Origin of the sequence: Halopelagius inordinatus (assembly GCF_900113245.1) — an archaeon.
Classification (GTDB): Archaea; Halobacteriota; Halobacteria; order Halobacteriales; family Haloferacaceae; genus Halopelagius; species Halopelagius inordinatus.
In genome coordinates this window covers 219,115-275,032 of record NZ_FOOQ01000002.1, presented here as the reverse complement: position 1 = coordinate 275,032, position 55,918 = coordinate 219,115, and the positions used below count along the sequence as shown (strand labels likewise).

The 55,918-nt window shown below is 66.6% G+C and carries 56 protein-coding genes (2 of these 56 running past the window's edge); 35 read left to right on the top strand and 21 right to left on the bottom strand.

Annotated elements, in window-relative coordinates:
• Window positions 1–1,590, bottom strand: the 5' portion of a protein-coding gene (gene pccA, locus BM167_RS09105; RefSeq protein WP_092891707.1) for a propionyl-CoA carboxylase biotin carboxylase/biotin-carboxyl carrier subunit. The gene continues 210 nt to the left of window position 1, outside the view; 1,590 of the gene's 1,800 nt are visible here — the first part of the coding sequence; its start codon is at window positions 1,588–1,590; its stop codon lies off the left edge, out of view.
• Between the two features lie 198 nt (window positions 1,591–1,788).
• Here pccA and asd point away from each other — a divergent pair, with 198 nt between their 5' ends.
• From asd to BM167_RS09090, 3 genes are all read left to right on the top strand, one after another.
• The gene (gene asd, locus BM167_RS09100) at window positions 1,789–2,823 is read left to right on the top strand and encodes an aspartate-semialdehyde dehydrogenase (protein WP_092891705.1); all 1,035 of its coding nucleotides are present in this window, start codon (window positions 1,789–1,791) and stop codon (window positions 2,821–2,823) included.
• Between the two features lie 119 nt (window positions 2,824–2,942).
• Window positions 2,943–3,590 (top strand): AIM24 family protein, encoded by a 648-nt coding sequence (locus BM167_RS09095; RefSeq protein ID WP_092891703.1) that lies wholly within the window; start codon window positions 2,943–2,945, stop codon window positions 3,588–3,590.
• A gap of 221 nt (window positions 3,591–3,811) precedes the next feature.
• Complete coding sequence (locus BM167_RS09090; RefSeq protein WP_092891701.1) at window positions 3,812–4,270, top strand: response regulator; 459 nt, start codon at window positions 3,812–3,814, stop codon at window positions 4,268–4,270.
• Window positions 4,271–4,275: 5 nt separating this feature from the next.
• Here BM167_RS09090 and BM167_RS09085 read toward each other — a convergent pair whose 3' ends face one another.
• Window positions 4,276–5,241 (bottom strand): D-2-hydroxyacid dehydrogenase, encoded by a 966-nt coding sequence (locus tag BM167_RS09085; protein ID WP_092891699.1) that lies wholly within the window; start codon window positions 5,239–5,241, stop codon window positions 4,276–4,278.
• Between the two features lie 152 nt (window positions 5,242–5,393).
• On the opposite strand from BM167_RS09085, the gene BM167_RS09080 reads away from it, so the two are divergent.
• The 3 genes from BM167_RS09080 (at window position 5,394) to BM167_RS09070 (ending at window position 9,694) form a co-directional block, all read left to right on the top strand.
• A complete protein-coding gene (locus BM167_RS09080) occupies window positions 5,394–7,184 on the top strand; it encodes an ATP-binding protein (protein WP_092891697.1) in 1,791 nt (596 codons plus the stop codon).
• A gap of 90 nt (window positions 7,185–7,274) precedes the next feature.
• Window positions 7,275–8,660: an NAD(P)/FAD-dependent oxidoreductase gene (locus BM167_RS09075; protein WP_092891695.1), complete on the top strand. Its 1,386-nt coding sequence runs from the start codon at window positions 7,275–7,277 to the stop codon at window positions 8,658–8,660.
• Between the two features lie 614 nt (window positions 8,661–9,274).
• Entirely contained in the window at window positions 9,275–9,694 is a 420-nt protein-coding gene (locus BM167_RS09070; RefSeq protein WP_092891693.1) for a CBS domain-containing protein, read from the top strand.
• A 370-nt stretch (window positions 9,695–10,064) separates the two neighbouring features.
• Here the strand turns inward: BM167_RS09070 and BM167_RS09065 are convergent, their stop codons facing one another.
• From BM167_RS09065 to BM167_RS09055, 3 genes are all read right to left on the bottom strand, one after another.
• Window positions 10,065–10,904: an SDR family NAD(P)-dependent oxidoreductase gene (locus BM167_RS09065; protein ID WP_092891691.1), complete on the bottom strand. Its 840-nt coding sequence runs from the start codon at window positions 10,902–10,904 to the stop codon at window positions 10,065–10,067.
• A gap of 144 nt (window positions 10,905–11,048) precedes the next feature.
• Window positions 11,049–12,161, bottom strand: coding sequence for a pyridoxal-phosphate-dependent aminotransferase family protein (locus tag BM167_RS09060; RefSeq protein WP_092893039.1), 1,113 nt, complete (start codon window positions 12,159–12,161; stop codon window positions 11,049–11,051).
• A gap of 149 nt (window positions 12,162–12,310) precedes the next feature.
• A complete protein-coding gene (locus BM167_RS09055) occupies window positions 12,311–13,408 on the bottom strand; it encodes a glutamate-cysteine ligase family protein (protein ID WP_092891689.1) in 1,098 nt (365 codons plus the stop codon).
• Between the two features lie 430 nt (window positions 13,409–13,838).
• Here BM167_RS09055 and BM167_RS09045 point away from each other — a divergent pair, with 430 nt between their 5' ends.
• The 4 genes from BM167_RS09045 (at window position 13,839) to BM167_RS09030 (ending at window position 17,103) form a co-directional block, all read left to right on the top strand.
• Complete coding sequence (locus tag BM167_RS09045) at window positions 13,839–14,195, top strand: Rossmann-fold NAD(P)-binding domain-containing protein (RefSeq protein WP_092891685.1); 357 nt, start codon at window positions 13,839–13,841, stop codon at window positions 14,193–14,195.
• Window positions 14,196–14,343: 148 nt separating this feature from the next.
• On the top strand, window positions 14,344–15,444 hold the full coding sequence (locus tag BM167_RS09040) for an oxidoreductase (protein ID WP_092891683.1): 1,101 nt from the start codon (window positions 14,344–14,346) through the stop codon (window positions 15,442–15,444).
• A 72-nt stretch (window positions 15,445–15,516) separates the two neighbouring features.
• A complete protein-coding gene (locus BM167_RS09035; protein ID WP_092893037.1) occupies window positions 15,517–16,302 on the top strand; it encodes a formate/nitrite transporter family protein in 786 nt (261 codons plus the stop codon).
• An 81-nt stretch (window positions 16,303–16,383) separates the two neighbouring features.
• Window positions 16,384–17,103 (top strand): ferredoxin--NADP reductase, encoded by a 720-nt coding sequence (locus tag BM167_RS09030; protein WP_092891681.1) that lies wholly within the window; start codon window positions 16,384–16,386, stop codon window positions 17,101–17,103.
• A gap of 12 nt (window positions 17,104–17,115) precedes the next feature.
• Here the strand turns inward: BM167_RS09030 and BM167_RS09025 are convergent, their stop codons facing one another.
• Genes BM167_RS09025 through nrdR form a run of 3 tightly spaced genes read right to left on the bottom strand, consistent with a single transcriptional unit; the run spans window position 17,116 to window position 21,137 of the window.
• Complete coding sequence (locus tag BM167_RS09025; protein WP_281244630.1) at window positions 17,116–18,261, bottom strand: ribonucleotide-diphosphate reductase subunit beta; 1,146 nt, start codon at window positions 18,259–18,261, stop codon at window positions 17,116–17,118.
• Window positions 18,158–20,599, bottom strand: coding sequence for a ribonucleoside-diphosphate reductase subunit alpha (locus tag BM167_RS09020; RefSeq protein ID WP_218153784.1), 2,442 nt, complete (start codon window positions 20,597–20,599; stop codon window positions 18,158–18,160). Before BM167_RS09020 ends, BM167_RS09025 begins: the two co-directional genes overlap by 104 nt.
• The gene (nrdR, locus tag BM167_RS09015; protein WP_092891677.1) at window positions 20,592–21,137 is read right to left on the bottom strand and encodes a transcriptional regulator NrdR; all 546 of its coding nucleotides are present in this window, start codon (window positions 21,135–21,137) and stop codon (window positions 20,592–20,594) included. Before nrdR ends, BM167_RS09020 begins: the two co-directional genes overlap by 8 nt.
• A gap of 421 nt (window positions 21,138–21,558) precedes the next feature.
• Between nrdR and BM167_RS09010 the strand changes: the two genes are divergently transcribed.
• From BM167_RS09010 to BM167_RS09005, 3 genes are all read left to right on the top strand, one after another.
• Window positions 21,559–22,422 carry a DUF7551 domain-containing protein gene (locus tag BM167_RS09010; protein ID WP_177213326.1) on the top strand — a complete coding sequence of 288 codons (864 nt, stop codon included), beginning with the start codon at window positions 21,559–21,561 and terminating at the stop codon, window positions 22,420–22,422.
• Window positions 22,423–22,524: 102 nt separating this feature from the next.
• Complete coding sequence (locus BM167_RS18460) at window positions 22,525–22,692, top strand: hypothetical protein (protein ID WP_177213325.1); 168 nt, start codon at window positions 22,525–22,527, stop codon at window positions 22,690–22,692.
• Between the two features lie 24 nt (window positions 22,693–22,716).
• Window positions 22,717–23,088 (top strand): metal-dependent transcriptional regulator, encoded by a 372-nt coding sequence (locus BM167_RS09005; RefSeq protein WP_092891673.1) that lies wholly within the window; start codon window positions 22,717–22,719, stop codon window positions 23,086–23,088.
• Window positions 23,089–23,123: 35 nt separating this feature from the next.
• Here BM167_RS09005 and dpsA read toward each other — a convergent pair whose 3' ends face one another.
• The 3 genes from dpsA to thiE all read right to left on the bottom strand — a co-directional run bounded on the left by dpsA (window position 23,124) and on the right by thiE (window position 25,281).
• Window positions 23,124–23,654 (bottom strand): DNA starvation/stationary phase protection protein DpsA, encoded by a 531-nt coding sequence (gene dpsA, locus BM167_RS09000; RefSeq protein WP_092891671.1) that lies wholly within the window; start codon window positions 23,652–23,654, stop codon window positions 23,124–23,126.
• 161 nt (window positions 23,655–23,815) lie between these two features.
• Window positions 23,816–24,640, bottom strand: coding sequence for a hydroxyethylthiazole kinase (gene thiM, locus BM167_RS08995; RefSeq protein WP_092891669.1), 825 nt, complete (start codon window positions 24,638–24,640; stop codon window positions 23,816–23,818).
• Window positions 24,640–25,281, bottom strand: a complete 642-nt coding sequence (gene thiE / locus BM167_RS08990; protein ID WP_092891667.1) for a thiamine phosphate synthase — start codon at window positions 25,279–25,281, stop codon at window positions 24,640–24,642. The genes thiM and thiE overlap by 1 nt, the downstream gene beginning before the upstream one ends.
• A gap of 417 nt (window positions 25,282–25,698) precedes the next feature.
• Between thiE and BM167_RS08985 the strand changes: the two genes are divergently transcribed.
• Both BM167_RS08985 and BM167_RS08980 read left to right on the top strand, forming a co-directional pair.
• Window positions 25,699–26,889, top strand: coding sequence for an MFS transporter (locus BM167_RS08985; RefSeq protein ID WP_394327240.1), 1,191 nt, complete (start codon window positions 25,699–25,701; stop codon window positions 26,887–26,889).
• A gap of 125 nt (window positions 26,890–27,014) precedes the next feature.
• A complete protein-coding gene (locus tag BM167_RS08980) occupies window positions 27,015–27,512 on the top strand; it encodes a hypothetical protein (protein WP_092891665.1) in 498 nt (165 codons plus the stop codon).
• A gap of 33 nt (window positions 27,513–27,545) precedes the next feature.
• Here the strand turns inward: BM167_RS08980 and BM167_RS08975 are convergent, their stop codons facing one another.
• Window positions 27,546–28,427 (bottom strand): DUF6920 family protein, encoded by an 882-nt coding sequence (locus tag BM167_RS08975; protein WP_245781334.1) that lies wholly within the window; start codon window positions 28,425–28,427, stop codon window positions 27,546–27,548.
• 190 nt (window positions 28,428–28,617) lie between these two features.
• On the opposite strand from BM167_RS08975, the gene BM167_RS08970 reads away from it, so the two are divergent.
• The 8 genes from BM167_RS08970 (at window position 28,618) to BM167_RS08935 (ending at window position 38,955) form a co-directional block, all read left to right on the top strand.
• Window positions 28,618–29,529 carry a phosphatase PAP2 family protein gene (locus BM167_RS08970; protein WP_092891663.1) on the top strand — a complete coding sequence of 304 codons (912 nt, stop codon included), beginning with the start codon at window positions 28,618–28,620 and terminating at the stop codon, window positions 29,527–29,529.
• A gap of 296 nt (window positions 29,530–29,825) precedes the next feature.
• Window positions 29,826–32,936, top strand: a complete 3,111-nt coding sequence (locus BM167_RS08965; RefSeq protein ID WP_092891661.1) for an FAD-binding and (Fe-S)-binding domain-containing protein — start codon at window positions 29,826–29,828, stop codon at window positions 32,934–32,936.
• A 159-nt stretch (window positions 32,937–33,095) separates the two neighbouring features.
• Window positions 33,096–34,232 (top strand): pyridoxal-phosphate-dependent aminotransferase family protein, encoded by a 1,137-nt coding sequence (locus BM167_RS08960; protein WP_177213362.1) that lies wholly within the window; start codon window positions 33,096–33,098, stop codon window positions 34,230–34,232.
• A 180-nt stretch (window positions 34,233–34,412) separates the two neighbouring features.
• The gene (locus BM167_RS08955; protein WP_092891657.1) at window positions 34,413–36,509 is read left to right on the top strand and encodes a hypothetical protein; all 2,097 of its coding nucleotides are present in this window, start codon (window positions 34,413–34,415) and stop codon (window positions 36,507–36,509) included.
• A gap of 90 nt (window positions 36,510–36,599) precedes the next feature.
• Window positions 36,600–37,487, top strand: coding sequence for a winged helix-turn-helix domain-containing protein (locus tag BM167_RS08950; protein ID WP_092891655.1), 888 nt, complete (start codon window positions 36,600–36,602; stop codon window positions 37,485–37,487).
• 123 nt (window positions 37,488–37,610) lie between these two features.
• Window positions 37,611–37,871, top strand: a complete 261-nt coding sequence (locus BM167_RS08945) for a hypothetical protein (RefSeq protein WP_092891653.1) — start codon at window positions 37,611–37,613, stop codon at window positions 37,869–37,871.
• Between the two features lie 140 nt (window positions 37,872–38,011).
• Window positions 38,012–38,659, top strand: a complete 648-nt coding sequence (locus BM167_RS08940) for an energy-coupling factor ABC transporter permease (protein WP_092891651.1) — start codon at window positions 38,012–38,014, stop codon at window positions 38,657–38,659.
• On the top strand, window positions 38,656–38,955 hold the full coding sequence (locus BM167_RS08935; RefSeq protein ID WP_092891649.1) for a PDGLE domain-containing protein: 300 nt from the start codon (window positions 38,656–38,658) through the stop codon (window positions 38,953–38,955). The genes BM167_RS08940 and BM167_RS08935 overlap by 4 nt, the downstream gene beginning before the upstream one ends.
• Window positions 38,956–38,976: 21 nt before the next feature.
• On the opposite strand, the gene BM167_RS08930 is transcribed toward BM167_RS08935, so the two are convergent.
• The 3 genes from BM167_RS08930 to BM167_RS08920 all read right to left on the bottom strand — a co-directional run bounded on the left by BM167_RS08930 (window position 38,977) and on the right by BM167_RS08920 (window position 42,349).
• A complete protein-coding gene (locus BM167_RS08930; RefSeq protein WP_092891647.1) occupies window positions 38,977–40,647 on the bottom strand; it encodes an AMP-binding protein in 1,671 nt (556 codons plus the stop codon).
• Window positions 40,648–40,838: 191 nt separating this feature from the next.
• Entirely contained in the window at window positions 40,839–41,285 is a 447-nt protein-coding gene (locus BM167_RS08925; protein WP_092891645.1) for a universal stress protein, read from the bottom strand.
• A gap of 194 nt (window positions 41,286–41,479) precedes the next feature.
• Window positions 41,480–42,349 (bottom strand): endonuclease/exonuclease/phosphatase family protein, encoded by an 870-nt coding sequence (locus BM167_RS08920; RefSeq protein WP_092891643.1) that lies wholly within the window; start codon window positions 42,347–42,349, stop codon window positions 41,480–41,482.
• Window positions 42,350–42,456: 107 nt separating this feature from the next.
• On the opposite strand from BM167_RS08920, the gene hisD reads away from it, so the two are divergent.
• Both hisD and BM167_RS08910 read left to right on the top strand, forming a co-directional pair.
• Window positions 42,457–43,788, top strand: a complete 1,332-nt coding sequence (hisD, locus tag BM167_RS08915) for a histidinol dehydrogenase (protein WP_092891641.1) — start codon at window positions 42,457–42,459, stop codon at window positions 43,786–43,788.
• A gap of 4 nt (window positions 43,789–43,792) precedes the next feature.
• Window positions 43,793–44,566: a class I SAM-dependent methyltransferase gene (locus BM167_RS08910; protein WP_092891639.1), complete on the top strand. Its 774-nt coding sequence runs from the start codon at window positions 43,793–43,795 to the stop codon at window positions 44,564–44,566.
• Window positions 44,567–44,636: 70 nt separating this feature from the next.
• Here the strand turns inward: BM167_RS08910 and BM167_RS08905 are convergent, their stop codons facing one another.
• Complete coding sequence (locus tag BM167_RS08905; RefSeq protein WP_092891637.1) at window positions 44,637–44,996, bottom strand: DUF7344 domain-containing protein; 360 nt, start codon at window positions 44,994–44,996, stop codon at window positions 44,637–44,639.
• 191 nt (window positions 44,997–45,187) lie between these two features.
• Here BM167_RS08905 and BM167_RS08900 point away from each other — a divergent pair, with 191 nt between their 5' ends.
• The 8 genes from BM167_RS08900 to BM167_RS08865 all read left to right on the top strand — a co-directional run bounded on the left by BM167_RS08900 (window position 45,188) and on the right by BM167_RS08865 (window position 49,904).
• The gene (locus BM167_RS08900) at window positions 45,188–45,553 is read left to right on the top strand and encodes a HesB/IscA family protein (RefSeq protein WP_092891635.1); all 366 of its coding nucleotides are present in this window, start codon (window positions 45,188–45,190) and stop codon (window positions 45,551–45,553) included.
• Window positions 45,554–45,600: 47 nt separating this feature from the next.
• Window positions 45,601–45,852 carry a DUF5816 domain-containing protein gene (locus tag BM167_RS08895; protein WP_092891633.1) on the top strand — a complete coding sequence of 84 codons (252 nt, stop codon included), beginning with the start codon at window positions 45,601–45,603 and terminating at the stop codon, window positions 45,850–45,852.
• Window positions 45,853–45,931: 79 nt separating this feature from the next.
• Window positions 45,932–46,282, top strand: coding sequence for a DUF7116 family protein (locus BM167_RS08890; RefSeq protein WP_218153782.1), 351 nt, complete (start codon window positions 45,932–45,934; stop codon window positions 46,280–46,282).
• Between the two features lie 45 nt (window positions 46,283–46,327).
• Window positions 46,328–47,002 carry a hypothetical protein gene (locus BM167_RS08885; RefSeq protein WP_092891629.1) on the top strand — a complete coding sequence of 225 codons (675 nt, stop codon included), beginning with the start codon at window positions 46,328–46,330 and terminating at the stop codon, window positions 47,000–47,002.
• On the top strand, window positions 46,999–47,670 hold the full coding sequence (locus BM167_RS08880) for a DUF2238 domain-containing protein (protein ID WP_092891627.1): 672 nt from the start codon (window positions 46,999–47,001) through the stop codon (window positions 47,668–47,670). Before BM167_RS08885 ends, BM167_RS08880 begins: the two co-directional genes overlap by 4 nt.
• 69 nt (window positions 47,671–47,739) lie before the next feature.
• A complete protein-coding gene (locus BM167_RS08875) occupies window positions 47,740–47,949 on the top strand; it encodes a dodecin (protein WP_092891625.1) in 210 nt (69 codons plus the stop codon).
• 99 nt (window positions 47,950–48,048) lie between these two features.
• Window positions 48,049–49,425, top strand: coding sequence for a bifunctional metallophosphatase/5'-nucleotidase (locus BM167_RS08870; RefSeq protein WP_092891623.1), 1,377 nt, complete (start codon window positions 48,049–48,051; stop codon window positions 49,423–49,425).
• 59 nt (window positions 49,426–49,484) lie between these two features.
• On the top strand, window positions 49,485–49,904 hold the full coding sequence (locus BM167_RS08865) for a universal stress protein (RefSeq protein WP_092891621.1): 420 nt from the start codon (window positions 49,485–49,487) through the stop codon (window positions 49,902–49,904).
• 96 nt (window positions 49,905–50,000) lie between these two features.
• On the opposite strand, the gene BM167_RS08860 is transcribed toward BM167_RS08865, so the two are convergent.
• Window positions 50,001–51,068: a mechanosensitive ion channel family protein gene (locus BM167_RS08860; RefSeq protein WP_092891619.1), complete on the bottom strand. Its 1,068-nt coding sequence runs from the start codon at window positions 51,066–51,068 to the stop codon at window positions 50,001–50,003.
• Window positions 51,069–51,177: 109 nt separating this feature from the next.
• On the opposite strand from BM167_RS08860, the gene BM167_RS08855 reads away from it, so the two are divergent.
• Both BM167_RS08855 and trmB read left to right on the top strand, forming a co-directional pair.
• Window positions 51,178–51,918 (top strand): proteasome assembly chaperone family protein, encoded by a 741-nt coding sequence (locus tag BM167_RS08855; protein ID WP_092891617.1) that lies wholly within the window; start codon window positions 51,178–51,180, stop codon window positions 51,916–51,918.
• Between the two features lie 96 nt (window positions 51,919–52,014).
• Entirely contained in the window at window positions 52,015–53,076 is a 1,062-nt protein-coding gene (gene trmB / locus BM167_RS08850; protein WP_092891615.1) for an HTH-type sugar sensing transcriptional regulator TrmB, read from the top strand.
• A 7-nt stretch (window positions 53,077–53,083) separates the two neighbouring features.
• Here the strand turns inward: trmB and BM167_RS08845 are convergent, their stop codons facing one another.
• The 4 genes from BM167_RS08845 to BM167_RS08830 all read right to left on the bottom strand — a co-directional run.
• A complete protein-coding gene (locus BM167_RS08845; protein WP_092891613.1) occupies window positions 53,084–53,929 on the bottom strand; it encodes a DUF8054 domain-containing protein in 846 nt (281 codons plus the stop codon).
• A 103-nt stretch (window positions 53,930–54,032) separates the two neighbouring features.
• The gene (locus BM167_RS08840; RefSeq protein ID WP_092891611.1) at window positions 54,033–55,136 is read right to left on the bottom strand and encodes a Gfo/Idh/MocA family protein; all 1,104 of its coding nucleotides are present in this window, start codon (window positions 55,134–55,136) and stop codon (window positions 54,033–54,035) included.
• A gap of 74 nt (window positions 55,137–55,210) precedes the next feature.
• Entirely contained in the window at window positions 55,211–55,414 is a 204-nt protein-coding gene (locus BM167_RS08835) for a DUF8005 family protein (protein ID WP_092891609.1), read from the bottom strand.
• Window positions 55,415–55,462: 48 nt separating this feature from the next.
• Window positions 55,463–55,918: the 3' end of an ABC transporter ATP-binding protein gene (locus BM167_RS08830; protein WP_092891607.1), read on the bottom strand. 732 nt of this gene lie beyond the right edge of the window; only the last 456 of its 1,188 coding nucleotides appear in the window; its start codon lies off the right edge, out of view — the gene reads right to left on this strand; the stop codon is at window positions 55,463–55,465.

The following is a 55,918-nucleotide window of genomic DNA, read 5'->3' as shown; positions in this document are numbered from 1 at the left end:
GCCGTCGCCCTCGATTTCGACTTCGCCGCCGTCGTCGCTCGTTGCCTCGTCGGGGCGCGAACGCGTGGCCGACCCGCCGTTTGCGGCACTCGGCGTCGGGATGGCCGGCGCGCCGCGTTCTTCGAGGCTCACCTCGAAGCGCTTGCCGTTGACCTCGACGGTGAACTCGCGTTCGGTCACCTCTTCGTCGTCTTCGCCGTCGCTTCGCTCTTCGGGACCCCACTTCTCGACGGCTTGGGCGATTCGTTCTCTGTCTAACTCCTCGTCGAGATACTTCGTCGTGTGTTCGCCCGCGAGGAACGCCTCGTCCGTGAGCATGAGGCGGTGGAACGGGACGATGGTCTCGATGCCCTCGATGTCGTACTCCGAGAGGGCGCGTTCGGACCGGGCGAGACACTCCTCGCGGTCCGAGGCGGTGACGATGAGTTTCGCTATCATCGAGTCGTAATCCGTCACGAGTTCGTCGTCCTGCCGGAGAGCGTCGTCGACGCGGACGCCGATGCCGCCCGGCGGGTCGTACGTTTCGAGCGAACCGCCCGTCACGGGCGCGAACTCCTCGTCCGCCTTCTCGGCGTTGATGCGGAACTCGATGGAGTGGCCCTCTATCTCCACGTCGTCCTGTTCGAAGTCGAGTTCCTCGCCCGCGGCGACGCGCAGTTGCCACTTCACCACGTCGAGACCCGTCACCTGTTCGGTGACCGTGTGTTCGACCTGAATTCTGGTGTTCACCTCCATGAAGTAGAACTCCCCGTCTTCGACGAGGAACTCCACCGTCCCGGCGTTGTAGTATTTCGCCTCGCGGACGCCGCGGCGCGCCGCCTCGCCGATGCGTTCGCGCAGGTCGTCGTCGAGTGCGGGCGACGGTGCCTCCTCTATGACCTTCTGGTGGCGGCGCTGAAGCGAACAGTCGCGTTCGCCGAGGTGGCGGACGTTGCCGTGTTCGTCCGCGAGAATCTGCACCTCGACGTGTCGCGGCGATTCGAGGTACTTCTCGACGTAGACGGAGGCGTTGTCGAAGTACGCCTCACCCTCGCGTTTTGCGGTCTCTAACTGCTCTTCGGCCTCTTCCTCGTTTCGGACGACCTTCAGACCGCGGCCGCCGCCGCCGCCCTCCGCCTTGATGGCGACGGGGTAACCGAACTCCTCGGCCACGTCCTTGACCTCTTCGACGGACGCTACCGGTTCGGTCGTTCCCGGGACGACTGGCACGTCGGCCTCCTGCATCAGGGCGCGCGCCTTCGTCTTCTCGCCGAGGCGTTCCATCGCGTCGGCGGAGGGACCGATCCACTTGATGTCCGTCTGTTCGACTTCGCGGGCGAACTCGGCGTTCTCGGCGAGGAAGCCGTACCCCGGGTGGATGGCGTCCGCACCGGCCTTCCGCGCCGCGTCGATGACCGCCTCGTGGTCGAGGTAGGAGTCCGCGGCACGTGCGGGGCCGACGTTGTAGGCCTCGTCGGCGTACCGGACGTGTCCGCCGTGTTTGTCGGCGTCGCTGTAGACGGCGACGGTGCGGACGCCCAACTCCTCGCAGGCCCGCATCACGCGGACGGCTATCTCTCCTCGGTTGGCAACGAGAACCTTACTGAACATTTACGCACGTATTCAGGAACGCGTCACCTCATTCTATCGGTTCCGCACGGAGCGGTGTTCGACGCCCGTCGAAACGACGACCGCCCGCGTCTGGACGAACGTCCTACTTCGGGCGCGTCGCCGGGACCGTTCTGAACGTTCGTGAAATACGGCTCGAATCCAAACGGCCTTATGGCCGTGGTACGGAACCTCACGCCAATGGCAGTACGAGTCGGAATCCTCGGCGCAACCGGAGCGGTCGGGCAGCGATTCATTCAACTACTGGAGAACCACCCGACGTTCGAACTCGCGGCGCTGACCGCGAGCGAAGCGAGTGCGGGCAAGACGTACGGGGAGGCGGCCAAGTGGCGCGTCAACGCGCCGATTCCGGAGGACGTCGCGGAGATGACCGTCACGGAGACGGCACCCGAGGCGGTGCCGGACGACGTGGACCTCCTCTTTTCGTCGCTCCCGTCCGGCGTCGCCGCGGACGTCGAACCCGGATTCCTCCACGAGGGGTACGTCGTCTCCTCGAACTCCTCGAACGACCGGATGGCCCCGGACGTTCCCCTCACCATCCCCGAGGTGAACCCGGGCCACCTCGAACTCATCGAGGTGCAACGGGACGAACGCGGATGGGACGGCGCACTCGTGAAGAACCCGAACTGTTCGACCATCACGATGGTTCCGACGCTGGCCGCCCTCGACCGGTTCGGACTGGAGAACGTCCACGTCTCGACGCTACAGGCCGTCTCCGGTGCGGGCTACTCGGGCGTCACGTCGATGGAGATTATCGACAACGCCGTCCCCCACATCGGCGGCGAGGAGAGCAAGATGGAGACGGAGTCGCGGAAACTGCTCGGCGACTTCGACGGCGCGGAACTGAGCCTCCACGAGATGGACGTCGCCGCCTCCTGTAACCGCATCCCGACGCTCGACGGCCACTTAGAGAACGTCTTCGCCGAGACGGCGGAGGACGTCTCGCCCGAAGACGCCGCGGAAGCGATGCGCGACTACCCGAACGTGGACCTGCACAGTTCGCCCGAGCAACTCATCCACGTCTTCGAGGACCCGAGTCGGCCGCAACCCCGCCTGGACCGCGAACGAGGGAACGGGATGCAGATTTCGGCGGGCGGAATTCAGGAGACCGCAGGCGGTCTGAAGTACAACTGCCTCGCTCACAACACGATTCGCGGCGCGGCGGGCGCGTCGCTTCTCAACGGCGAACTCCTCGTCGAAGAGGGCTACATCTAACGACCGCGGGTCTCTCGGCGGACTCTCTTTCGCTCTCGGGCGAGGCACGGTGCGACCGGTGACGCCGCCGTTCGAAGAAACTAAGTTACAATCGGAATACAGATCAATCGGTTGTCACCATGGAGTTAGACGAGTTCACGCGAGCGAACGCTCCGGTCGACGGCGACGCCGGATTTCGGACGCAGAACAAGCGACTGTTGGACGTACCGGTCGACGGCACGGTGTTCATCAAAGCCGGGTCGATGGTCGGATACACCGGCGACGTGACGTTCACCGGGAAGTCGTCGGCCGAGGGCGGACTCACCGGGTTCGTCAAGGACGCGGTGACGAACGAGGGGACGCCGATCATGGAGGCGGAGGGAAGCGGCCGCGTCTACGTCGCCGACCGGGGCAAGACGGTCCAGATACTCGACCTCGGCGAGTCGGAGTCCATCTCGGTCAACGGAAACGACGTCCTCGCGTTCGAGTCGGCCGTCGACTACGAAATCGACACCGTCGGAAGCGTCTCGGAGGCCGTCTCCGGCGGCCTGACGAACGTCTACCTCGACGGCCCCGGGACGGTCGCCGTCTCGACGCACGGGGACCCGCTCGTCCTGACGCCGCCCGTTGTCACCGACCCGGACGCCACCGTCGCGTGGAGCACCGACCTCTCGCCGTCTCTCGGGACGAACAAGACGTTCGAAATCGGCCAGACCTCCGGGGAGACCATCCAGATGGAGTTCGAAGGGCCCGAGGGGTTCGTCGTCGTCCAACCGTACGAGGAGTAACAGCGAGAACCGAGCGTCGGACGGCCGCGGGTCGCACGCCATGTCGCCGCGGGGTTGTGTTACGTTCCGGGTTAAGATGCGATTTGATACGCCTTCGGCGCCTCCTCTCGGTTGCGAGAAACTTTGCACTGTGCGTCTCCCCCGCGAACGGGGTATCGACGGCGGAGTAGTCGTGTAACGGTCACGGGCGCATCACAGAATCCGCACTCGCCAGACCTACCATGACCACCGCCTCCCGACAGACCCGCGACGACCCGGTCGACGTCCTCCTCGTCGAAGACAACCCCGGCGACGTTCGCCTCGTGCGGGAGGCGCTGAAAGCGGCGAAGAGTCGAGCGAGACTGCGTTCCGTCACGGACGGAGACGAGGCTATCGACCGCTTGAGAGAACAGGCCGCAGACGACCCCGCCTCGCTTCCGGATATCGCCCTCCTGGATCTGAAACTTCCCGGAACAGACGGCTGTGCGGTCCTCGAAGCGATACGCGACGACCCGGAACTCCGAGCGCTCCCGGTGATCGTACTCACGGGGTCCGAGGGGCGAGAGGATATCGAACGCTGCTACGACGCCCACGTCAACGCGTATCTGCGGAAACCGACGGACACAGAGGAGTTCACGTCGGTCGTGAAAGCGGTCGAACGGTTCTGGTTCGAGCAGGCGCGGCTTCCGTCCCTCGCGTAGCGCGGCTATAGCACCTGATTCTCCAACCCTTCGAACGCACCAGTCTCGTCGACGCGTTCGAGGTTCCGAGCGACGATGCCGGAGAGACGCTCCCAGTACTTCGGCGTGTGACCGGCGTTGTGGGGGGTGATGAGAACGTTGTCGAACGTCCACAGTTCGTGGTCCTCGGGGAGAGGTTCGGGGTCCGTCACGTCGAGGGCCGCACCCCGGATGGCGTTCGACCGAAGGGCGTCCACGAGGGCGTCCGTCTCCACTATCGGTCCGCGGCCGACGTTGACGAGGACGGCGTCCGGCGGCATCGACCGGAACGCGTTCGCATCGACGAGGCCGCGCGTCGTCTCCGTCAGAGGGCAGGCGACGACGACGTACTCGGACCGCGCGAGGGCGTCGTGAAACCCCCGTTCGTCTTCGAGTCCGACCACCTCGTCGGTCGGTCCGCCCTTCTCGGGGGAGTACCGGACGCCGACGGTTTCGACGCCGAAGGAGTCGAGTCGGTCCACGGTGGCCTCGCCGAGTGCGCCCAGACCCACGACGGTGACCGTCGACCCCTGCAGTTCGCGCGTCTGGTAGGACTGCCACTGCCGGTCCCGTTTTTGCTCCCACGCGACGTGGAACCGGCGGGTGAAAGAGAGGATGGAGCCGACCACCTGCTCTGCGATGTTGGGTCCGTGGACGCCGGAGGCGTTCGTGACGGCGACGCCGTGATCTTCGAGAGCGTCCATCGGGAGGTGCCCCGTCCCGGCGTAGACGCACGCGAACAGACGCAGGTTCTCGGCCTCCGCGAGGATATCCTCCTCGACGGTGAGTCCCGTCGCCACCGACGCTTCTCTGAGGAGTTCGCGTTCCTCGGCGGGGGTGCGCGCGAGGACGACGTCTCTGTCGGGAAGTCGCGCGCGGAGTTCCTCTGCGTACCCCTCGGCGGACAGTCCGTGAATCTTCTGCCGTAAGACGACGATGTCGGCGTCGGTCATCGAGTACCAACGTCTCGGGAAGGTGGTAAATGTTCACCCGTTCGGACGTCCGCGCTCTCTTCGGGCGCGAGGCCGGCCCTCCCCCGTCCGCCGTCTTCGTTCTCTCTCGTTCGAATGAATTATTACCGAACAGACTACCGAAGACGTGAACGATGTCGCCGACTCTGTCGCTGGCGGCGGTGTACGCCTCTGCGCTCTTGGTCTCCGCCGGGTTGGCGTTCGGCGTCGGCGTCTGGGCACACCGGTACGCGACTGCGTCCGACGCGGCCCTCTTTACGGGTCTGATGCTGGTCGATACGCTGTGGGGAGTCTCGTCGTTTCTCGAAGTCGTCTGGTCCGACCCGACGCTCGTGGCCGTCGCCGCCACCGCCCGGACCGTCCTCTCTCTGTCCTCCGTCGTCGTCTGGTTCTACTTCGCGTCGACGTACGCCGGGCGCGAGGTGACGTTGCGGTCGCCGGACATGCTCGCCATGACCGTCGGCTACGTCGTCCTCACCGCGTTGACGGTGACGATGCCGTTCCACGATCTGTTGGGGTCGGTGACCGTCGTCACCGACGCGCCGTTCGTCCACGCGTCCAGCGAGACAACGCCGGTGGGTCTGCTCGGATTCGTCTACGCGGCGGTCGGTATCTGGGCCGGAGTCGTCCGCCTCGCGTCGCTCTTTCTCCGGTCACGACACCGCCCTTCGACCGCCGTGTTCGCCCTCACGGTTTCGGGAATCGGCTCTGCGGCCCCGGCGGTCGTCGCGGGTGCCGGGTTCGCCCCCGTTCCGACGTTCGACCACACGGCTCTCGGCATCGGGTTTTTCGCCGTCGGGTCGGCGACGGCGGTGTTCAAAAGCGGTCTGCTCACCATCGAACCGGTGGCGCGGGACGTGCTGTTCGAGGAGTTCACGGACCCCGTGGTGGTCCTCGACGGCGAGGGGCGAGTCGCCGACTACAACGCCGCCGCAGAGACCTTGTGCCGGGGGTCGGGAGGCGAACTAGCCGTCGGAGAGCCGTACCGAACCGCCTGTCCGGAACTCGCGTCCGTCGTCTCGCCCGGCCGACGCCCCGACGCGCGGGGCGGTGACACGCGAACCGAGGAGGTCACGATTACCCGGGACGACGAGAGGATTCACTACTCGGTGCGCGTCTCTCCGCTATCCGCGGACGCGACGCTCGGACACGCGCTCGTCTTCCGCGACGTGACCGACCTCGCGACGTACCGCCGGGAACTCGAACGACAGAACGAGCAACTCGACCAGTTCGCCCGGACGGTGACGCACGACCTTCGGAACCCGCTGAACGTCGCGCAGGGCTACCTCGAACTCGTGAGCGCGGACGTCGAGGCGGCGGCCGACGGCGACCTGACCGACGCCGAGTCGGCCGCACTCCGCGACGCGTTCGAGACGGTGACGCGGACGCACGAGCGAATGCGCGAGATAGTCGAGGACATCCAAACGCTGGCGAGGAAAGGGAAATCCGTCGAAGAGACCGAACGTCTGTCGTTCGGTGCCGTCGCCCGAGAGGCGTGGCAGACGGTGGAGACGGGGGACGCGACACTGCTCGTCGCGGGCGACGGCGAACTGGTCGCAGACCGCTCTCGCCTCGTCAGCGTGTTCGAGAACCTCTTTTCGAACAGCATCCACCACGCCGGTCGGGACGTGACCATCGAAGTCGAACTGACCGGCGGCGGGTTCGTCGTCCGCGACGACGGCCCCGGTATCGACGCCGACGAACGGGCGCGGGTGTTCGAGTACGGCTACACCACCTCGCGACGGGGGAACGGACTCGGCCTCGCTATCGTCCGGACGATGGCCGAGTCCCACGGGTGGACCGTCTCGATACCCGGCGGTGGTCCCGGCGCGACGTTCGCCTTCGACGGCGTCCTCACGAACCGAAACGCCGAGTCGACCGGAGCCGTCCCGACCGAATCCGCGAGAGACGGCGACGACGACTGACGCCGATTCGACGGCGGCGGACGGGTCGAACCCGTCGGTGCGCGTGTCGGTTCAGGGGGTTTATTACCGCCGCAAGGTTCGATACGGGGTATGGAGCGATTCGACGTAGCCATCGTCGGCGGTGGGCCCGCGGGGTCGTCCGCCGCACACGCCGCGGCGTCGCGGGGCGCGTCGGCGGTGGTGCTGGAGAAGGGAGTCCCCCGGGCAGACCGGCCCGACCGACTCGGCTCTGACTCGACGGACGCGGCGGGCATCCTCGACTACTGGGTGGACATCATGGGCATCCACCCCGACGAGATGCCCGACGACGTCGTCCTCAGCCACCTCGACCGCGCGGAGTTCGTCGGTCCGAGCGAGTCTCTCGTCCTCCGGAAGACGGGCATCGAGTCGTCGTACGACGAGTTCGGCTACTGTTTCCACCGCGCGAAGTTCGACGACTGGATGCGCGACAGGGCCGAGGAGGCGGGCGCGTCATACCGCGTGAAAGCGTCCGTCCGCGACGTTGAGACGGACGCGGAAGCGGGGGGCGACGGCCCGCGCCACGTCGTCCGCCTCGCCAACGGCGAAGACGTCGCCGCCGACTTCGTCGTCCTCGCCGATGGCCCCCAGCGGACGGTGACGAACAAGGTCTTAGACCGGTTCGTCTCGTTCGACATCACGGACCAACTGTCGACGACGACGGTCAACCACATCGCCTACCAAGAGCACAGACGCCTCCCCGAGGAGGTGTACGACGAGGTGTCGGGCGCCATCAAGTTCTGGTGGGGGTACATGCCGGGCCACACCGCCTACCCGTGGATATTCCCGAACGACGGCACCGTCGCCCGAATCGGCCTGACGATGCCCATCGGGTTGGACATAGACGAGGTGACAGACCGAGAGAAGTACGCGCTCCTCCGCGAGGACGACGAGCGAATCCCGCAGGGCAAAGAGTACGTCCGCCGCCTCCTCGAACAGGAGTACGGCGACGAGTACGATATCGAGGAGGACTTTCCCCTCGTCGAGGACCGCGGGAAGACGAAGGGGACGGAGACGTACGCCATCTCCTCGACGCGACCCATCGACTCGCCGACGAGAGCCGGAATCGCCGTCGTCGGCGGCGCGATGGGCGCCACCTCCGCGTTCCACGAGGGCGGCGACCACGTCGCCGTCCGAACCGGTGCCATCGCGGGGGAACTCGCCGCGGAGGGTGACCTGACGCCGTACAACGCTCGATGGAAGGAGGCCATCGGCGAGGAAGTCCACCGGAACGTCGCCTTCGCGGACATCGTCCGCGACTACGGTCCCGACGACTGGGACTGGGCGTTCTCGACGGCGCGGAAACTGCAGGTCGATTCGGGGCCGGAACTGTTCAAAACCTCGAAAATCGGGGCCGGACTCAACGCCGCCCGCCTCGTCACCGCGTACAAGAAGGCGAAGTTCAAGTACCGAAAGGGAAAGTACGTCCAACTGAACGAGTCCGAGTACACGGTCTGAATCGCCGTGTGCGGCCGTCCAGTCGGAATGCTCTTTGGGTTCGCCCCGCTACCGTCTCGTGCGCACCTTAGTCCCCGCTCCGAGTAGTCCCAGTACGGGAGCGATGAGGAGACGGAGAACCCGGGTGTGCGACATTTCGGTCGCGTCTGCACCCACATCCGCATCCGACCGCACACGCGGCCGAGTGCGGGAAGGCGTGCAGACGCGACCGAACGGAGTCGCGTAAAGCGACGACTCCGCCGACGGCGGCAGTCGTCGGCGGAGTGGACCGTCCGCGCCCGAAAGACGGACCGCCTGACACGAGGGTTTCCCGGCTGACGCGGCGCGCCGCCTCGGGATGATGCCGGCCGTTAGTGTCTCGGGCGACATTTCGACTGTACTACCAGAGAGCTCCACGACCGGTCCGGACGACTCCCGTCTGGGTGGCCGAGAGCGCTACTTCGCGTCCGCCGCAAGAGAAGAACTGACCGAACGCGAGCCTCTCGTGTCGGTCTCTCGGCGGCGGTTCGCTCTCCGCCGCCGAAAGGGAAACCCGCCTACAAGATTCCTGTATTCTGGTAATCATAACGGTTCCTAATACGGTGCGCGTCGAACTCATTTGCGAGGGACCACCAATGCCAATCGAAGACCTCGCCCGAAGCGACGTTGTGACCGGCGACTCGGACACGCCGGTGACCGACCTCGCGGCGACCATGGACGAAGAGAACGTGGGGAGTATCGTGATCACGGACGGAGAGACGCCGGTCGGTATCGTCACGGACCGCGACCTGGCGGTTCGCGTGCTCGGCGAAGAGCGCTCCCCGAGCGAACAGACCGCCGAAGACGTGATGACCGCCGACCTCTGTACGGCCGAGAGTGACACCGGGTTCTACGAGGCCACCGACTTGATGGCCGAACACGGAATCCGACGGCTACCCATCTGCGAGGGCGAGTCCCTCGTGGGCATCATCACGGGAGACGATCTGAACGAACTGCTCGCCGACGAACACCAGCAGTTCGCAGACGTGATTCGCGCCCAGCGACCCGAATACTGACTGACGCGGGTCGCCACCGAGCGACGACGGTTCACGTTCGACGGCGACGGGTCCGTTCGATCCCGTCTCTCGGGAGTCGTCGAGCACCGGCGACGACCGCGAGTGGCCGCCGCACCGACGCGGGCGACGCTACCCTACGAGAAGCGGCGAGTCGCCATCCCAACTGGACGCTCCAGATACGACCCCGCTCCACGACGGCGGCAGAGCGTACGCCGAGCAACTCGTCCGCGACGGCGTGTCCACCCGCTACGAGAACTACGACGACGTGGGTCACGGCTTCCTGACGTTCCGAACGGTCGACCGCGCCCGCGTCGCTATCGCGGACGCACTCCACGGAGACCGACGCCCCGAGAACTGTGGTGTGGGGGACTCAGTCGGCCGCCTGACCGCCGTCGATGGGGACCGTATGCCCGGTGATGTACGACGCGTCGGACGAGCAGAGAAACGCCACCGCGCCGGCCATCTCCTCGGGTTCGGCGATGCGGTCCATCGGCACGTCCCGCATCGCGGACGTATCGAAGTCGGCTCGGAGCGTCCGAATCGCCGTCCGCAGGAGTTTGATGGCCGTCCCGACACGCTCCCGTAGAGACGTCGGAGACGACCCGCTGGCGCCGCCCAGCAAGCCCGACTGGATGTTCGTCTTCGTCGGTCCGGGCGCGATCGCGTTGACCCGGACGCCGCGAGTGGCGTATTCGAGTGCGACCGTCTTGGTGAGGCCGACGACGCCGTGTTTGCTGGCCGAATAGCTCGCGAGGCCGCCCATCCCCACCAAGCCAGCCTCGGACGCGGTGTTGACGATAGCGCCGTGTCCCTGTTCGACCATGACGGGGAGTTCAGCCTTCAGACACGCCCAGATACCCTTCAGGTTGATATCGATCAGTCTGTCCCACCGCTCCTCTTCGAGTTCGGTCACCTCCACGAAATCGGTGAGGATTCCCGCGTTGTTGTGCGCGAAATCCAGACTTCCGTACGTCTCAACCGCGATATCGACCATCCGCTCGACGGACGCGAGGTCGGAGACGTCCACCTCGACGAAGCGGGCGTTTCCGCCCGCGTCCTCGATGAGCCCGACCGTTTCGCGGCCGGTCTCTTCGATGACGTCGGCGACGACGACGTCGGCGCCCTCTTCGGCGAAGCGACGCGCGGACGCGCGTCCGATTCCCGACCCCGCACCCGTCACGAGCGCCGTCTTCCCGGATAACCCTCTCATAGTTGACTCACTGGGTTACAGATTCGTCGGCCCGACGTATCCCTTTGGGAAGCGGGCTTTCCGGTCGAAACGGTGAGTCTCCGAGGAAGCGACCGGACCGACCGGCCGGGTCCGGCCGTCGTTCTCCGCGTCGGCTACGTCCGTCTACAGTCCCGCGACGTCTTCGATGGCGTCGGTCAGCGCCTGTATCGACTCGACGTCGTGTTCGCCCATGTGGCCGATGCGGAACGTCTCTTCGCCGAGCGCCGAGCCGTACCCGTTCGAGAACACCATGTCGTACTCCTCGGAGACGGTGTCTATCGTCTCCGCGACGTCGATTCCCTGCGTGTTCTCAATGCAACTCACGGTCTGAGACTCGTAGCCCGCTTCGGGGAACATATCGAAGTGGTCGCGGGCCCACTCGCGGGTGTACTCGGCCATCTCCCGGTGGCGTTCGTCGCGCCTCGCGTGGCCTTCGTCGAGCATGTGCTTCATCTGTTCGCGGTAGGCCAGCATGACGGGAATCGCCGGGGTGGAGTGCGTCTGACCCTTCCGGTCGTAGTAGTCGAGCGCTCGCTGGAACCCGCCGTACCACGACGCGGAGTCTTTCTCCACTTCGCGTTCGTAGGCGTCCTCGCTGACGATGCAGACGGCGAGGCCGGGCGGCATCGCGAACGCCTTCTGCGTCGAGGCGAAGATGACGTCGATTTCGTGTTCGTCGATGTCGACGTAGTCGCCGCCCAGAGACGACACCGCGTCGACGACGAAGTACGTGTCCGGGTACTCCGCGACGACGTCGCCCACCTCCTCGATGGGGTTGCGGACGCCCGTCGAGGACTCGTTCATCACGCAGGCGACGACGTCGTACTCGTTTTCGCTCTCCTCTATCGCCGCGCGGACGTCCTCGGGTTTGACCGCTTGCCCCCACTCGTACTCCAGTCTATCGACGTTCTTGCCCAGTCGCTCGGCCACGTTGGCGTGGCGTTCGCTGAAACTCCCGCAGGTCGGCACTAAGATGTTCTCGTCGACGAGGTTGAGCGTCGACGCCTCCCAAAACTCCGTGCCCGACGCCGTGAGGATTATCGCGTCGTTGTCGGTTCCGAGGAACTCCCTCGTGTCCTCGACGATGGTCGTGTACAGGTCCGTCATGCGGTCCATGCGGTGACCGAACATCGGTTCGCACATCGCCTCCACGACGTCCTCTCGCACCTCCGTCGGACCCGGGATGTACAGCGTCTTGTCCGGATAGTCGTCTCTGTATTCGCGTTTCTCGGTCACGTGATCCACCTAATAAGGTCCCCTGTGCATCGCGGTCCCATGGTACTTTTGATTCGGCGCAGGGGCGACGAACCGACGGCCGGTGCGCCGGACGGTTCGCGGTGCGACGGGAACGTTCGAGGGGACGAAGCGAGCCGTCTCCGCGGGACTCACCCCCGAGATAGCTCCCGTCGCGGCGTCGTCGCCCCGCGGAGGCGTTCGACGTCGCGGTCCAGGCGGTCCGCGGCCCGGAGTCGGATTCGCCGCGCCTCGTCGGCGTCGAGACGCTCTCTGCCGTCTATCTCCTCGCCGAACGGGCGGTACTCGGCGGGGTCGAACCCCATCCGGGAGAGATGCCGTCCGACGCGCGGGGCCGCCAGTCCCCGTTCGAGGGCCGCATCGACGCAGTCGCGGAGCGTCTCGAACGGCGGGAGCGACAGTGCGTCGTCGTTCGAGCGCGACGCTCCGATTCGAGTGCCGTCTTCGACTGCGGTTTCGACGACGTCCGCCACGTCGGCGGCGAGGCGACAGAGTTCGAGCGGAGAGGCGGCGTCGGGCGTCCGCCACTCCACGGTCCCCAGGTCGTCCCGGAGACAGAGCGGTGCCCAGACCGCGTCCTCGGGCGAGAACGCGGAGGCGACTGTCTCACGGTCGATTCCGCACTCTGCGGCGGCCGCGAGGAACGCGTCGAACCGCTTCTCGACGCGTCTCCGCCACTCGTCGGCCGAGTCGGGGTATCTCCACAACTGTCCGTGGTCCGGAAGAGACCGGTAGCACCGTCGCCGGTAGACGTACGGCCGTGCGCAGGCGCTCACCCGGCGATTGCGGTAGTACGGTGTGGTGTTGACGAGTGCGAACGCCGGGTCGAGAGCCGTGAGAGCGCGGAGTTGGTCGGTGACGCTCGCCTGTTCGAAGTGCAGGTGCGTCCCCGCGCAGTAGCCGGCGTGAGCTAAGTCGTCGCCGAGGACGGCCTGTTGAACGTCGATTCGCGTGCTCGTTCGCCGTGGAATCTGCTCGTCGCTCAACGGCGTTCCCAAGGGGACGAGACGGGTGCCGCGTGACCGCGCGGCCTCGCGGGCGCGTCCGAGTCGGTCCCCGAGGACCGCGGTCAGTTCCTCGACGGAGTCGCAGGGAGGCGTCTTCACCTCCAACAACGGGGTCGCCATCTCGGAGTCGACGCCGTCGCAGGCCGTTATCACCTCGTCCGCCGCGGAGAGAACGCCGTCGTCGTCGACGAGCCAGTATTCGATTTCGATGCCGACGCGCATGAGTTGGATGTTCGGCCGGTAGCCGCGTCGTCCGCGTCCACCCGCCGTGGGATTTCGTGTGCCACCTGTTAACAAATTATTTTCGGTAACGTTCGTTTTTTGAGAATATTGCGAACGAGATTGCGTACTCGCGCGGATATCGCTTCCGATAGTTGCGCTCTCGGCGCAATAAACGGTAGATAGTCCAGTTCCTCGGAGTTCCCGCCTCTGAGCGCGCCGGGCGGACATCGCTGCCGGCGGCACCCTCGCCGTCCGCGGGACGGACGGGGACGCACGAGGCGACGGGGCCGCGTTCGGCGCGGTACCGCCCGGTCACTTCACGTCGGAACTCGACGCGCGAGAGAAGATACACCGCCCCGAGATAGCCGCTCGCGACGAGATTTTCGTTCCCGCTGGCGACGGAGCGCTCGGATTCGTCGACTCCCGCGACGTGAGCGCCGTCGCCGCGCGTACCCTCACGGAGGCGGGACACGCGAATTGCGCGTACGACCTCACCGGGCCGACGGCGCTGGACTTCTCCGAGGTGGCCGAGATATTCAGCGCGGTCCTCGACCGGCGGATAACGTACGCGAACCCGTCGCGACTGGCGTTCGCTCGCCGGATGCTCGAATGGGGGGTTCGGCCGTCGATGGTTCTGTTCATGCTGGCGGAGTATCAGGTGACTCGCTTCGGTCTCTCGTCTCGAACGACCGACGAGGTGGCGCGGGTGCTCGGCCGAGAGCCGACGGCGATGCGAACGTTCGTCGAGGGCCACCGAGAGCGATTCGAGACGGACCGGACCCGCTGACGCGGGCGACGCCCGGATTCGTAGGCGAATCTGACGGTCGTTCGGACGTTGCAGGACTCCGACCCGTGGGATGCGATACCGCACGTGTCGTGTGCGGGCCGCGCATCCGCGCCTGCGGCTTTAGTCCGGACGGCCGTTACGTCGAGTCGTGACAGACGACCCGCTTTTCGAGCCGTTCGAGTGGAAGGGACGTTCGCTCGACAACCGCGTCGGCCTCGCGCCGATGACGCGAACGAGCGCGACGGACGAGGGGCACGCGACAGCGCGGATGGCGGACTACTACGCCTCGTTCGCCCGCGGCGGATTCTCCGTTCTCATCACCGAGGGCGTCCATCCGGACACGGCCCACAGCCAGGGGTACCCGAACCAACCCGGCCTCGCGACCGACGAACAGGCGGATTCGTGGTCGCAGGTCGTCGATGCGGTTCACGAGGAGGGGACTCCGATGTTCGCGCAACTCATGCACGCCGGCGCGCAGGGGCAGGGTAACCGCTACGGCGAGGGCCTCGTGGCTCCGTCGCGGTACCGCGCGCCGGGCGAGATGGCGGAGATGTACGGCGGGTCCGGGGAGTTTCCCGAAGCCGAGGCGCTGGACGGCGACGGACTGGCCGAGGTGAAATCCGGGTTCGTCGCGTCCGCGAAACGGGCGGTCGAGGCCGGATTCGACGGCGTCGAAGTCCACGCCGCGAACGGCTACCTGCTCCACGAGTTCGTCGACCCCCTCGTGAACGAACGCGACGACGAGTACGGCGGCAGTCCCGAGGCGCGGGCGCGCTTCCCGGCCGAAGTCGTCTCGGCGATTCGCGACGCGACGCCCGAAGAGTTCGTCGTCGGCGTCCGCGTCTCTCAGGTCGCGGTCACGGACGAAGAGCGGACGTGGCCCGACGGAGAGGCCACCGCGGAGGCCGTCTTCGAGGCGTTCACCGACGCGGACGCCGACTTCATCCACGTCACCGAACCCGTGGCGACGGACCCGGCGTTCGGCGGCGAGGGACCGACGCTCACCGAGTTGGCCGTCCGGTACGGCGACACCGTCGTGTTCGCAAACGGCGGTCTCGGAACCCCCGAGAAGGCGCGCGAAGCGCTGGCCGACGGAGCGGATATCGTGACGCAGGGCACCGGCGCACTCGCGAACCACGACTGGCCGAACCGCGTCCGCCGCGGCGAGGCACTCGACGAACTCGACCCGGCTCTGATATTCGAACCGGACGTCTCGATAAGCGACGCCGAGATTCCGAGCGACGACTGAGGCCCGGATGGGCTGGGCGACCCCTCGAACCCGGCCACGTCGCTTTTTATCGTGTCTGCCGACTATCAGGACGTGTCTGTCGCGCCGACTCCCGCAGAGATTTTCGAACGGGCCATCGAGGAGGGGGAACGCCGCCTCGACCAGTCGATGCTCGAACTCGTCTCGACGAGTTTCATCGCCGGCTTCACCGTCGTCTTCGGAATCGTCGCTCTCGGCATCGTCCACGCGTTCGTCAAACCGCAGTTCGGGGAGATAGCCACCATCGCGGGCGCACTCGCGTTCGGCGTGAGCCTCGTGTTCTTGGTCGTCGGGCGGGCGGAACTGTTCAACGAGAACTTCTACGACCCGGTGGCGAAGGCGGTGGACGCAGACTCGTGGATGGTCGGGTCGCTCCTCCGCCTGTGGAGCGTCACCTTCGCGGTCAACCTCGTCGGCGGCGTCCTCATGGCTTACATCTTCTCCGTCAACGGCGTGTTACCGGAGGGTACCGTCCACGCCCTCCGCACGTTCGCCGAAGAGTTCATCCGCCGCCCGCCGACGACGGAGTTCGCGGCGGCCATCGTCGGCGGCGCACTCGTCGTCCTGCTCTCTTTTCTCCTCGAAGCCGTAAACAGCGTCGGAAGCCGCATCGCGATGTCCTACATCGTCGGCGTCCTGTTGACCCTCGGCCCGTTCGACCACGTTATCGTCACGATGCTGCACGTCGTCTTCGGGATGCTGTTCGGCGCGCCCATCGGCCTCGTCGAACTGGCGACGACGACGGGCCTCGTCACCGCGGGCAACCTCGTCGGCGGACTCGGGTTAGTCACCCTCACGCACATCACGCAGGCCATCGGCGCAGAGGAATCAGAGAACTGAGACGAGACTCTCCGGCGTCCGGTCGCTCGCCGCGCGAATCGCCGCCAGCACGCATTTTTGCTCCCCGTCCGAATCTCGCGTATGTCGATTACCGTCACCGTCGCCGACGTCCATCGGATGACCCCGGACGTGAAGCAGTTCCGACTCGTCGCCGACGACCACACGTTCGATTACCGACCGGGCCAACACACCGCGGTCCACTTCGAGAGCGACGACGAGGAGGGGACGCGGCCGTACACGGCCGCCACCCTCCCGGGCACGAACGAACTCGTCCTCGCGATAAAGCGGTACGACGACGGGAACGCCTCGGTCTACATGCACGACCGAACGCCGGGCGACGAGATAGAGATAGAACCCGTCGACGGCAACCTCCACGTGCGCGACTTCGACCGCGACGCCGCGTTCGTGGCGACGGGCACGGGAATCACGCCACTCTACCCGATGTTCAAGCAGTACGCCGCCGAGGGAACCGGCGACGCCCACCTCGTCTTCGGCGAACGCGACCAATCGCACGTCGTCTTCCGCGAGAGCATCGACCAACTCCGGGCGGAACACGGGAACGTCTCGGCCGACTACGTCCTCTCTGACGCCGACGACGAGGCGTGGGACGGCCGCACGGGTCACGTCCAGGACCACCTCCCCGAAGCACTCGAAGAGACGGTCGGTCTGGAAGACACAGACTTCTACGTCTGCGGCGTCCCCGAGATGGTCGTCGAGACGGCCGACCTCCTCGAATCGGCGGGCGTCGCGGACGAGCACATCTACACCGAGGGCTGGGAGGCGGACGCCGCCGAGGAGTGACGGTCGGCGGCGTTACCAGTCCAGCGTCCCGCCGCTTTGGTACTCGGTCACCTGCGTCTCGAAGAAGTTCTTCTCTTTGTTCAGGTCCACCGCCTCGCTCATCCACGGGAACGGGTTGTCGGTCCCGTAACTGGGGTCGAGGTCCAACTGGCCGAGTCTGCGGTCGGCGACGTGTTCGACGTACTCGGCGAACTGGTCGGGACTCATGCCGAGAACGTCGTCGGGACAGGCCTCGCGGGCGTATATCTGTTCGAGTTCCACCGCGTCCTCTATCAGGCCGCGCACCTCCTCGCCGAACTCGTCTGTCCACGCGTCGGGGTTCTCCGTGCGAATCTGGTTCACGAGGTCCACGCCGAACCCCACGTGAAGCGACTCGTCGCGCATGATGTACTCGAACTGCTGGCCGATACCGACCATCTTGTTTTGGCGCTTCAACGCGAGCATCATCGCGAACCCGGCGTAGAAGAACACCCCCTCCATGACGACGTAGAACCCGACTAAATCGCGTAGGAGGTCACGAACGTCCTCCGTGTCTTCGACCTCGAAGTCGGCGTCTTCGAGGTTCCGCGTGAGGTCCACGACGAACTCGTCTTTCTCCGCGATGGAGGGTACCCGGTCGTACATGCCGTACACGTACTCGGGGTCGAAACCGAGCGAGTCACAGCAGTAGATGAACGTGTCCGTGTGGATGGCCTCCTCGTACGCCTGCCGGAGGAGATACTGGCGGCACTCCGGCGCGGTGACGTACTCGTAGAGGGCGAGGACGATGTTGTTCGCCGTCAGCGACTCCGCGGTCGAGAAGAACCCGAGGTTCCACTCGACGAGTCGCCGTTCGGAGTCGGTGAGTTCGTCGCCGTTCCACTGAGAGACGTCTTCCTGCATCGGAATCTCCTCCGGGACCCAGTTGTTGGCGACGCCGTCGCGGTAGTACTCGCGCGCCCAGTCGTAATCTATCGGGAGTATCTTGTTCGGGTCGTGTTCCGCGTCGTGGTTCAGTATCGGCATCTGTCTTTGGTGTCGTCGGTCGTCTGCTTGCGGTGCGTCCGTCGGGGCGTCACTGACACGCCTCGCACGTCGGGTCCTCCACGCGGGCGAGGCCGGAGTCGTCGTCTCCGCCGTCGCCTCCGTTGGCGTCGGTGTCGCCGTCGTCGCCGGTATCGCGGCGTTGCGTCCGGCCGTACTCGTCCATGTCTATCGTGGATTTCTCTATCTGCGAGGCACCGAGCGTCCGCAGGTAGTACGTGGTCTTGACGCCGAGTCGCCACGCCGTCTTGTACACGTCGTCGAGAAGCGACCCGTCCGTGCTCGGGAAGAAGACGTTGTGCGAGACGGACTGGTCTATCCACTGCCCCCGGTGGGCCGTCAGGCGCAGTTGGTGCCGCGGGTCGATTTCGAACGCGCTTCGGTGCAGTTCGCGCGTCTCCTCGGGAATCTCGTCTATCGACTGTATCGACCCGTCGTGGAACTTTATCCGGTCTACCATCTCGTCGTCCCACAGACCCGCCTCTTTCAGTTCCTCGACGAGGTGGTCGTTGACGACGGTGAAGTCGCCGCTCATGTTCGACTTCACGTAGAGGTTCGAGTAGATGGGTTCGATGGAGGGCGTCGTCCCGTTGATGGTCGATACCGTCGCCGTCGGCGCGACGGCCATCGTGTTCGAGTTGCGCATCCCGTGGGCTTCGATGTGGTCGCGGACGCGGTCCCAGTCCATCGTCTCGGAGCGGTCGGTCGGAATCTCTCGGCCTCGCTCTTTTTCGAGGCGGTCAACGGTGTCGTGCGGGAGGATGCCGCGGTCCCACTTGCTCCCCTCGAACGTCTCGTACGCGCCGCGTTCCTTCGCGAGGCGGGAACTGTTGAGGATGGCGTGATAGGAGACGAACTCCTGCCACCGGTTGGCCGCCTCGACGGCGTCCTCGGAGGCCATCGACGTGTCCGTCCGCATCAGGGCGTCGTGAAAGCCCATGACGCCGAGTCCGATGGGTCGGTGACGCATGTTCGAGTACTCCGCCTCGTCGGTCGGGTAAAAACAGAGGTCCACGACGTTGTCGAGCATCCGCATCGCCGTCTCGACGGTGTCGGCGAGGAACTCCCTGTTCAGTTCACCCTCCTCGACGTGGTGCGCGAGGTTGACGCTCCCGAGGTTGCAGACGGCGTGTTCGTCGGCGCTCGTGTTCAGCGTTATCTCGGTACAGAGGTTCGAGGAGTGAACCGTCCCGACGTGGTCCTGTGGCGACCGGACGTTACAGGGGTCTTTGAACGTGATCCACGGGTGGCCCGTCTCGAAGAGGCGGGTGAGCATCGTCCGCCAGAGGTCGGCGGCCTCGACCGTCTCGTACTGCCGGAGTTCACCCGCCTCGGCTTTCTCCTCGTACTCGCGGTAGATGTCGGCGAACTCCTCGCCGTACGTCTCGTGGAGTTCCGGAACCTCGTCGGGCGAGAACAGCGTCCACGTCTCGTCCGCCTCGACGCGTTCCACGAACAGGTCCGGCACCCACGCGGCGGTGTTCATGTCGTGGGTCCGGCGGCGTTCGTCGCCGGTGTTCCGGCGCAAGTCGAGGAACGCCTCGAAGTCGAGATGCCACGCTTCGAGGTAGGCGCAGGCCGCGCCGCGTCGCTTTCCCGACCGGTTGATGGCGGCGGTGACGTCGTTACTTATCTTCAGGAACGGCACCGTGCCCGTGGATTCGACGCCGGTGCTCTCTATGAGTGCGCCCTCCGAACGGAGGTTCGTCCAGTCGTTGCCGAGTCCACCGCTCCACTTCGACAGTTGCGCGTGGTGCTTGTACGACTCGAAGATGTGCTCTAAGTCGTCTTCGACCGTCGTCAGGTAACACGACGACAGTTGCGGGTGGGTGGTTCCGCTGTGAAACAGCGTCGGCGTCGAGGGGGTAAAGAGGAGGCGCGAGAGGACGTCGTAGAACTCCTCGGCGCGCGCCTGCGGGTCGTCTTCTTCGATTGCCAGTCCCATGGCGACGCGCATCCAGAACGCCTGCGGCAGTTCGAGGGGGTCGCCGCCCTCCTCGGTCTTCAAGAAGTACCGTTGGGTGAGCGTCGACATCGCCATGTAGTCGAACTCGCCGTCGCGTTCGAGGACGAGAGCGTCGGCGAGTGCGTCGAGGTCGAACCGGCCGTCCACGAGTCTCTCGTCGAGGCGGTCCACCTCGACGCCGCGGCGGAGGTTCTCGACGAACGTCTCGCGGTACGTCGCCTCGTAGTCGTCGCCCCCGGCCAGTTCGCCGGTGACGGTCCCGAAGTACCGGCGTCGGTGAAGGTCCGCCGCCACCCGCTTGTACGCCGGGTCGCGTTCGACGCGCGCCGTCGTCACTTGGACGAGCGCTTCGTACACCTCGTCGCGGGAGGCCCCCTCGTAGAGGTTGCGTTCGGCCTCGTGAACGAGTGTCTCTGCGACGTCGTCGGTGACGACGTCTTCGTATCCCGACCGGGCGCGGTCGAGAATCGTCTGTACATCGGTCTGCGTTTGCTGTGTGCTAGCCATCAGGTGGTGTGTCGTCTGTCGTCGGTTCGGGGTCGCCGAACTGCGTTCGGCGGCTCGACGAACGAGGTTCGTCGAAGTCGTCGAGTTCGTCGTCTAACACCCGGTCGAGTTCGCCGAGGAACTCCTCGGGGTTCGAGAACGCCTTGTAGACGGAGACGAACCGGATGTACGCGACCGAATCGAGTTCGCGGAGTCTCTCGGAGACGAGTTCGCCGACGAGACTCGAAGAGACTATCTGCGTCTCTCGGTCCGTCAGGTCGGCTTCCACCGCCTCGACCAATCGGTCTATCTCCTCGTCCGCGACCGGTCGCTTCTCGACGGCCCGTTCGATGCCTGCGCGGAGTTTCGCGGCGTCGAACGACTCGATGTTCCCGCCTCGCTTTTTCACTTGTAGCGTCTCCCACTCGGGGCGTTCGTACGTCGTGAATCGGAAGGCACAGCGTCGGCACTCGCGCCGACGGCGGACGGTCGCTCCGTCCTCGCCGGACCGAGTGTCCACCACGCTCGTTCGTTCGTGACCGCAGTCTGGGCAGTCCATCGTTGTCACTACTCGACCCTCCGGACGGTTCAATCCACATGTCGTGGTCCGAATCGTTCGGCCGCAACATGTCGTGCCCACGACCGGGCAATAAGTCTTACCCAATCTGGTTGGGTTAGTACAACCTAACTTGTATTCGAGCTCGATAAAGGCGTCTTCGGTCTCTCGTCGGCGCGTCGAATCGGTCGAAGACGGGGTTTAGAAAGGGCCAAGAGAACCGAGCGAGGTGCAAAGAGACCGGAGAGAGGCGAACGCGCCGTCCTCCGAACGCGCCGCCTCCCACCGCGGGCGGTGTGGGGCGACTCGCCGAGCCGAGAGACGTAGTTATTTATTTTAGGCCGTCCTAAACCCTCGCGATGAACTCGGAGGAGGCGCGACTGCGACCGACCGCCGCGAGCGAGAACCGCGTCCGGGAGAGTCGATGATGGTCGGTCGGTCGCTCAACGAGATTCGCGGTCGCATCGACGCCCTCTCGGGAGACGACGGCCCGTACGGCATCGTCTGCGCTCGCACCGGCGAGCGAGTCGTCCCCGTCGCGGACGCCCGGTTCGAGGACCGAGAGACGGCGGCGGAGGCGGCGGCGTTGGCCGAGGAGTACCGCGCTGCACTCAGACGGTACGACCCGCGAGTGATGGTCCACGACCCCATCGTCTCCGAGATGGCGGCGTCATCGCTCTCGGAGGCGGACGACCCTACCGCCTCGACGTTCGTGGCGTTTTGCCACGACGTCGCCGCCGCCGTCTTCGAGGCGCTTTCGGTACACGACCACGGAACCGTCGAAGACGCCGTCATGGAGTCGTACTTCGACGCCGCGGAGTCAGTCGCGGACAGAGACGAACTCTGCGTCGAACTGCTCCGGTGCATGGCGCGCGACATCGACGACCGTCTCTCGCCGAGGCGACAGGCGCGGGTAGTCGAAACCGCGGCGGCGACGCTCTCCTCGGTCGAGACGGCCGGTCGGCCGGTGGAGGCAGCTCTCGCGCGACTCCGAGAGAAGTCGGTCGTCGACGGGTACGCGGTCGAACCCGTCGATTCGGGCGAGGACGTGCGCCGAATCACCCTCGAAGGCTACAGGCTCCGCGACGACCGACGAACCGTGCCGACGCTTCCGGTTGTCGTCGAACTCCTCCGCGACTCCGACGGAGGGGGCCCGGCGGGCGGCGTCGCCTCTCTCTCGCTCACCGAGGGGGCGGGCACCGCCTCGTCGTGTCGGCTGACGGTGACGCTCGGCGGCCGCGACCGGCCCCGCGGCCTCTCGTCCGTCCGAGTCGGTAACTCGGCGTGACCGACCCGAGAGCGAACCGTCGAACTGATACGTCTCCGAACTGGGAGTAGTTCGCACGCGAGACCGGACGTTTTTTATTTTAGGTCTGCCTAAACAAACTCGATGGCGACGCCTCCACTCTCCGAACCGGAGGAGAAAGGACAGGACGAATCGACGAAGAGCGCGGATATCGGCGTCTGTGAGAGCTCTCCCGGCAAGTACGTATTCATAGAGTCCGGGAACTGCGACGGGTGGATAGGGACCGACACCGTCGTGGAACCGTGGGAGTGACGCGGCGAGGGGTTCGCCGGTCAGATGGCTCCCGCACAGTATCTCCTCGCGGTACGTAGGCTTCGGGCGGACGAGACGACGCCCGTCCCCACCGGAGCGATAGCCGCCGAACTGGACCGCTCTCCCGCGGCGGCGACCGAGATGGCCGACCGACTGGCAGAGCGAGGACTCGTCGAACACGAACCGTACGAGGGAGTCGTTCTCACCGAAGAAGGGGACGAACGGGCGGACCGACTCGCTCGGACGTACGAGATTCTCTGTCGGTTCTGTCGTGACGTCCTCTGCATCGACGACTACGAGGCGGAGGCCTCGGCACTCGTCGGAACGGTCAGCGCGGACGTCGCAGAACGGTTAGCGGAGGTTCTTCTCACCGACGAAAAAGCGCCGTCACCGTGACGGGGTCGGGACCGTCGAGTTCCGTCGCAGGCTGCTCACCGGGTGAGCGTGTCGTCTGCGAGGTAGTGCTCTATGACGTGGGCGTGTTCTTCCAACTCGGTTAGCTGTTCGCGGAGCATGTGGGCCGTCGTGTGGTCGCCGAGGCCCTCCGCGAGGCTGATGTGCTCGCGGTAGCTCTCGATGATGTCGCCGTACATCTCGAGGTCGTTCTCCATCGAGGTTCGGACGTCGTAGACGTCCTCGTCCTCGGGTTCGACCGTCGCGGCGTCCGAGAGCGTCGCCATGCTCGCGTGGGGGACGCCGCCGAGCGTCTGGAGGCGTTCGGCGATTTCGTCCGCGGCCAGTTCGACCTCCTCGTACGCCTCTTGGAAGAACCGGTGGAGTCCGAGGTGTTCGGCACCCTCGACGTTCCAGTGGTGCTTGTGCAGTTGGTGATAGAGCGTGTACGCGTCCGCGAGGTCGGTGTTCAGCGCGTCGATTATCTGTTCTGCCTTCTCGCGTTCGAGTCGGACAGGGTTGTCTTCGATGCTACCTGCTTTCCGGCTGACGGTCTCTTGGGAACTCATCACTACCTAGTAGGTGACGGGAGTACTCAAACCTTACGCTTGTCCGACATGTTTTCGTGTCACCTAAACCTCCGTCCCACGCTCGTCCCCGTCTCGTCCGGCGATCGCCCGGTATGTCTAGATTCCGAGAGAAACGCGGCCGGACCCTCCTCCCGGGGCGTTCACTCCGTCGCGACGGAACTGATGCGGTCGCCCGCGTCGGCGTCGCCGCCGTCGAAATCGGCGACGGCGTCTCGGAACGCCGTCTCGAAACTCGCCGGGCCAGCGTACTCGCCGTACGCCCCGTCCGCGGCGGCCTCGCCCGCGAGTCCGAACGCCGTCGTCCCCGCCAGTGCCGCCGCCTCGTCGTCGTCCATCGCGGCGGCGAACACGGCGAGAGTGACGCCGAGCATGCATCCGGTGCCGACGACGGTCGCGAGCATCTCGTCGCCCACGTCCACGCTGTACGCCCTCTCTTCGGTGGCGACGATGTCCACCTCGCCGGAGGCGACGACGACGGCACCGGTCGCTTCTGCGACTGCCGTCGCACTCGCGGCGATGTCCGCGTACTCGCCGACGGACTCGACGCCGCGAACGTCGGCGTCGTCGCCGGCGAGAGCCGTTATCTCGCCGTAGTTGCCGTTGACGACGCTGACGTCGATATCGGTGAGGAGGCGGTCCGCGACGCGCGAACGCGTCGGCGTCGCGCCGACGCCCACCGGGTCGACCACCACGGGGACGCCGTGTTCGTTCGCCGCCCGCCCCGCGGTCACCATCGTCTCTTCGCCGCGTTCGCTGATCGTCCCCATGTTCAACAGGCATCCGTCCGCGATGGCGACCATGTCGCCCACCTCGCGTTCGTCATCGGACATGACGGGGAGTCCGCCCCAGTTGAGCGTCACGTTGGCGACTTCGTTGACCGTCACCGCGTTCGTGAGGCAGTTGACGAGCGGTTGGTCCGCCCGAACCGTCGAGAGGGCGTCGCCGAGGTTCACGTCGGGAGTCATCAACTCGCCCTCCCGTTTCGGACCGCGGTTCCGAGACGACGCGTCGCCTCCTCCGGGTCGTCGGACCCGGTGATAGCCGAGATGACGGCGACGCCGTCCGCCCCCGCGGCGACGACGTCCGCGGCGTTCGAGGGCGTGATTCCGCCGATGCCGACGACGGGGAGGTCGACCGCGGCGGCTATCTCGGCGACCGTCTCCACGCCGATTCCAGATTCCTCGTCTCTCACGTCCTTCGAGGTAGTCGAGAAGACGGACCCGACGCCGAGGTAGTCCGCGCCCGCGTCCTCGGCGACGCGCGCGTCCTCGACCGTCGAGACGGACCGGCCGACGACGGCGTCGGAGCCCAGTTGGTCGCGGGCGACGGAGACGGGCAGGTCGTCGTCCCCGAGGTGGACGCCGTCGGCGTCGGCGGCGGCCGCGATATCCACACGGTCGTTGACGAGAAAGAGGACGTCGGCGTCGGCGGTCATCTCTCGCAGTTCCCGGCCGAGTTCGTAGCGTTCACGGGCGCTCGCGTGCTTCTCGCGGAGTTGGACGGCATCGACGCCGCCGGCGATGGCGGCCCGGACGACGTCGACCGTAGACCGGCCGCCCGAGAGGTCCGTCTGCGTGACGAGGTACGTCTCGATGTCGGTATTCATCAGTTATAATAACGAGTGCTCGGGGCGGGCAAAACTGTTGCGCCGCGCGTCCCGGCGGACGTTCGGTTCGGGGACACGACGGTGCGACCCGACTCTCGGAGAGTCCGGCCGAGTCGGCGAATCCGACGGACTCGGCGCGACTGGCGACGTATCCAAACCCTTTAGAGAAGAATTTGCCAACTATCCGAGGATGCACGTCCACGACGGCGTCGCCGTCGTCCGACTCTCGGCGACGTCGGGAGGCCGGTCAGATGCCCCGCGAGCGACTCCGGCCGTCGGAGTCTTCACCCCGGCGAGAGCAGTACCGCGAACGCGCCGCGGAGGGCGCGTCTGAGGTCGTCTCTCGTGTCGGTACGGAGCGCAATCGAGCGGGTTTCGAGCAGGGTTCGCAGGACGGCGAGCGAACGCTCCGTCGTCATCGCGGCGGTCATCGTCAGCACGTTTTTTATCGGATTCGGCGGCGGCGTCATCTTCCCCATCTTACCCAACCTCGGGGCGGTTCTCGGTATCTCGCCGTTCCTCGTCGGCCTCATCTTGAGCGCCAACCGCTTCTCTCGGCTGGTCGCGAACGCGCCCGCGGGCGTGCTCGTGGACCGAATCGGAACCCGAAAACCGTTCGTCGTCGGGATGTTCGTCCAGGGGTTCGCCACCTCCGGCTACGTCGTCGCGATGGTGGCTCCGTTCCCCGAGGGGTGGTTCATGGCCGCCCGCGTCCTCTGGGGCGTCGGGAGCGCGCTCGTCTTCGCGACGGCGTACACGATAGCCGCCGACGTGAGCACGAACCGGTCGCGCGGGGCGAGCATGGGCCTCATCCGGGGCGGGGTGCTGTTCGGCTTCCCCGCGGGCGTCGTCGTCGGCGGCGTCGTCAGCGAGTTCTGGGGGACCGTCCCCGCGTTCGCCGTCGCCACCGCCTTCGCGTTCGTCGCGAGTCTCGTCGCGTACGCGACGGTGCCGGAGACGCACGTCGAGGAGCGTTCGGGCAAGTCGGTCAAACCGTGGGACGTGGACACGAGTCTCCCCGCGTTGACCGTCGGCGCGGTGAACTTCGCGGTTCTTTTCGTCTACATCGGAGCGTTGTTCGCGACGCTCGTTCTGTTTCTCGACCAGAACGGATTGGGCGTCTTCGGCTTCGACGCGCAGGGCTCCTCGGGTATCTTCATGGCCGTCACCGTCGTCGCCGCGGGCGTCTCCATGTACGTCGGCGGCTACGTCAGCGACCGGCGGCAGTCGCGGGTCCCGACCCTCCTCGCGTTTCTCGCGACCACCTCGCTCGGGTTCGTGCTTCTCGCGTACGCCGACTCGGTGGCGACGCTGGCCGTCGCCTGCCTGTTCGTCGGTGCCGGGCAGGGCGGCACGAGCGGACCGCTGATGGCGCTCTTGGCCGACCTCGTCTCCGATGACCGGATGGGACGCGCCGTCGGCACGAACAACGTCTTCGGCGACGTCGGCGGCGGATTCGGCCCGATAGTCGCGCTCCCGTTGATAGACGCGGTCGGCTTTTTCCCCGTATATCTCGCCTGCGCGGTTCTCCCGCTGGCGGCCGCTGTTTTGCTTCTCGGCGGCGTCCGCCGGGAGACGGGGCAGTTCGTTCCGAACGTCGAGTTGTAGCGGGGGCGTCGAGACGCGACCCGAATCCGTCTGCGGTCGCGCGTCCGCCGCGAGGGTCTGGTACGCTCGTCGTACCCGACGGCGAAAGGATGAAACAGTTATAGCAGGACTCCCATCGGTCGGCAATGACCACGTCCGACAGTTCGTCCGGATGGTCGGCGAACGACTCGGGGGGTCCGCCCCGAGCGCTCTCGTACGCCGGTGCGGGACTCGCCGTCCTCGTCGCCCTGCTTCACCTCCTGCATCCGAGCCACGGGATGTTAGACCTGTTCGACGCGCTCAACCGCAACTGGCGGATCATCGTCTACGACCCCCGTTCGGCGGCGTTCGTCGCCTCCGGAACCGCTCTCCTCGTCGGCGTCGCCCTCAGTCGGAACGCGCCGAACAGGCGTCCCTACTACCTGGCGGGGATGCTGCTTACGGTCGTCTACATCGTCGGCTACTTCGCGTGGCACTTCACCGGCCACGGCGGGTTCCTCCCCGGGCGTGAACCGCTTCTCCACGGTCTCTCGCCGGTCGAGAACATCGTCTCTCACCTCACCACCGATATCTGGGCCGCGGCGTCGAAAGCCGCCGAACTCGCCCTGTTTGCGGTTCTCAGCGCCCTCTACGCCCGCTCGTGAGGCGCGACGACCGGAGACCGGGCAACGCTCGTCTCAGGACCGCGGTCGCCGTTCGACGTTCTCGATAGTCGCTCGGAAGTACCGTAGGTCGCCCTCGGGGAGGGTCCACGCCACGTCCGCCTCGGTGGGGACGACCACCCCGTCTCGTTCCTCGTAGTTCCGGAAGCGCCCGGTCCACGGCGTTCGCTCGAAGTCGCCCTCGACCTCGCGGTATCGGCCGTCGTCGGTCACTCGCGTCACCGTGTCGTCCTCGCCGAAGTGAAAGACGAGCGAGACGGCCGTTCCGCCCTCTTCCAGCGTCGCCCGCGCCGAGGAGTCGTCGATAGCCTCCCATTCGACGCCCGACGCGGGGAGCAGTGCCGTGGGAAACCAGACGGCCTCCGCGAGATACCGAGAAAGCTCCCCGGCGTCGAGTTCGGGGCTCGACGACGCGTCGGCGACCGGAACGACCGAGAGCAGGCGCGCGCGTAGCGACCCCGCGCCGTCGACGTAGGCGTCCACGACCCGGACGGTGACGAACGGTACGAGTCGAATCTTCGCGTCCCAGACGAACCCCGGCGGGTCGGCGGCGAACCGTTGTGTCGCCCGGAACCGCCGCCACGGCGAGTCGGCGTCGCCGAGGCGGAACTCCCCCCGTTGTTCGAGACGAACCGACCGCGCGTACGGACGACCCTCCGTGAGGACCGTCTCGAAGTACCGACGGACGGGGTCCGGGAGGCCGGCCGCGTCGGACCGCGAGAACTCCCGACTCGGCCGCGACTCGGTGCCGTCGCGGAGTGCGTCCACGAGGCTCTGAATCTCTCGTTCGTACAGTGCCCTCGCCGCGGCACCCGTCGCCACGGCGACGGCCACCGCCGCGGACGCGATACCGGCGACGAACGACCGCCGCGTCGGACGCATCTCTTCGAGTTCCATACCCTCCGTTGGACCCCCGACGACTTCACTCTCGCAGGACGTTCGCGCGGTGAATCCCTCTGTTCTGACCTCGGCAACCGCGCTGAATACGGGACGCGAATCGGTCACCGACTCTTCGCTCACTCTGAGGGGACCGAATCGCTCAGTACGGGCCGGGATATTAACGGAACTGAAGCCGGTACATCCGCACATGAGTGTGGTCGGAAGTGACCGCGGCATCGGACTGGTCGAGGTGCTTCACGGGTCGGCATCGGAACCCGTTCTCCTGTTCTTTGCTCTCTTGACCCAACTCGGAGACGTCTGGTTTCTCTTCGTTTTGGGTGGTCTCCTGTACGTCGTCGGCGATCAGTTCCCGCGGTGGGGGATCGACCGGCGGCGTGGCCTGTTCGTTCTCGCTCTCTTGCTCACCTACGTGGCTCTCATCGGAGTGCTCAAGAACTTCTTTCTGCTCCCTCGTCCCCCCGGTGCGGGTGAGTCACCCGTCATAGCGTGGGTTCCGGTCGCCTTCCAAGGCGTGTTAGCTTCGATCGCGACCGGGTCGGGGCCCGGATTTCCGAGCGGCCACGCCTTCGGGAGCACTCTGGTTTGGGGCGGGTTCGCACTCGTCGTCTTCGGAGACGACGTCTCGCCGGGGTGGCTCGGAGCCGCGGCCGTCGTCGGTCTCGTCTCGCTCTCGCGACTCGTCTTGGGCGTCCACTACCTCGTCGACGTCGTGGTCGGCGCGGGTCTCGGAGCGGTGGTGCTGGGTGTGCTCTACGTGGTCGCCGACCGAGGCACCGCCCCCGCTCGGGTGCTCCTCGTCGCGGTCGGCGTCGGTGCTCTCGGACTCGTCCAGAGCGTTAGCTTCGAGAGCGTGGCCGCACTCGGAAGCGGCGTCGGCGGGTGGCTCGTCTGGCGCGGCATCGCCGATTCGACGCCCGCTCAGCCGTCGAATCGCCGGGAGGCGGCCGCCGGGTTCGTCGTGTACGGACTGGCAGGCGGTTTCTTCGCGGTGGTGTACGCCGTCGAACCGTCACTGATAGTCACGTTTTTCGGCTCCGCGGTCGCCGTCGGCGGAGCCGTCGTCGCGCCTCTGGCCGGTGAGAGACTCCTCGCTCGGTGAGGTGCGTGTGGTCAGAGCGGTCGTATTCGCCGACGAACGAGACGCGGGCGTTACTTCGCGGTCAGTTCAGCCCGGCGAGACGGAACGAACGACGCATCCGCGAGAGATGCATCCGCCGTATTCAGTACGCGACTGCTGTCAGCCGGATGGGGTTTCGACGGAGCCCCGCGTTCGTCCGTCGCCGGTCGAAAGCGGTCGTTCGACCGTTCGGCGGCCGCCTGCGTACTCGGCGAACCGTGCCTACTGCACGCATACAGCACACAGCTTTAACTAAAACCACATGATAATTCATCTCAATGGCCTCCGAGGAACGTCGGCCGGAGACGTGGAACGGGCACAATGCCGATAGCGTGGATTCGCACGGCTTTCAGGAATTTCAGGCGGCGGGCGACTACGCCGTCGAAGACGTGGCCGAGTACGCCGATTTGGCGAGTGACCTGCGGGACGCCGTCGCCGGCGAGGTACGGTTCGACGAGTACGCGCAGGTGTTGTACGCCACCGACGGGTCGATATACGGCGCGCGCCCCGCCGGAGTCGTCATCCCGCGCAGCGTGGACGACGTTCGAGAGGCGGTGCAGATAGCGTCCGACCACGGGATTCCGATTCTCCCGCGCGGGGCGGGGTCGTCGCTGGCGGGACAGACGGTCGGGCCCGGATGCGTCGTCATCGACTTCTCGAAGTACATGGACGGGGTGGTCGAGATAGACCCCGAAGGGCGGTCCGCGACGGTTCGACCGGGCGTGGTGCAGGACGACTTAGACGACAGGCTCTCGAAGCACGGACTGAAGTTCGCCCCCGACCCGGCCTCCTCGAACCGGGCGACGGTGGGCGGCGGCATCGGGAACAACTCGACGGGCGCGCACTCGGTCAGATACGGCATCACCGACGCCTACACGGACGAACTGCGCGTCGTGTTGACCGACGGGTCGCTGATCCACACCCGCGACGTGGTCGTCGATAGCGACGAGTGGGACGACATCGTCTCGAAAGACGACAGGGAAGCGCAGATATACCGGACCGTGCGCCGACTCGTCGAGGAGAACGAGGCCGAGATAGACGAACGGTATCCGGACCTGAAGCGGTGCGTCTCGGGCTACAACCTCCACAAGGTGATCTCCGAAAACGAGGCGGGCGAGACGGTGATGAACCTCACCAAACTGTTCGTCGGCGCCGAGGGGACTCTCGGCGTCATCGTGGAAGCCACCGTTTCGCTCGTGACGGTCCCCGAGGAGACGGCACTCGTGCTCTACGCGTACGACGACCTCGTGGACGCGATGGCCGCGGTGCCGGACGCGTTGGAGTTCGACGCCAGCGCGGTCGAACTGATGGACGACGAGGTGTTCCAGATGGCCGCCGAATCCGGCGAGTACGCCCAGTACGTCGAACCGATACCGGAGGGGACGGCGGCGACGTTGATGTTGGAGTTCGACTCCGAACTCCACGACGACTTCGAGGCGGCGATAGCGGAGGCGAACGATCACTTCCTCCGGGGCGAGGCGAGTCCCGACGGAACCGTCGCGGGCGGACGCGCGTTCGAGGCCGTCGAAGCCTACACCGAGGAGGCACAAGCCGACATCTGGAAGCTTCGGAAGGCGGCGATTCCGCTGTTGATGTCGCTCGAAGGCGACCCGAAGCCGTACCCGTTCATCGAGGACGCGACGGTGCCGCCCGAGGAGCTAGCCGAGTACGTCACCGAGTTCGAGGAGGTGTTGGAGACCCACGGAACGTCGGCGGCGTACTTCGCGCACGCCGGTAGCGGGACGCTCCACATCCGGCCCATCCTGAACCTGAAAGACGAAGACGGAATCGAGACGATGCGGGGGATAACCGACGACGTGACCGACCTCGTGTTGGACCACGGCGGCGCGTTCTCGGGCGAACACGGCGACGGACTCGCCCGGACCGAGTGGAACCCGAAGATGTACGGACCGGAGCTGTGGTCGGCGTTTCAGGACCTGAAGACGGCGTTCGACCCCGACTGGCTGATGAACCCGGGGAAGGTGGTGTACACCGACGAGAACCCGACGGACATGCGCGACCACCTCCGCTACGGGTCGGCGTACAGTTCGCTCGAACCGACGACGACGCTCGACTTCGACGACGAGGGCGGGTTCTCTCACCTCGTCGAACTCTGCAACGGATGCGGGACGTGTCGTCAGACGGGGTCGGACACGATGTGTCCGACGTACCGCGCCTCGAAGGACGAGGCGGAGACGACGCGGGGCCGCGCGAACATGCTCCGGGCGGCGATAAGCGGCGACCTCTCCGAGGACGAGATGTACACCGAACGGTTCCAGCGGGAGGTCTTGGACCTCTGTGTGGGCTGTAAGGGCTGTAAGAACGACTGTCCGACCGGCGTGGACTTAGCGAAACTCAAAGCCGAGGTCAAACACGAGTACCACGAGAAAGAGGGGTCGGGTCTCCGAGAGAAACTGTTCGCGAACATCGATACGGTGTCGAAGGTCGGAAGCGCCCTCGCGCCGCTTTCGAACGCGGCGTCGAAGGTGCCCGGCGCGCGGACGGTGATGGAGAAGACGCTCGGCATCGCGGAGGAACGCGAACTCCCGACGTTCACCCGCGACACGTTAGAGGCGTGGATGCGCCAACGGGACCCGGCCGTCCCCGAATCGGAGGCCGAACACCGCGTGTTGCTGTTCCCCGACACGTACACGAACTACTCGAACCCGCAGGTGGGCAAAGACGCCGTTCGCGTCCTCGAAGCGGCGGGGGTCCACGTCCGACTGGCCGAGAACGTCGGTCCGAGCGGTCGCGCGGCGTTCTCGCTGGGCTTTCTCGACAAGGCACGTCGGCGCGCCGCGCGTAACGCCGCCGAACTCGCGCCCTACGTCGAAGACGGGTGGGCCGTCGTGTTCGTCGAACCGTCCGACGCGGTGATGTTCCAAGACGAGTACCTCGACCTGTTGGACCGCCAGTCAGTCCGGAACGTCAGCGCCGCCTCCTACGGCGTGTTGGAGTTCGTGGACGCGTTCCGACTCGACGAGGAGTTCACCGCGGGGGCGGACGCGAGTCCGAGTGCGACGGCGGGCGGGCCGAACGCGGCAGTCGCTGACGGCGGACCGACGGACTCTCTGACGTACCACGGCCACTGCAACCAGAAGGCGCTGAACAAGGACCACCACGCCGTCGGCGTCCTCCGTCGGGTGGGGTACGACGTGGACCCCGTCGACTCCGGATGCTGCGGGATGGCGGGGTCGTTCGGCTACGAGTCGGAGCATTACGACCTCTCGCAGTCCATCGGGAAGATACTGTTCGGCAAAGTCGAGGAGAGTCGGGGCGAATCCGTCGTCGCGCCCGGCACGTCGTGTCGGACGCAACTCGGTGACCGCGAGGGGGCGGAGAAACCGACCCACCCGATACAGAAGGTGGCGGAGGCGGTGTCGAGGTGAGAAGCGACGCGCGCCGAACGGTGGTCTGACCCCGCGACGACCGGGTTCGGCGGGGCGTCCGCTTTCCCCACCCTTTTAGCCTATCGGGACGGCAGGTCACCGTATATCATGACCGATGCACCAGAGGTCGGAGAGCTGACACCGCCGGACCGCACGCTCATGGGTCCCGGTCCGAGCGACGTCCACCCGCGCGTCCTCCGCGCGATGTCCACGCCGTTGGTCGGTCACCTCGACCCCTCGTTCGTCGACATCATGCAGGAGGTACAGGAACTGCTTCGGTACACGTTCCGGACGGACAACGAGTGGACGATACCCGTCTCGGGCACCGGGTCGGCGTCGATGGAGGCGGCCATCGGCAATATGGTCGAACCCGGCGAGACGATGCTCGTCCCGACGAACGGCTACTTCGGCGACCGGATGGCGTCGATGGCCCGCCGCGCCGGGGGCGAGGTGGTCACCGTCGACGCCCCGTGGGGCAAACCGCTCGACACGGCGGCGGTACAGGACGCCTTCGACGAACACCAACCCGACGTGTTCGGCTTCGTCCACGCCGAAACCTCGACGGGCGTCAAACAGCCGAACGTCCCCGAACTGACCGACATCGCCCACAGCCACGACGCCTACGTCATCGCCGACACCGTCACCTCCCTCGGCGGCGTCGAGTTAGAGGTGGACGACTGGGGCATCGACGTGGCCTACTCCGGCCCGCAGAAATGCCTCTCCTGTCCGCCGGGCGCGAGTCCCCTCACGCTCAACGACCGAGCGATGGACAAGGTGCTCTCCCGAGAGGCGGAGCCTCGGTCGTGGTACCTCGACATCTCGCTTCTCGAAGGCTACTGGGGCGACGAACGCGCGTACCACCACACCGCGCCCGTCACGAACGTCTACGCTCTCCGCGAGGCCCTTCGACTGGTCGCCGAAGAGGGAATCGAGGAGCGCTGGGACCGGCACCTGCACGTCGCGGGCGCGTTGAAGGCCGCCGCGGAGGCGATGGGCCTCGGTCTCAACCCCGACGACGAGTTCTGGCTCCCGAGTCTGAACGCCGTCCTCGTCCCCGACGGCGTGGACGCGGGCGCGGCCATCGACTACCTCCTCGAACAGTACGACCTAGAAATCGCGGGCGGCCTCGGCGCACTCTCGGGCGACATCTTCCGAATCGGCTGCATGGGTCACTCCGCGCGGCCGCAGAACGTCGCGTTCCTCGCGACGGCGCTCGGCGAAGCGCTGGAAGCGCAGGGCGCGGACGTGGACGTGGAGGCCGGACTCGGCGCGATGCGCGACGCGCTGAATCGGTGAGTCGCTGAGTCGGCCTTCGGTACTCGGATTTAGACTCCGGCGGGCGACGCTTCAGAAGGCCTATGAGTCACCACCCGAACCTCGCGGTATGATTCGGGGGTCGAAAGCGGCCGCGCGACGCCGCGAACGACCGTCGCGGAGGGGCGACGAACGGCGCGGACTGCCGAGGGAGGCGACGGCGTGAGAGACGCCGACTCGCCGTCGGTGAACCGGCGAGCGTTCCTGCGGGCGACCGGCGTCGCCGCCGCGGGGTCGCTCGCGGGGTGTTCGACCGGCGGGAACGGGAATACCGCCGAGGGGACGACGAACGCCGTCGCGGACGAACGCGCCCGCGAGTTGGCCGAACGGTTCGCGCCGACGGTGTACTTCGACGCGAACGAGCGGTGGTTCCCGACCGACCCGCGGCCGTACGAGAGCGACGCCGAGGGACGAACCGTCGTCGACGGATTCGACGCGTTCGAGGGGTACACGCGCCGGAGCGACGAATTGGGGTCCCCGCCGGACCCGACGGTGTTCTTCCGCGCCGTCGAGTACGAGAACTCCCCACTCGCCGTCGTCCAGTTTTGGTTCTACTCCGCGTTCGACCAGTTCACCACCAACTTCCACTGGCACGACTGGGAGGTGCTGCACGTGTTCGTCGACACGGAGACGGACGAACCGCAGATGTACGTCGCGAGCGCTCACTCGCCCGCGGTGCCGAACAACGAGTACATCGACCCGGACCCGGAGACGGTGCCTCGGGTGCTCTCTGAGTTGGGGTCGCACTCCAGTACGATGTCGCTGAACGACAGAGCCGACAGTTTCCAGCGAGTGCCCACCGACGGACTGGCCGCGGACATCACGAACCGCGCGCTGGACGGCTTAGACGCGCTCACGGAAATTCCCGTGGCGTACGGGCTGCCGCGCGACGAGGGGACGAGGCTCCCCTACCTCGTTCCGGAACTCGACGGGCGCCCCCTCTACGAACACGACCGCCTCCCCTCCGTCGAGGCGTCGTCGCTGGTGGCGGACGAACTCACCGTTCGGTCGTTCGCCGACCTGACGTCGCCGCCGACGAACCTACCTCGACGCGAGACGGGCCTCGCGTTCGACTACCGCGGGCGAGAAACCGGGGCAGACGACGGGCGCGACGACGCCGCAACCGCCACCGTGGCGTACGACCTCGTTCCGACGGCGGAGGTAGAACACATCTCGGCGTTCGCGGGCCCCCGGTTGGGGTTCGAGTTCGCCGTTCCGCAGTTCGTCGAAGACGCGATAGAGAAACACATCACGACGACGGACCCCCCGTGGACCCAGACGAGATACGACGACCCGGCGACGGACATCACCGAACCGGTCCACCGGGCGACGCTCGCGGAACGCTACGAAGTCGTCGGCGAACCCACCGGGGTCAACTCCGTGATAGCGTCCGTCACCGAGGCGGTCCGGTCGGCGGACGCCCCCGACGACGAGGGGTTGACGACGGCGCGGCCGGCCGTCGAGGCGGTCGCGTTCCTCCAGAGCGACCCCGTCGCGGTGCCGACGTTCGGCGGTATCGCGGTGGTGCGCGACGTCGCGCCCGGCGAACACAGGCTGACGGTCAACGGCGCGGGGTTCGCCCCGCACAGCGAACCGGTGACCGTCTCCGGCGAGGACGACGCGACTCCGGCGGGCGCGGACGGGGAGATTCCGCTGGTCGCCTCGGGAGACGCGGTGAAACTCGGAATCGACGCCGACGGGACGGACGCCGACCTGACGAGACTCCGCGTCGAGGACGACTTCGCCGGAACGCTCTACGACGCGGCGATGGACGGCCCGGACGCCGTCTACGTCCACCGCGGCGGTGCCTTCACGGCCGAGGTCAGAGACGCCGAGGACGACGTCGGCGCGTTCCGGGTGAACCCCGGCGAGGAGTCGGCCGTCGACATCGACCGGCCCCGGACGGGGAAGGCGTCGTTGGCCGAGTACGTCGCCGACCTCTCTTCGGAAACCGCAGACGCCGTTCGCGCCGCCGCTCGCGACGACGCCTCCGGGTCGGCGAACGCCGTCGGGGGACTCGCACGCGCGCTCGAAGCGGTCGGTGCGGCGGCGGCCCGGGCGGCGGAGCGAGCAGACGCCGGCGACAGGGGGAACGCCGACAGAGCACTCGAAGCGCTCGATTCGAACCTCGAACGCGCCGCCGCGCGACTCGAAGACTCGCGCGACGGCCTCCCCGAACCGGTCGCGAAGGCGACCGAGAAGCGGTTCGGACAGGCCGAAAAGCGCGCGGCGCAAGCGCTCGACGCTCGGAAACTCTGACGACGGCGGACCGCTCCGCCGAAATATAATCTCGCGTACAAAAATCTGACTCGGCGAACACTTTAGATTCGAGGGTCCGTGTGTGAGACCATGAGTAGGGCGGACAGCATCCGAGTGTGCGACGACTGTATGGAACCGGCGGACGCCTTCGCACTGGTGGGCGACGAGACGCGACTGTCGATTCTGGAGGCGTTGTGGCGACTCGACGGACCGGCGCGGTTCTCCGACGTGCGAAACGAGATAGAGATGCGCGACAGCGCGCAGTTCAACTACCACCTCGGGAAACTCACGGGGCAGTTCGTGCGGAAGACCGAAGCGGGGTACGAGCTCAGAACCGCCGGGAGACGCGTCGTGCAGGCAATCCTCGCGGGGTCGTTCACGCAACACCCGCGCCGCGAACTGGAGATAGACGACCCGTGCATCCGGTGCGGCGAGATGCTGACGGCGCACTACGAAGACGAGATGCTCTGCATCGAGTGTCCCGCCTGCGGACACGGCCACGGGAAGTACTCGTTCCCGCCCGGCGGCCTTCACGGCAGAACCGACGCGGAGGTGTTAGACGCGTTCGACCAACGGGTCCGGCATCTCGACTGCCTCGCGAAAGACGGCGTCTGCCCCGAGTGTAACGGGCGCATGCAGACGCTCATCGAACGCGGCGAGGAGTGCTGTCTCGGCGGGAGTATCAGAGCGACGCACGTCTGTCGCCAGTGCGCCCACGAACGGTGCGCCGCCGTCGGACTGGCGCTTCTCGACCAGTCCGCGGTCGGCAGTTTCTACGCCGACCACGGGGTGACGCTCTCGGACGTCCCGTACTGGCGACTCGACTGGTGCGTCAGCGACGCCCCCGTCACCGTAGAAGAGACGGACCCGTGGCGACTCCGCGTCGATATCCGACTGGACGACGAGACGCTTCGCGTCACCGTCGACGGCGAACTCGACGTCGTGGAGACGAGACGCGAGTCCGCGCCGACGGCCTGAGACTTCCCCGCGTCTCGGAGCGAACGTATCACGTCCGCAACTGAAACGAGTATCAGTTGCCGCGGCTACAAAAATGTAATTCAGATTACAGTTATTGCGGCGGCGGCCGTCCGTATAGCCGTGATGAAACCGCTCCCACCGACTCCGGCCGTCGATTCGTACGACCGCACGGTTACGGCGAGCAGTCTCGTCGTCTCGTACCTCCTCGTCGCCGCGATTCCCGCCGCGTTGTGGGCCGTGAGCGAACCGGCGTCCGCCGCCGTCGTCGCGGCGATAGCCGTCGCGGCGGGGGCGGCGAGTCGCAGTGTCCGCCGTCTGCGGCGCGATTCGAGGCGGAGACGGCGTCTCTGCCTGCCGCACACGCCCGTCTGCGTCGAACTCTGACGCCGTCGCCGCCCCCGCTTGCGTCCTCCGCCGATTCGGGAAACTCGGGTCGCGTCCGGTCGCGGAGGGTCGACAGCCGAGACAGTCGCCCGAAGCAGTTCCATTATTTACCATCCCTTCGTGTGTCAGAGCGGACACAGATGCACATACTCACGGGAATGCTGAGTACGGCCGTCGCAACGCTTTTCGCAGTCGCCTCGACGGGCGCGGTGGGCGAAGCCCTCCGTCGCGCGAAGGGGACGCTGTCGAGAGACCGAGTCCGACTGTTCGCGCTCCTGTCGGCGACGATATTCGCCGCGCAGATGCTGAACTGGCCGATACCGGGCGGGACGAGCGCCCACTTCGTCGGCGGCGCACTCGCGGGCATCCTCCTCGGACCCGCCGCGGGCGTGTTGGCGATGACCGTCGTCGTCGGCGTCCAAGGCGTCCTCTTCGCCGATGGCGGACTCGTCGTCCTCGGCGCGAACGTCTGGAACATGGCCGTCGTGAACGTCCTCGTCGGCTACTTCGCGTACCGCCTCCTCGCGGACAGGCACGAAACCGCCGCCGTCTTCGCCGCGGGGACTGTCGGCGTCACCGCCGCCGCCCTCTTCGCCGGCCTCCAACTCGGGGCTTCGGCCGCCTTCGACTACCGACTCGTCGAAACCGTCTCGACGATGACGGCGACGCACGCCGCGTTGGGCGTCGTGGAGGGCCTCCTGACCGTCGGTGCGGTCCGGTTCTTCCGCGCGGCGGGCGCACCGGCCGCGTTCGACGTCGAGAGCGACGACGCGGAGGTGTCGGCGTGAACGCCGACTGGTCGCGGCGAACGCTCCTCCTCGTCGGAAGCCTCGTGGCGCTCTCGCCTCTGTTCGCGTGGGCCGCGGGCGTCGTCGGGTACGCCGAACCGATGGGGAACCTCGCCGCCCGGTTCGGCGCGGACGCGCACGTCTACCGGACGGTTCCGAGTCTGTTCCCCGACTACCGCGTCGCCGGATTCGGACCGTACGCCGGGACGTTCGTCTCCGGCGTCGCGGGCGTCGCCGTCACCGCCGCCGTCGCCTCGGGCGTCGGACAGATGCTCGCGGACCCGACGGAGCGGTAGACCGCGGGCCGAATCGAGCGGTTACGCGGACGAATCGCCCGTCCGGTCGCGGAGTTCCGTCCGTCGAATCTTCCCCGTCACCGTCTTCGGCAGGTCGTCGACGAACGTTATCTCGCGGGGGTACTCGTGGGCCGCGAGTTCGTCTCTGACGTGCTGTCTGATATCCTCTTTCAGGTCGTCGCTCGGGTCGGCGTCGTCGGTGAGGACGACGTAGGCTTTGACGATGTTCCCGCGTTCCTCGTCGGGTTTCGGGACGACTGCCGCCTCCGCGACGGCGGCGTGTTCGCCGAGTGCGCTCTCCACCTCGAACGGGCCGATGCGGTAGCCGGAACTGATTATCACGTCGTCCGCGCGCCCCTCGAACCAGAAGTAGCCGTCCTCGTCCATCTGCGCTAGGTCCCCCGAGAGATACCAGCCGTTCTCGAAACACTCCTCGGTCTTCTCGGGGTTCTGCCAGTACTCCGCGAAGAAACAGGGGTAGTCCGGTCGCTGGGCGATTTCGCCCGTCTCGCCGGGGTCGAGCGGTTCGCCCGTGTCGGGGTCCACGACGGCCGCCTCGATGCCGGGGAGCGGTTTGCCCATGCTTCCGGGGCGAATCTCCATCGTCGGGTAGTTGTTGATTATCATGTTCCCCGTCTCCGTCTGGCCGTAGGTGTCGTGGATGGTGACCCCGAGAGTGTCTTCGCCCCACTCGACGACGCCCGCAGAGAGGGGTTCGCCGATGGAGAGAGCGTGGCGCACGTCGAGACTCGCACCGTCGAACACCTCCTCGTTCGCGCGGAGCATCCGGTAGGCCGTCGGGACGGAGAAAAGCACGGAGACGGGGTACTCGTCCAGTAGGTTCGCCCACGTCTCGGGGTCGAACTCGCCCTCGTAGGTGAACAGCGTCGCGCCCCAGAACCACGCGCCGAGGGCGTTTATCGGGCCGGTCAGCCACCCCAGGTCCGCGGTGCTCCAGTAGCAGTCGCCGGGTTGCAGGTCCACGGCGAAGCGTTGGGTGGCGGCCACGCCCGCGACCCATCGGTGCTCGTGAAGGACGCCCTTGGCGGGGCCCGTCGTCCCCGACGTGTAGTAGAGCAAGGCGTCGTCCTCGCCGGAGGTTTCGGCGGCGTCGTACTCTCGACTCGCCGCCTCTGTCGCCTCGGCGAAGTCGACGTCGTCGGCCGAAGACTCGCCGTCACCCGCGGAGTCGCCGCCGACGACCACGACGTGTTCGACGGAGGGGACGTCTTCGAGGGCGCGTTCGACGGTGTCTCGGTTCTCCGCCGTCGTCACGACTACCTTCGCGTCGCAGTCGTCGAGGCGGTAGGCGATGCCGTCGGGGCCGAACCGTTCGTTGACGCTCCCCCACACCGCGCCGCGTTTCAGCGTTCCGACGAGAGCGACGTAGTGTTCCGGTCGCCGCGGCATGTACGAGAACACCCGGTCCCCCGACTCGACGAGTTCGTCTAAGACGTTCGCGAACCGGTTCGACCGCTCTCTGAGTTCCCAGAACGTCAGCGTCTCGCGTTCGCCGTCGGTCCCGGCGTAGTAGAGAGCGACCCGCGACCGGTCTGCGGCGTGTCTGTCGCACACCTCGTGTGCGATGTTCAACGATTCGGGGGCATTCCAGTCCGCCTCCGAGTAGATGTCGTCCCACTCGAAGGAGTCGCGGAGTTCCTCGTAATCCTGCAGGTTGTGTTCGCCGGACATGGTTCGGCCTCTCTCCGAATTGTAATCAATTTTTTATCATGATTCGAGAACGGGACGGGTGAAGGGAACGCGAGACCGCCGGACGCGACGCGAGTCGGCGCGGGCGGGGAGGCGTCGGTCGTTCTTCGCGGCCGACTCGTTCCGTCGAAGAGGGTTCTGTCGAACCCTCCCGCCGCGACGGTATCGGCGCGTCAGGCGGTGAACACCGGGACGTCTAACGACCCGACGACCCGGTTTGTGATCGAACCGAGAAGCGGTTTGTCGGGGTCCGACCGCCCCCGTTTGCCCATGACGACGAGGTCTATGTCGTGTTCCGCGACGTACTCGCCGATGGCCTCTATCGGCGTGTTCGACGTGACAGTCGTGACGCACTGGACGTCCGCGGCCGCGGCGAGTTCCGCGACTTCCGCGACGTACGCTTCTCCTTTCTTCTTCAGGCGGTTCCGCGTCTCCTTTATGTCGCTCGGTACCGCGACGTAATCGGCGTCGCCCATGTCCATCGCGTACAACACGTGCAGAGTCGCGCCGTTGCGCCGGGCGAACTTGATGGCCTGTTCGGCCCCTCTGCGGGCGGACTTGCTGCCGTCGGTCGGAACGAGGATGTCGTCGAAGTCGTCCGGTTCGTCTGGTTCGTCCATGGAGGCGATTCGACCCGCTGTGTGTAATTTTTGCCGGTAGTTCCCGCTCTCTGAGAGTGTCGTCGGTCGGAGACTGCCGGTCGGGAGATGTCGATAGCGCGTCCGTCGAACCGGGCCGAGAGCGTGGCGGTCGGTCCGACGACGGCGGAGAGGTGACCGCCGCGCCGCGGGTTCTCCGTACAGCGACGTGGAACTCAGCGGGGCGTCACGTCGGCGACGACCGGAAAGTGGTCCGAGGGGTAGTCTCCGTGGCCGTCGCCTTCCCCTCGCTTCCCGTCTCGTCTGTCCGTGAGCGTCGCCGTCAGCGACACGTCGCAGTCGCGGACGAACACGTAGTCGATTCGCTCCGTCGGGTCGCCGGTGAACCCGTGGAACGTCTTTTCCGGTCCGTGGTGACTCTCTCCGGCGAGCGTCGCGGCGTCCCGCAGGGGCGGCCCGTCGCGGCCGTCGTCGGCGACGAGGCGGCGGTACGGCTCCGAGTCGGGTTCGCAGTTGAAGTCCCCGCAGACGACTATCGGGCCGTCGAGTTCGCCCAGTCGTCGCCGGAGCACCGACGCGCCCTCCGCGCGCGCCTCCCTCCCGCCGTGGTCCAAGTGGACGCTCGCGGCGTGCAAGCGGTCGTCAGTCTCCCGTTCTCGGAGGGTTACCCGGCTGACGACGCGCGGGTAGTCCGCGTCCCAGCCGACGCTTCCCGGAACCTCCGGCGTCTCCGACAGCCAGAACGCCTCTCGGTCCACGCAGTCGAACCGCGTCGCGTCGTAGCCGACGGGGACGAACTCGCCGTCGTCCGCGCCGTCACCGGAACGCGGAGGGTTCCGGTTGTCCGCCGAGCGTAGTTCGGCGCCGTTGACGCGTTCGACGCCGAACCACTCGTACCGGTCGAGTTCGTCCCGGATGGCCTCGAACTGGTGGGAGAGCGGTTCTTGCAGACAGACCACGTCCGGGCGGTGATATCGGAGGAGGCGAACGACGGCGTCGCGGCGGTGCGGCCACGTGTCTCGCCCGTCGCTTTCCGTGTCGTAGCGGACGTTGAAACTCAGTGCACGGACGGACGAGCGAGGCATGTCGGCGGCAACGACGCGAGGGCACGTCAACCCCGCGGAACGTTCTCGTCTGGCGGGCTGTTCGCGCTTCCGGAACGTCCTTACGCGGGGGCGTCGAAGCGCGGGACATGAACCTCGACGTCCGGGAAGTCGCCGAACTCTCGCCCGACGAACGAGCGTCCCTCTTCGAACGCGACGCCGGCGTCGCGGACGTTCGCGGCGACGTCCGCGACATCGTCTCTCGCGTCCGCGAGGAGGGCGACGTCGCGGTGCGGGAGTTCTGCCGGGAGTTCGACGGCGTCGAAGTCGGCAACATCGACGTGACCGACGCCGCAGAACGCGCCTACGACGAGATAGACGACGACGTGCGAGAGGCCATCGAGACGGCCGCCGCGAACGTCCGCCAGTTCCACGAGCGACAGATGCCCGACGACTGGCGCGAGTCGTTCGACGGCGACGCGAACGGCGCGTCGGGAGAGAACGGCGCTCTCGGACGCCGCGAACTCGGCCGACGGTTCCGACCCATCGAACGCGTCGGCGTCTACGTCCCCGGCGGCACCGCCGCCTACCCGTCGAGCGTCCTCATGGGCGTCATCCCGGCGAAGGTGGCGGGGGTAGACCACGTCGCCGTCGCCACCCCGCCCGCCGACCCGATACACCCGGTGACGCTCGCGGCGATACACGTCGCGGGCGCGGACGCCGTCTACAGCGTCGGCGGCGCGCAGGCCGTCTCCGCACTCGCTTACGGCACCGAGACGGTAAAGGCCGTCCAGAAGGTGGTCGGCCCCGGGAACAAGTGGGTCACCGCCGCGAAAGCCGACGTCCGCGGCGACGTGGACATCGACTTCCTCGCCGGTCCTTCCGAGATTCTCGTCGTCGCAGACGAGACGGCCGACCCGGAGTTCGTCGCCGCCGACTTGGTGGCGCAGGCCGAACACGACCCGAACGCGTCCGTCGTCGCCGTCACCGCCGACGCCGAACTCGCGGCGGCCATCGGAGACGCCGTCGAGGCGCGGGCGGCCGACTGCGAACGCGCTGACGTGGTCGAGTCGGCTCTCTCGAACGACGCCTCGGGCGTCCTCTTGGCGCGGTCGATGTCCGAGGCGGTGCTGTTCGCAGAGGAGTACGCGGCCGAGCATCTCTCGATTCAGGCCGACGACGACGAGGCGCTCTTAGACCGCATCGCGAACGCGGGCAGCGTCTTTCTCGGACCGTACACGCCCGTCGCCGCGGGCGACTACGCCTCCGGAACCAACCACGTTCTCCCCACCTCCGGCGGCGCGAAGCGCTACGGCGGCCTCTCGGTTGACACGTTCCTGCGCTCTTCGACCGTCCAGCGACTCGACGAGGGCGCGCTCTCGAATCTCTCTTCGACCATCACCACTCTCGCGGAGGCGGAAGGACTCGGCGCGCACGCAGAGAGCGTCCGGACGCGACTCCGCGACACCGAAGACGAGTGACGCGATGACGCCCTCACGGCCCCGGCCGCCGGCGTTCGCAGACGCGTGTGAGGCCGTCCTCGCGGACCCGGACGGCGAGCACTCACTTTGTACGACGCTCGCGCCGTTGTACGCGCGGATGAGAGCCGGCGACGACGACACGCACGACGCCCACCGGCACGTCCTCGACGCGCGCCTCCCAGCGGACGTCTCGAACGTCCTCGAACTCGGGTGCGGAGTGGGCGAACTCCTCGCACGCCTCTCGGCGCGGTACGACGCCGTCGGCGTCGACGAGCATCCGGCGTTGCTTTCGTTTGCGGCGCTTCGGTCGCTCGACGTCGTTCTCGGCGACCCCGCTCGCCTCCCGTTCGGTGGGCGGTTCGACGCGGTCTGCGCGTTCGACTACCGCTTCGCGCACGTCCCCCTCGCCGACTTCTGTGCGGCCGCCCGCGAGTCGCTCCGACCGGGCGGTATCTTGGTCTTCGACGCGCCGTCCGACGCCCGCGCCGCGGAATCGTCCGGGGTCGAAACCTTCCGGGACGCCAGATACCAACTCGAACGCGCGGTGGACGTGGCGCCGGACCCCCTCGTCGTCCGCGCCGACTACCGCGTCACCGACCGCCGAACCGGCGCGACGGCGACGACGACGGAACGAACGCGAGTACGGACGTACGACCCCGGGTCCGTCCGCACCGTCCTCCGCGACGCCGGGTTCGGAGACGTGGAGGTGTCCGCCGACGTGGGCGGCGACGGGGCGTTCGTCGCGAGTGCGGTCCGGCCGGTGGAGACGGGCGAGTGAGCGTCTGACGGAGCGAGACGCCTCGCTCCGTCGTCGGTGGGGGACCGCAGAGACAGAAGAAGGCTCGCGTCTACAGGGTGGCGTGTCGAACCGCGTCCGTCGCTTCGACGGCGTGCTGTGCCGTCTCGGTGCCGGCGGTCGGTACGACTCGGTTCTCCTCGTACGCGTACTCAAGCACGCCGACTTCGTCCAGTTTCGGCAGGTGGTTGTGGTGGAGTTCGATTTTCGCTCGCTCGACGTCCGCTACGCAGACGTCGTCGCGCGAGACGTCCGCTACCTCCGCGACGACTCGCGTCGCGAGGAAGGTGAGGTCGACCGCACCGCCGATGTCGCCGAGAACGCCGACGACGGCCCGTCGGTGGTCGTCGGCGAGAACGGCGCGGTACCCGTCGGATGCGTGCCCGGAGGTGACGTCTTGTCTTACTGCCATTGTTACCTGTACGGACGTATCGTATCCCCGAAAGACGTACGCCTAAAGAGTTTGGCGACGTGGCGAATGTCTGTCAGCTTCAGACGTTCTCCGTCGGGTGGCGATTCGACCGGTGAGCGAGCCTCGGGGCCGGACCGACTCCGGCGAGCGTCGGCGTCAAGGTTAACACCGTTGGCCTGGTACGGACACGCATGAGTACCGAATCGGCCGAGAGTGGGTCCGGTTCCCGCATGACGGTCACGGAGTCGGCCGCCGAGGAGGCGTGTCGCCTCATGGAGTCCGAGGGGATGGACACCGACGTGAGCGGTCTCCGACTGTTCGTCCAACAGGGGGGCTGCGCCGGCCTCTCCTACGGGATGCGGTTCGAGGCCGAACCCGAAGAGGACGACGCAGTCGTCGAACAGCACGGACTCCGCGTGTTCGTCGACCCCGCGAGCATCAACTACATCGGGGGTTCGACCCTTCAGTTCGAGGGCGGCCTACAGGGCGCGGGCTTCCACGTCGAGAATCCGAACGTCGTGAGCGAGTGCGGGTGCGGCGAATCGTTCCGGACGTAGTCCGAGCAGAGGTCACGCATAAACCTCCGGCCGCCGAACGGACTGGTATGGAGACCGAACTGGAGCGAGTGCGAACCGACGACGGAGAGACACTGTTTCTCGACCGCAGCGACGCCGACCGCGGAGGGAAGGGGCCGTTCTACGCCGTCTACGTCGACGCCGACAAGGAGGCCCGGTGGGGCTACTTCTGCGACAACTGCGGCTCTCTCGACAACGCGATGGACACGATGGGCCGCATCGAGTGCAACGTCTGCGGGAACATCAGAAAGCCGGACGAGTGGGACGCCGCCCACGAGTGAGTCTCGGCGGCGTGACTCTCAGTGCGGTGTGGCAAACCGTAGCAAGATTTATGCCCCGAGGAGTGGTACGACCGAGTACATGCCCCCTGTCAGCATGCCTCCCGCGGAGGAAGCCCGGTCGATATTCAGTAGACTGGGGTACACCGTCTCGGGCGACGGGTCGGAGTTCGTCGCCGAGCGAAAGTGGCGGTCGGTCCAAGTGACCGCGCTCGACACCGATACGGTGGAGTTGCGACGACGAGCAATCGCGGACGGCGGGTCGCAGACAGCCGACGGCGACGGCTATGGCCTCCGCTGTTTCGTCACGTGGAAGGAGGCGACGGGGAATCTCACGGACGGACTGAAGAGCGCCGACACCCCCTTCGAGTGGGCGGTCATCGGCGTCGACGACGGCGGCAACTACGACGTGGTTCACCGCGAAGCGCGCTGAGAGCCATCCGGTAACTCTTTTTCGTCGAGCGAGTCAACGTCACGTATGTCAGACACCGGACTGCGTAGCGTCGTCGAGAGTCGGCGCGTGAACGCGACGCTCGGGTGGGTTCTCGTCGTCGCCCTCGTCGGCGTGAGCGGTGCGCAGTTCGGCGGGGGCGACCTGGAGTGGGCGGGCTTCGGCGCCGCCGTCGCCGTCATCGCCGTCGTTCCCGCTCTCGCCCGCCGCGACCCGAGCGCGATGCTCCCGTGGGAAGTGCTCTTTATCGCCGCGTTGCCGTTTCTCGGGCGGACGCTCGTCGTCGGCGAAACCGTCGGCGGGATGACGTTCTCCGGGCGAGTGCTCACCTACGTCGCCGTCGCCGCAGTCGCTCTCATCATCGCCGTCGAACTCGACGTGTTCACCGCCGTCCGGATGAATCAGACCTTCGCGCTCGTGTTCGTCGTCGTCACGACGATGGCCGCCGCGGGCATCTGGGCCGTCGTTCGGTGGCTTTCGGACGTCCTCCTCGAAACCGCGTTCCTCTACGACGGCCGGTCCGAGGCGGTCATAGAGGAGATGCTGATGTGGGACTTCGTCGCCGCGACGGTGGCGGGCGTCTTCGGCGGCGTCCTCTTCGAGTACTACTTCCGCCGACGCGCCCACCTCGAACGACGGCTCCCGGAGACCGAACGCATCAGCGACAGAGAGGCGCGGGACCGAGAGGAGACCGCGCCATGAAGTGGCGGGACGTCTTTCACTTCGACCTCTCGTCGGGCCAGGAACTCGTCGCGGTGGGCGCGATGCAGACGGCCCTCGTCGGGTTCCTGTTCGTCGGTCTCTGGACGCTCAACGTCGGCGTCTTCGTCAACACGCTGTTCGCACTCGGCGTCACCTTCCTCCCCGGCCTCTTCGAACACGACTACTCGGTACCGCTCGACGCCGGACTCGTCCTCTGGATAACCGGAGCCGTCTTCCTCCACGCGTGGGGGACGGTCGGTCTCCCCGGAATCGGCAGTTTCTACGCCAACGTCTGGTGGTGGGACCACCTCACGCACACGCTCTCTGCGACGCTCGTCGCCGCCGTCGGCTACTCCGTGGCCCGCGCCCTCGACGAACACACGGAGAGCATCTACCTCCCGGACCGGTTCATGTTCGTCTTCATCCTGCTTTTCGTCGTCGCCGCGGGCGTCTTCTGGGAAGTCGTCGAGTTCCTCATCGGCCTCGCGGCGGGGCTGACGGGAGCGGACGCCGTCCTCACGCAGTACGGCCTGCGCGACTCGATGATGGACCTCCTTTTCAACACCGCGGGCGGCGTCGTCGTCGCTCTCTGGGGGAGTAGCCAACTCAGCGGCGTCGTCGAACACCTCGTCTCACGACTGGACTCCTCGCGCCCCCGAAACGGGTGAGGCGTCGCCGCAGTCGTCCGAATCGGCCCCCGCTATTTATCATGACAGAAAGACAACAGCGTCTCGTACATGGTGTTCAAGAAGATAACACTCATCGGTCGCAGCGAGGAGAGTTTCGACAACGCGGTCGACGACGCGATAGACCGCGCCGAAGAGACGCTGAACAACGTCAAATGGCTCGAAGTGGACGAACTCGGCGTCGAAATCGCCGCCGTCGATACTCCGGAGTACCAAGCCGAGGTTACGGTGGCCTTCGAACTGGAATCGCCGAACGCGTAACCCGACCGCCGACGTCCGCGTCCGCGTCCGCGTCGGCGGAGGCGGGTCCTTCGGACGTAACCGACGAATTCATTTCTGTCGCCCGGCCACGAGGGGTAGATGCCGCGTCTTCTCCACTACTCCGACATCGAGAACGTCTACGACGACCCGGTTCGAGCCGCCCGTCTCGCCGGGCGCATCCGCGAACTCGACGGCCCGGACGCTCTCGTCTGCGGGACCGGAGACAACACCTCGCCGGGCGTGGTCGCTCTCGTCGACAGAGGACGGCAGTCGCTCGATTTCTTCGACGCGGTCGGAACCGACGTCGAGACGTTCGGCAACCACGACTTCGACTACGGCCCGACCGCGACCCGTTCGCTCGTCGCGGACGCGCCGCAGACGTGGGTCTCCTCGAACGTCTACGAGGACGACGGACGGCGGTTCGCCGCGGACCACGTCGAACCGTTCGTCGTCCGAGAGAGAGGGGGTGACCGCGTCGGGTTCTTCGGCGTCACCGACCCCGCGACGCCCTCGCTCACTCCGATGGCGACTGACCTCGACTTCGAGGGGCCCTACGAGGCGGCCGAACGCGCCGTCTCGGCGCTCCGCGACGAGGGGGTCGAGTACGTCGTCGCCCTCTCGCATCTCGGCGGCGGCGACGACGAACTGGCCCGCCGGGTGGACGCCGACGTCGTCCTCGGCGGCCACGTCCACTCCGAGCGCCGTGAGCGCGTCGCTGGCACGCTTTTGCTCCGCCCGGGCGTCAACGGCCACGCCATCTACGAGGTCGAACTGAGCGACGACGGCGCGACTGCGACGCGACACGAGACGGCGGACGCCGAACCGATGCAGTCCGTCGCGGCGGGACTGCGCGGCCGAATCGAAGCCGCCGGACTGGACGAAGTCGTCGCGACGGTGGAGACGCCCATCGAACGGTCGGACCAGACCGTCCACCGCGGCGAGTGTCGCGTCGGCAACTTCGTCGCTGACGCGTACCGGTGGGCCTCCGAAGCGGACGTCGGAGTTCAAAACAGCGGCGGCATCCGCGACGGCCCCGCGATAGCGGGCGAGATGACGCTGAAAGACTGCATCAGCCTCGTTCCGTTCGAGGAGCCTCTCGTCGTCGTCGAACTCACCGGCGCGGAACTCCGGCAGGTCCTGCGCGAGTGCTCGTCCGCGGCGGTGGATTTCGGCGAACCCGACTGGTGGCACGGACACGTAAGCGGCGCGTCGTTCGCCGTCGACGAGGCGGGAGAACTCGTCGACGCGCGCGTCGGCGGCGACCCGATCGACCCGGAGGCGCGGTACACCGTCGCCACCCCGAGCTACGTGCTTCACTCGGACCACGAGTTTCCGACCATAGACGAGTCACACCGCGCCGGCGAGGGGGACATCCTCCACGACGTGCTCGCGGCGTACGCCCGCGAGTGCGGCGTCGACCCCGAAATCGAGGGCCGAATGCGCCGCGTGTCGGGCGCGGCGGCGGACGACGACTGACCGTTGGGGTGCTCGTCGAAGGGGAAAAGTTGAGAACGGGCGGGCGCATTCATTAATCGATGACGCGAGTGGTAGTCCCCGTCCGGTACCCCGTGACGAAACACTCCGAAGCGACGCTGAGAGAGGCCGTTCGCGTCGCGACGGAACGAACGGCAGAGCTGACCGTCCTCCACGTCGACCTCTACCAACAGAACCGGGGGGTGACGCGCGCCGAACTCAAACGCGCGGTGGAGCGTCTGTTCGGGTCCCTCGAACGGACGCGGTACGTCGTCCGGCGGGGGTTTCTGGTCGAAGAGACGATTCTCGAAGAGGTGGCGGCCGAACAGGCGGATATCGTCGTCATCGGGTCGAAACAGGCGAGTCGGTGGCGACGCATGCTCCGACGTTTCCTCGACGACCCGGACATAGAGACGTACCTCCGACAGAAACTCGACTGCACCGTCATCACGGTGCAACCCGAACAGGTCGCCAACGACTGACCGCCGCCGTCGGTGACCCGACGAGAGCGGGCTCGAATCGAGGAGCGGTCGGTCGGCGGGTGGGGCGAACCACTCTGGGGTCTTTTCGGTCTCGAATCACCGGTCGCGACCCGTCGGGTCGCCCTCGTCGGCGTCCTCGCGGGTTCGGCGGGCGTCGACTCGGCTGCCGTCGCTCGGACGGGAGTCTCGGCCCTCGTCCGACGACACCTCCGTCCGGAGCGTTCCGCTGGTGTCGTCGAAGAACATGTGCTGGTGGGGGTACGCTATCTCGACGGGTTCGGAGTCGAGCTTGCTCCACAGTTTGGTCTGGAGGCGAGAGCGGACCGTCAGGAGTTTGTACGGCTTCTTCGCCCAGTACCGGAGGGTGATGAGGACGCCGTGGTCGCCGAACTCGTCGATGTACGCCGTCGGCCGCGCGGGGTAGCGGGCGCTTCCGATTCTGATGTCCGGGCCGCCTTGGATGATGTCGTCGACGTTGCTCGCGGCGTCTTCGAGGAGCGTCCGCGCGCGTTTCACGTCGGACTCGTACGTCACGAGGAGGCCGAGACTGAGGCGGACGCGCTCGTCCTCGGCCGAGAAGTTCGTCACGAACCGCTCTCGCATGTTCGAGTTCGGGACGACGAGCGAGGTGTTGTCGAGGGTGTACATCTTGGTGTAGCGGATGGTTATCTCGTCGACGAACCCCCTGCGTCCGTCTTCGAGTTCGATCATGTCGCCTATCTCGTACGGTTCGTCAGCGAGGATGAACAGGCCGCTTATGACGCTGCCGACGATCGGCGCGAGGACGATACCGAGGACGGCCGAAAACACCGTCACCGAGAGGACGATATCGCCGAACTCGAACCCGAGGAGGTTGACGGCGACGGCGACGGAGAGCGCCATCACCGTCCCGCGAATCAGGCGAAGAACCGTCTGCGCGACGCTCTGTCGGCGGAACCGCCGGGCGACGCGACGTCCGAGCAACCGGCTCGCGTACTGCGAGAGGGCGTACCCGGCCACGAGGACGATGGCGGCGGCGACGTACTCCCACCCCGGAACGAAAAGCCACTCCGGAAGGACGTTCCCCAACGCTTCGCCCGCGGTTCCGGTCGGCGTCTCGGCGGCTCCGGCGGGTGCGCCCGCCGTCTCCGCCGTCGTCGTCCCCGCGGTTGTACCCGACTGCATATATCGATTATCTCCTCACCACCGGGAGAAAAAGGCCCGCACTCGGCGACGGGGCGGCGCGGCTGTAATCGAGGGTACCGATAAGTCGGTGCTCGCTCTACCTAGCCCCATGTTCGGTCGCTCGAAGCAGTCGCCAGACTTCCGCATCACCCACGACAGCGACCCGAGCGAGACGCTCCTCGTCGGCCTCTCCTCGTTCGGGTTCGCGGGACTCACCGCCGCGGACTACCTCGTGAATCATCTGAACCTCGAACAACAGGGGCACCTGACGGTCGAGGGTCTCCCCGCGATTACACCGTTCGAAGACGGACGGCCGCGTCACCACACGCGACTGTTCTCGCGGGACGATTTGGACGTGACCGTCCTCGTCGGCGACCTGTTCGTCCCCGCCGCCGTCGGGCAGACGTTCGCCGACGCCATCGCCGAGTGGACGGCCGCGAACGGCGTCGAAGAGATAGGCGTCCTCGCGGGCGTCCCCGTGCCGCACGGACCCGACGGCCACCAGACGTACTTCGTCGCCACCGACGGCTATCGGGAGCGACGACTCGACGACAGCGACGTCCGACCGATGGGAAAGGGGTTCCTCGACGGCGTCAACGCCGCACTCGTCGAACGAGGGTTGACCTCGCCGCTCGAAGTCGCCGTCTACGTCACGCCCGTCCACGCGCAGGCGCCGGACGTCGAGGCGTCGATTCGACTCGTCGAAGCCGTCGAGTCGGTCTACGGCCTCGGCATCGATTCCGCCCCACTGGAGGCGTTCGCGGCGGAGGTGCGCCAACACTACAGCGAACTCGCAGAACGGATGCAGGAACGGGAGGGGGAACTCCCCGAAGACCGGATGTACATGTAAACCTTCATCTGGGACCGTTAACTACCACGGTGTTCCGGAAACCGGTGCTACTCGAACCATAGTAAACACCAAGGCCCCCGACGAAGAGAACAGTGTATGGCAGACGACCTTCGGTTGACGATGGAACGCGTCGGGGACCGATTCAATCTCGGGGAGTACGAGATAGACGCCTATCTCGCGGTCCTCGAACACGGCGAACTCACCGCATCGGAGATCGCGGACCGAACCGACATCCCGCAACCGAGAGTGTACGACACCGTCCGGAGTCTCTCGGACCGGGGACTGGTCGAACTCCGCGAGTCCAGACCGATGAAGATAGTCGCCGTCAACCCCGAAGACGCGTTCGGCAACATCCAGACGTCGCTCGGCGAACTCATAAACGAACTCGAAGCGCGGTACACCGCGCCCGCCCGCGACACCGAGGCCGTCTCGTTGGTGAAGTCGCGGTCGACCATCCTCCGCTACATCGAGGAGATAATCGACAACGCGGAGTACGAACTCGTGCTCTCGGTGACGCCGGACCTCCTCCGTCGCTTCCGCGACGACCTCGCGGAGGCCATCGACGGCGGCGTCAGCGTCGACCTCCTCGTGACGCCCGCGGCGCGCGCGCCGTCGCCCGAGGAGTTCGACTACCTCGAAGTCGCGACTCGCGCCCGCGCCCGACGCGGTATCACGACGCCCGTTCTCGCCGTCGCGGACGGCGAATACTCCGTCTACGCGACGCAGGACGCCCTCCGCGACGACCGGGACCGCTACGGCGTCATCTTCAACCGCTCTGCGCTCGGCTTCCTCGTCTCGGGCTTCTTCGGGACCGTCCTCTGGACGACGGCCGAGACGCTCGCGACCGACGGGAAGCGCCGCCCGTTCCCGCGCCGGTACGCTTCCGTCCGCCGCGCCGTGAAGGACGTCCGCGAACTCGACGGCCCGTTCTACGCCTCCGTCGCGGGCAGAGACATCGAGACGGGCGACCCCGTCGTCGTCGAGGGGCGCGTCCACCGGACGGAGTTCGAAGAGTCGGAGGAAGTCGCCTCGCTGGAAGTCGAGACGGAGGAGGGCGTCGTCTCCGTGGGCGGACTCGTCGCCGCACTCGAAGACGTCGAAGCCCAAGAGATTCTCCTCGGACGCGACTCGGTGCCGGACCGAGACAGTATCGTCTGACCGCGGCCTACCGTTCGGGTCCCGCTTCCTCTTCGGTCGCCTCGACGTCCGCGTCGTCGAACTGGTAGACGACGGCCCCGCACGAGTCACACGCTAACACCTCGTCCGTCGGCGAGGCGTAGACGCTCCCCGGCCCGCCGCAACACCCCGCCGACGCCGTCGTCTCGACGACGTCGCCGCCGCAGTCCGGGCACGTCTCGACGAACATCCGAAGCGGCGTCGTCGCGTGCGCGCGGAACCGTTCCGGCACGTCGGCGTCAGCGAGTGCGCGAACCGCCGCCGCGTCGGCGATACCGTGGGTTCGCGAGAGCCATACGGCGCGCGTCGGCCCCTCGATGCTCAGTCCGCCGTAGGCGTGTTCGCCGTCCGCCTCGAACGGTGCAACCTCGGCGACGACGGCGGCGAGTTCGTCGTCTCCGCGTTCGCGGAGCGTCGCCATCTCGCGGTCCCAGGACGCGCGGAACTCCGCGGAGAGTTCGAGTGCGCCGTCGGGTGCCGCTTCGAGAACGCCCGCGTCGAACAGCACTCCGAGGAGTTCCTCGCCGTCTACGTCCTCGTCGTCGGTCAGGTCGTCCGAGCGACGGGTCTGGTCTCCGTCTCCGGCGTGCGGGAACAGCGACGACAGACCGAGTTCCGCGACGAGGCGCGGCGCGAACTCGGGCGTCCCCGGCACGACGTACCCGCGGAGGTAGATGAGTGCGGTTCCGACGCCGAGGACTGCGACGCCGACGGGAGTGAGGAAACCGAAGACGCCCGCGAGGGCGACGACGACGAACGCGTTCACGACCGTACACGGCCAGCACCGTCTGTCGCCCGTGTACTCGGGCCGACGGACTGCGTCAACTATCGACATAGCAGACTGTGGATGGGCCGAACGCTTCAGCCTTTCCCGACGGGACGACGAGAGAACGGTCGGTCGCGACGGAAAGCGGCCAGAGAACGGAGAGTCGCGGCGGTCAGTCGTCGCTCGGAGTCACTTCGGGAATCGTACTCGTTCCGTCGAGTCGCACCGCCCGCCCCGTCTCCGAGGACCGGTAGATGGCGTCGATGACGCGTTGGACTTCGAGACCCTGTTCGGGCGTGTTCACGCCGGGCGCTTCGCCGAGTTCGACGGCCTCCAGGAATATCTCCTGTTCGGATTTGTGGGTGTCGTTCGACTGCGTCTCGACGTCGCTCTCGGTGAGGTGGTTCCGTCCACCCACGCCCGACTCGTAGAGGGTCAGGTCGTGGCTGCCCCGGTCGAACAGTGCGCCGGCGTCCGTCCCGCGGAGGAAGAACTCGTCGTTCGTCGGCCGGTTCGTCGCCCACGCGACTTCGAGCGAGATGGTCTTGCCGCCCTCACACCGGATGAACGCCGACGCGGAGTCGTCCACGTCGAACCCCTCGGGGCCGACGTCTTCGCCCCACATCTCGACGAACGCGTAGTCGTCGCGGTTCCCGAACTGCGAGCGAGTGACCGCAGACACCTCCTCTATCTCCGGGAAGTCCAAGAAGAAAAGCGAGAGGTCGATGGCGTGGACCCCGATGTCGATGACGGACCCGCCGCCCGCGATGTTCTCGGACGTGAACCACGACCCCCGGCCGGGGATGCCGCGTCGGCGCATGTAGTTGGCTTCGACGTGTTGGAGGTCGCCGAACCGGCCCTCAGATTGGTAGTGTTTTATCACTTCCACCGGGCTTCCGAACCGGTTGTTGAACCCGACCATACAGAACCCGTCGGCGTCGTCCGCGGCGGCGACGATGTTCTCCGCGGATTCGAGCGAATGCGCGAGCGGTTTCTCTAAGAGGACGTCCAGACCGGCCTCTAGGGCCGCGACTGCGTACTCTTCGTGGAATCTGTTCGGCGTGGTGATGATGACGGCGTCGACGTCTGCGAACAACTGTCCCTTCTCTTCGTAGGCGTTGACGTCGTACTTGTCGGCGAACCGGCGGCGGGCGTCGGATTGGATGTCGAGCCCCCCGACGAGATTGGCCCCGAGTTCGAACAATCTGTCGGCGTGGTAATGCCCGATATTGCCGAGGCCGATAATACCGACGCGTACCGAGGTCTCGGAATTCATGATGCAATCATTTACTACTCGTATTGTTAAGTGACTCGTTCCATTCTGGGGTTATCGGTCGAGGCTGAACGAACTCAGTAGAGCTGTTTTTCGCGCTCTTCTCGTTCCTCCTCTCGCTCCTTTTCTTCTTTGAGACGGCGGCGGCCGCGGATATACTGTTTGGTCTTCGGGACGATGGTGTTCTTCAGGTCGAGTGCGAACGACACGATGCCGTACGCCCAAAAGAAGAACAGAACCGTCATCCCACCGAGGTAGAGCCAACCGAGTTCGTTGACCATACGTACCGAACGGGTTGGTGGCACTTATCGTGCCGGGTCCCTCTGGCGTCAGTCGTCTCCTTCCGCGGGCGTCTCGTCCGCACTCGTGGCGGGCATCTTCGAGGTGATGCCGTGGACGATGGCCTCACCGGAGTTCGTATCGAAGAGGTGGACGCGAGAGCGGTCGAGAACGACGTCTACGTCCTCGTCCTCTTCGATATCCGAGTCGGGGTCGACGCTCATCAGCAGTTGGCCAGCGAACGCGTCGCCTGCCATGTCGTCTAGGTCCGTCCCCGCCTCCTCGTCTAAGAGGAGGTAGACGAATATCTCGTCGCCCATCGGTTCGAGCACGTCGGTTTTCGCGTCTATCACCCGCGTCGGCGTCGAGATTTCGGAGTCCCGCGTCAGGTAGACGTCCTCGGGGCGGATTCCGAGAGTCACCTCGTCGCCCACCGAGAGGCCGTGGTCCGCGGGGTCGAACTCGACTTCGACGTTCTCGCCGTGGAAGCCGTTCTCTCTGACTTC

Excerpts from the sequence above, each read along its gene's own strand:
- asd (WP_092891705.1), top strand. The coding sequence starts at position 1,789 with ATGGCAGTACGAGTCGGAATCCTCGGCGCAACCGGAGCGGTCGGGCAG.
- BM167_RS09095 (WP_092891703.1), top strand. The coding sequence starts at position 2,943 with ATGGAGTTAGACGAGTTCACGCGAGCGAACGCTCCGGTCGACGGCGAC.
- BM167_RS09090 (WP_092891701.1), top strand. The coding sequence starts at position 3,812 with ATGACCACCGCCTCCCGACAGACCCGCGACGACCCGGTCGACGTCCTC.
- BM167_RS09085 (WP_092891699.1), bottom strand. The coding sequence starts at position 5,241 with ATGACCGACGCCGACATCGTCGTCTTACGGCAGAAGATTCACGGACTG.
- BM167_RS09080 (WP_092891697.1), top strand. The coding sequence starts at position 5,394 with ATGTCGCCGACTCTGTCGCTGGCGGCGGTGTACGCCTCTGCGCTCTTG.
- BM167_RS09075 (WP_092891695.1), top strand. The coding sequence starts at position 7,275 with ATGGAGCGATTCGACGTAGCCATCGTCGGCGGTGGGCCCGCGGGGTCG.
- BM167_RS09070 (WP_092891693.1), top strand. The coding sequence starts at position 9,275 with ATGCCAATCGAAGACCTCGCCCGAAGCGACGTTGTGACCGGCGACTCG.
- BM167_RS09065 (WP_092891691.1), bottom strand. The coding sequence starts at position 10,904 with ATGAGAGGGTTATCCGGGAAGACGGCGCTCGTGACGGGTGCGGGGTCG.
- BM167_RS09055 (WP_092891689.1), bottom strand. The coding sequence starts at position 13,408 with ATGCGCGTCGGCATCGAAATCGAATACTGGCTCGTCGACGACGACGGC.
- BM167_RS09030 (WP_092891681.1), top strand. The coding sequence starts at position 16,384 with ATGTCGATTACCGTCACCGTCGCCGACGTCCATCGGATGACCCCGGAC.
- BM167_RS09020 (WP_218153784.1), bottom strand. The coding sequence starts at position 20,599 with ATGGCTAGCACACAGCAAACGCAGACCGATGTACAGACGATTCTCGAC.
- nrdR (WP_092891677.1), bottom strand. The coding sequence starts at position 21,137 with ATGGACTGCCCAGACTGCGGTCACGAACGAACGAGCGTGGTGGACACT.
- BM167_RS09010 (WP_177213326.1), top strand. The coding sequence starts at position 21,559 with ATGATGGTCGGTCGGTCGCTCAACGAGATTCGCGGTCGCATCGACGCC.
- BM167_RS18460 (WP_177213325.1), top strand. The coding sequence starts at position 22,525 with ATGGCGACGCCTCCACTCTCCGAACCGGAGGAGAAAGGACAGGACGAA.
- BM167_RS09005 (WP_092891673.1), top strand. The coding sequence starts at position 22,717 with ATGGCTCCCGCACAGTATCTCCTCGCGGTACGTAGGCTTCGGGCGGAC.
- dpsA (WP_092891671.1), bottom strand. The coding sequence starts at position 23,654 with ATGAGTTCCCAAGAGACCGTCAGCCGGAAAGCAGGTAGCATCGAAGAC.
- thiM (WP_092891669.1), bottom strand. The coding sequence starts at position 24,640 with ATGACTCCCGACGTGAACCTCGGCGACGCCCTCTCGACGGTTCGGGCG.
- thiE (WP_092891667.1), bottom strand. The coding sequence starts at position 25,281 with ATGAATACCGACATCGAGACGTACCTCGTCACGCAGACGGACCTCTCG.
- BM167_RS08980 (WP_092891665.1), top strand. The coding sequence starts at position 27,015 with ATGACCACGTCCGACAGTTCGTCCGGATGGTCGGCGAACGACTCGGGG.
- BM167_RS08975 (WP_245781334.1), bottom strand. The coding sequence starts at position 28,427 with ATGGAACTCGAAGAGATGCGTCCGACGCGGCGGTCGTTCGTCGCCGGT.
- BM167_RS08970 (WP_092891663.1), top strand. The coding sequence starts at position 28,618 with ATGAGTGTGGTCGGAAGTGACCGCGGCATCGGACTGGTCGAGGTGCTT.
- BM167_RS08965 (WP_092891661.1), top strand. The coding sequence starts at position 29,826 with ATGGCCTCCGAGGAACGTCGGCCGGAGACGTGGAACGGGCACAATGCC.
- BM167_RS08960 (WP_177213362.1), top strand. The coding sequence starts at position 33,096 with ATGGGTCCCGGTCCGAGCGACGTCCACCCGCGCGTCCTCCGCGCGATG.
- BM167_RS08950 (WP_092891655.1), top strand. The coding sequence starts at position 36,600 with ATGAGTAGGGCGGACAGCATCCGAGTGTGCGACGACTGTATGGAACCG.
- BM167_RS08945 (WP_092891653.1), top strand. The coding sequence starts at position 37,611 with ATGAAACCGCTCCCACCGACTCCGGCCGTCGATTCGTACGACCGCACG.
- BM167_RS08940 (WP_092891651.1), top strand. The coding sequence starts at position 38,012 with ATGCACATACTCACGGGAATGCTGAGTACGGCCGTCGCAACGCTTTTC.
- BM167_RS08930 (WP_092891647.1), bottom strand. The coding sequence starts at position 40,647 with ATGTCCGGCGAACACAACCTGCAGGATTACGAGGAACTCCGCGACTCC.
- BM167_RS08925 (WP_092891645.1), bottom strand. The coding sequence starts at position 41,285 with ATGGACGAACCAGACGAACCGGACGACTTCGACGACATCCTCGTTCCG.
- BM167_RS08920 (WP_092891643.1), bottom strand. The coding sequence starts at position 42,349 with ATGCCTCGCTCGTCCGTCCGTGCACTGAGTTTCAACGTCCGCTACGAC.
- hisD (WP_092891641.1), top strand. The coding sequence starts at position 42,457 with ATGAACCTCGACGTCCGGGAAGTCGCCGAACTCTCGCCCGACGAACGA.
- BM167_RS08910 (WP_092891639.1), top strand. The coding sequence starts at position 43,793 with ATGACGCCCTCACGGCCCCGGCCGCCGGCGTTCGCAGACGCGTGTGAG.
- BM167_RS08905 (WP_092891637.1), bottom strand. The coding sequence starts at position 44,996 with ATGGCAGTAAGACAAGACGTCACCTCCGGGCACGCATCCGACGGGTAC.
- BM167_RS08900 (WP_092891635.1), top strand. The coding sequence starts at position 45,188 with ATGAGTACCGAATCGGCCGAGAGTGGGTCCGGTTCCCGCATGACGGTC.
- BM167_RS08895 (WP_092891633.1), top strand. The coding sequence starts at position 45,601 with ATGGAGACCGAACTGGAGCGAGTGCGAACCGACGACGGAGAGACACTG.
- BM167_RS08890 (WP_218153782.1), top strand. The coding sequence starts at position 45,932 with ATGCCCCCTGTCAGCATGCCTCCCGCGGAGGAAGCCCGGTCGATATTC.
- BM167_RS08885 (WP_092891629.1), top strand. The coding sequence starts at position 46,328 with ATGTCAGACACCGGACTGCGTAGCGTCGTCGAGAGTCGGCGCGTGAAC.
- BM167_RS08880 (WP_092891627.1), top strand. The coding sequence starts at position 46,999 with ATGAAGTGGCGGGACGTCTTTCACTTCGACCTCTCGTCGGGCCAGGAA.
- BM167_RS08875 (WP_092891625.1), top strand. The coding sequence starts at position 47,740 with ATGGTGTTCAAGAAGATAACACTCATCGGTCGCAGCGAGGAGAGTTTC.
- BM167_RS08870 (WP_092891623.1), top strand. The coding sequence starts at position 48,049 with ATGCCGCGTCTTCTCCACTACTCCGACATCGAGAACGTCTACGACGAC.
- BM167_RS08865 (WP_092891621.1), top strand. The coding sequence starts at position 49,485 with ATGACGCGAGTGGTAGTCCCCGTCCGGTACCCCGTGACGAAACACTCC.
- BM167_RS08860 (WP_092891619.1), bottom strand. The coding sequence starts at position 51,068 with ATGCAGTCGGGTACAACCGCGGGGACGACGACGGCGGAGACGGCGGGC.
- BM167_RS08855 (WP_092891617.1), top strand. The coding sequence starts at position 51,178 with ATGTTCGGTCGCTCGAAGCAGTCGCCAGACTTCCGCATCACCCACGAC.
- trmB (WP_092891615.1), top strand. The coding sequence starts at position 52,015 with ATGGCAGACGACCTTCGGTTGACGATGGAACGCGTCGGGGACCGATTC.
- BM167_RS08845 (WP_092891613.1), bottom strand. The coding sequence starts at position 53,929 with ATGTCGATAGTTGACGCAGTCCGTCGGCCCGAGTACACGGGCGACAGA.
- BM167_RS08840 (WP_092891611.1), bottom strand. The coding sequence starts at position 55,136 with ATGAATTCCGAGACCTCGGTACGCGTCGGTATTATCGGCCTCGGCAAT.
- BM167_RS08835 (WP_092891609.1), bottom strand. The coding sequence starts at position 55,414 with ATGGTCAACGAACTCGGTTGGCTCTACCTCGGTGGGATGACGGTTCTG.